Origin of the sequence: Arenimonas metalli CF5-1, assembly GCF_000747155.1 — a bacterium.
Taxonomy (GTDB): Bacteria; Pseudomonadota; Gammaproteobacteria; order Xanthomonadales; family Xanthomonadaceae; genus Arenimonas; species Arenimonas metalli.
In genome coordinates this window covers 1-40,805 of record NZ_AVCK01000021.1, presented here as the reverse complement: position 1 = coordinate 40,805, position 40,805 = coordinate 1, and the positions used below count along the sequence as shown (strand labels likewise).

Annotated in this window: 36 protein-coding genes and 1 pseudogene; 20 read left to right on the top strand and 17 right to left on the bottom strand. The window is 71.7% G+C overall.

What is annotated here, in order from left to right; translation table 11 throughout:
* From N787_RS08305 to N787_RS08220, 18 genes and pseudogenes are all read left to right on the top strand, one after another.
* Positions 1-1,388: Do family serine endopeptidase (locus N787_RS08305; protein WP_052575297.1), on the top strand; the 1,388-nt coding region annotated here is incomplete at its 5' end.
* A 63-nt stretch (positions 1,389-1,451) separates the two neighbouring features.
* Positions 1,452-1,751: a hypothetical protein gene (locus N787_RS08300; RefSeq protein WP_034212562.1), complete on the top strand. Its 300-nt coding sequence runs from the start codon at positions 1,452-1,454 to the stop codon at positions 1,749-1,751.
* Positions 1,752-1,758: 7 nt separating this feature from the next.
* Positions 1,759-2,211, top strand: coding sequence for a hypothetical protein (locus N787_RS08295; protein WP_034212559.1), 453 nt, complete (start codon positions 1,759-1,761; stop codon positions 2,209-2,211).
* Entirely contained in the window at positions 2,208-2,615 is a 408-nt protein-coding gene (locus N787_RS08290) for a hypothetical protein (protein ID WP_034212556.1), read from the top strand. Before N787_RS08295 ends, N787_RS08290 begins: the two co-directional genes overlap by 4 nt.
* Positions 2,599-3,768 carry an AI-2E family transporter gene (locus N787_RS08285; RefSeq protein ID WP_169742297.1) on the top strand — a complete coding sequence of 390 codons (1,170 nt, stop codon included), beginning with the start codon at positions 2,599-2,601 and terminating at the stop codon, positions 3,766-3,768. The genes N787_RS08290 and N787_RS08285 overlap by 17 nt, the downstream gene beginning before the upstream one ends.
* 43 nt (positions 3,769-3,811) lie before the next feature.
* On the top strand, positions 3,812-4,543 hold the full coding sequence (locus N787_RS08280; protein WP_034212554.1) for an HAD family hydrolase: 732 nt from the start codon (positions 3,812-3,814) through the stop codon (positions 4,541-4,543).
* The gene (locus N787_RS08275; protein WP_034212552.1) at positions 4,540-5,931 is read left to right on the top strand and encodes a leucyl aminopeptidase family protein; all 1,392 of its coding nucleotides are present in this window, start codon (positions 4,540-4,542) and stop codon (positions 5,929-5,931) included. Before N787_RS08280 ends, N787_RS08275 begins: the two co-directional genes overlap by 4 nt.
* A 91-nt stretch (positions 5,932-6,022) precedes the next feature.
* Positions 6,023-7,225, top strand: coding sequence for an efflux RND transporter periplasmic adaptor subunit (locus N787_RS08270; RefSeq protein ID WP_034212550.1), 1,203 nt, complete (start codon positions 6,023-6,025; stop codon positions 7,223-7,225).
* 9 nt (positions 7,226-7,234) lie between these two features.
* On the top strand, positions 7,235-7,927 hold the full coding sequence (locus N787_RS08265) for an ABC transporter ATP-binding protein (protein WP_034212549.1): 693 nt from the start codon (positions 7,235-7,237) through the stop codon (positions 7,925-7,927).
* Between the two features lies 1 nt (position 7,928).
* A complete protein-coding gene (locus tag N787_RS08260; RefSeq protein WP_034212546.1) occupies positions 7,929-9,077 on the top strand; it encodes an ABC transporter permease in 1,149 nt (382 codons plus the stop codon).
* The gene (locus tag N787_RS08255; RefSeq protein WP_034212544.1) at positions 9,077-10,261 is read left to right on the top strand and encodes an ABC transporter permease; all 1,185 of its coding nucleotides are present in this window, start codon (positions 9,077-9,079) and stop codon (positions 10,259-10,261) included. The genes N787_RS08260 and N787_RS08255 overlap by 1 nt, the downstream gene beginning before the upstream one ends.
* A 91-nt stretch (positions 10,262-10,352) precedes the next feature.
* Positions 10,353-11,237 (top strand): annotated as a pseudogene (rarD, locus tag N787_RS08250) (EamA family transporter RarD); the annotation flags it as partial.
* Positions 11,238-11,478: 241 nt separating this feature from the next.
* The gene (locus N787_RS08245) at positions 11,479-12,567 is read left to right on the top strand and encodes an alpha/beta fold hydrolase (protein ID WP_052575295.1); all 1,089 of its coding nucleotides are present in this window, start codon (positions 11,479-11,481) and stop codon (positions 12,565-12,567) included.
* Positions 12,568-12,612: 45 nt separating this feature from the next.
* Entirely contained in the window at positions 12,613-13,047 is a 435-nt protein-coding gene (locus N787_RS08240; RefSeq protein WP_034212542.1) for an iron-sulfur cluster assembly scaffold protein, read from the top strand.
* The gene (locus N787_RS08235) at positions 13,044-14,105 is read left to right on the top strand and encodes an XdhC family protein (protein WP_052575294.1); all 1,062 of its coding nucleotides are present in this window, start codon (positions 13,044-13,046) and stop codon (positions 14,103-14,105) included. The genes N787_RS08240 and N787_RS08235 overlap by 4 nt, the downstream gene beginning before the upstream one ends.
* Entirely contained in the window at positions 14,102-14,716 is a 615-nt protein-coding gene (locus N787_RS08230) for a nucleotidyltransferase family protein (RefSeq protein WP_052575293.1), read from the top strand. The genes N787_RS08235 and N787_RS08230 overlap by 4 nt, the downstream gene beginning before the upstream one ends.
* A gap of 34 nt (positions 14,717-14,750) precedes the next feature.
* Positions 14,751-15,206 carry a (2Fe-2S)-binding protein gene (locus N787_RS08225; RefSeq protein WP_034212538.1) on the top strand — a complete coding sequence of 152 codons (456 nt, stop codon included), beginning with the start codon at positions 14,751-14,753 and terminating at the stop codon, positions 15,204-15,206.
* Between the two features lie 46 nt (positions 15,207-15,252).
* Positions 15,253-17,403, top strand: coding sequence for a xanthine dehydrogenase family protein molybdopterin-binding subunit (locus tag N787_RS08220; RefSeq protein WP_034212536.1), 2,151 nt, complete (start codon positions 15,253-15,255; stop codon positions 17,401-17,403).
* A 246-nt stretch (positions 17,404-17,649) separates the two neighbouring features.
* Here N787_RS08220 and yedA read toward each other — a convergent pair whose 3' ends face one another.
* The 15 genes from yedA to N787_RS08145 form a co-directional block, all read right to left on the bottom strand.
* Positions 17,650-18,537 carry a drug/metabolite exporter YedA gene (gene yedA, locus N787_RS08215; protein WP_034212534.1) on the bottom strand — a complete coding sequence of 296 codons (888 nt, stop codon included), beginning with the start codon at positions 18,535-18,537 and terminating at the stop codon, positions 17,650-17,652.
* A complete protein-coding gene (locus N787_RS08210) occupies positions 18,534-19,394 on the bottom strand; it encodes a bifunctional transcriptional activator/DNA repair enzyme AdaA (RefSeq protein WP_052575292.1) in 861 nt (286 codons plus the stop codon). Before N787_RS08210 ends, yedA begins: the two co-directional genes overlap by 4 nt.
* Positions 19,395-19,449: 55 nt before the next feature.
* Positions 19,450-21,624, bottom strand: a complete 2,175-nt coding sequence (locus N787_RS08205; protein ID WP_034212528.1) for a carboxy terminal-processing peptidase — start codon at positions 21,622-21,624, stop codon at positions 19,450-19,452.
* 107 nt (positions 21,625-21,731) lie between these two features.
* Positions 21,732-22,739 carry a lipoyl synthase gene (lipA, locus tag N787_RS08200; RefSeq protein WP_034212526.1) on the bottom strand — a complete coding sequence of 336 codons (1,008 nt, stop codon included), beginning with the start codon at positions 22,737-22,739 and terminating at the stop codon, positions 21,732-21,734.
* Between the two features lie 12 nt (positions 22,740-22,751).
* The gene (lipB, locus tag N787_RS08195; protein WP_034212524.1) at positions 22,752-23,459 is read right to left on the bottom strand and encodes a lipoyl(octanoyl) transferase LipB; all 708 of its coding nucleotides are present in this window, start codon (positions 23,457-23,459) and stop codon (positions 22,752-22,754) included.
* Complete coding sequence (locus N787_RS08190) at positions 23,447-23,725, bottom strand: DUF493 family protein (RefSeq protein ID WP_034212522.1); 279 nt, start codon at positions 23,723-23,725, stop codon at positions 23,447-23,449. Before N787_RS08190 ends, lipB begins: the two co-directional genes overlap by 13 nt.
* Positions 23,726-23,778: 53 nt before the next feature.
* Positions 23,779-24,906: a GGDEF domain-containing protein gene (locus tag N787_RS08185; protein WP_034212520.1), complete on the bottom strand. Its 1,128-nt coding sequence runs from the start codon at positions 24,904-24,906 to the stop codon at positions 23,779-23,781.
* A gap of 67 nt (positions 24,907-24,973) precedes the next feature.
* Positions 24,974-26,197: a D-alanyl-D-alanine carboxypeptidase family protein gene (locus N787_RS08180; protein ID WP_034212518.1), complete on the bottom strand. Its 1,224-nt coding sequence runs from the start codon at positions 26,195-26,197 to the stop codon at positions 24,974-24,976.
* A 64-nt stretch (positions 26,198-26,261) separates the two neighbouring features.
* Positions 26,262-27,221: a septal ring lytic transglycosylase RlpA family protein gene (locus tag N787_RS15425; RefSeq protein ID WP_034212516.1), complete on the bottom strand. Its 960-nt coding sequence runs from the start codon at positions 27,219-27,221 to the stop codon at positions 26,262-26,264.
* Positions 27,218-28,255 carry a lytic murein transglycosylase B gene (mltB, locus tag N787_RS08170; protein WP_156968961.1) on the bottom strand — a complete coding sequence of 346 codons (1,038 nt, stop codon included), beginning with the start codon at positions 28,253-28,255 and terminating at the stop codon, positions 27,218-27,220. The genes N787_RS15425 and mltB overlap by 4 nt, the downstream gene beginning before the upstream one ends.
* A gap of 71 nt (positions 28,256-28,326) precedes the next feature.
* Positions 28,327-29,436: a rod shape-determining protein RodA gene (rodA, locus tag N787_RS08165; RefSeq protein ID WP_034212514.1), complete on the bottom strand. Its 1,110-nt coding sequence runs from the start codon at positions 29,434-29,436 to the stop codon at positions 28,327-28,329.
* A complete protein-coding gene (gene mrdA / locus N787_RS08160) occupies positions 29,433-31,295 on the bottom strand; it encodes a penicillin-binding protein 2 (protein ID WP_052575291.1) in 1,863 nt (620 codons plus the stop codon). The genes rodA and mrdA overlap by 4 nt, the downstream gene beginning before the upstream one ends.
* Positions 31,296-31,298: 3 nt before the next feature.
* Positions 31,299-31,787 (bottom strand): rod shape-determining protein MreD, encoded by a 489-nt coding sequence (gene mreD / locus N787_RS08155; RefSeq protein ID WP_034212512.1) that lies wholly within the window; start codon positions 31,785-31,787, stop codon positions 31,299-31,301.
* Positions 31,784-32,770: a rod shape-determining protein MreC gene (mreC, locus tag N787_RS08150; protein WP_052575290.1), complete on the bottom strand. Its 987-nt coding sequence runs from the start codon at positions 32,768-32,770 to the stop codon at positions 31,784-31,786. The genes mreD and mreC overlap by 4 nt, the downstream gene beginning before the upstream one ends.
* Positions 32,771-32,859: 89 nt before the next feature.
* Complete coding sequence (locus N787_RS08145) at positions 32,860-33,897, bottom strand: rod shape-determining protein (RefSeq protein ID WP_034212510.1); 1,038 nt, start codon at positions 33,895-33,897, stop codon at positions 32,860-32,862.
* A 173-nt stretch (positions 33,898-34,070) separates the two neighbouring features.
* On the opposite strand from N787_RS08145, the gene N787_RS08140 reads away from it, so the two are divergent.
* The gene (locus N787_RS08140) at positions 34,071-35,009 is read left to right on the top strand and encodes a carbohydrate kinase family protein (RefSeq protein ID WP_034212503.1); all 939 of its coding nucleotides are present in this window, start codon (positions 34,071-34,073) and stop codon (positions 35,007-35,009) included.
* Positions 35,010-35,091: 82 nt separating this feature from the next.
* On the opposite strand, the gene N787_RS08135 is transcribed toward N787_RS08140, so the two are convergent.
* Entirely contained in the window at positions 35,092-37,422 is a 2,331-nt protein-coding gene (locus tag N787_RS08135) for a TonB-dependent receptor (protein ID WP_245593990.1), read from the bottom strand.
* A 73-nt stretch (positions 37,423-37,495) separates the two neighbouring features.
* Positions 37,496-39,532, bottom strand: a complete 2,037-nt coding sequence (locus tag N787_RS08130) for a tetratricopeptide repeat-containing sulfotransferase family protein (RefSeq protein WP_342668019.1) — start codon at positions 39,530-39,532, stop codon at positions 37,496-37,498.
* Positions 39,533-39,846: 314 nt separating this feature from the next.
* Between N787_RS08130 and N787_RS08125 the strand changes: the two genes are divergently transcribed.
* Positions 39,847-40,641 carry a hypothetical protein gene (locus N787_RS08125; RefSeq protein ID WP_034212501.1) on the top strand — a complete coding sequence of 265 codons (795 nt, stop codon included), beginning with the start codon at positions 39,847-39,849 and terminating at the stop codon, positions 40,639-40,641.
* The last annotated feature ends 164 nt before the right edge of the window (positions 40,642-40,805 follow it).

Below are 40,805 nucleotides of genomic sequence, written 5' to 3'. Positions count from 1 at the left end.
TGGCGGAGCCGGTAGCGCAGGCGCCGGATGCGCCGCCGAGCCGGGCCGCCGCCGCCCTCGACGGCGCCGCCGCGCTGGCCCTGCCGCGCGCCGCCCAGGCCGCGCTGCCGGCGCAGATCGCGGGCACGCCGGTGCCGTCGCTGGCGCCGATGCTCAAGGACGTGACCCCGGCCGTGGTCAACATCTACACCCGCCAGGTGGTGCGGGTGCGCAACCCGCTGGCCGAGTTCTTCGGCATGCCGGGCGGCATGCCGCAGGAGCGCATGCAGCAGTCGCTGGGTTCGGGCGTGATCGTCGACGCCGAGCGCGGCCTGGTGCTGACCAACAACCACGTGATCGAGAACGCCGACGGCGTCTCGGTGACCCTGGCCGACGGCCGCACGCTCGAGGCCGAGCTGGTGGGCGCCGACCCCGACACCGACGTCGCCGTGATCCGCATCCCGGCCGAGGACCTGACCGCGCTGAACCTGGCCGATTCGGCCCAGCTGCAGGTCGGCGATTTCGTGGTCGCGGTGGGCAATCCCTTCGGCCTGGGCCAGACCGTCACGAGCGGCATCGTCTCGGCCGTGGGCCGCAGCGGCCTGCAGGGCCTGGGCTACCAGAACTTCATCCAGACCGACGCCTCCATCAACCCGGGCAACTCCGGCGGCGCGCTGGTGAACCTGCGCGGCGAGCTGGTCGGCATCAATACCGCCAGCTTCAACCCGCGCGGCAGCGCCGCCGGCAACATCGGCCTGGGCTTCGCCATCCCCGCCAACCTGGCGCGCGAGGTGATGCGCCAGCTGATGGCCTACGGCGAAGTGCGCCGCGGCTCGCTGGGCCTGGACGGCGAGGACATCACGCCCTTCGTGGCCAGGCAGATGGACCTGGCCGAGACCCAGCGCGGCGCCCTGGTCGCCCGCGTCTACCGCGGTTCGCCGGCCGAGGTCGCCGGCGTGCGACCGGGCGACGTGATCGTGGCCGCCAACGGCCAGCGCATCGACAGCGCCCAGGCCCTGCGCAACCTCGAGGGCCTGCTGCCGGTGGACCAGCAGGTGCGCCTGGACCTGCTGCGCGGCGAGCAGCGGCTGAGCGTGCAGGCCGTGCTCAAGGCCCAGGCCAAGGAAATCGACGGCGGCGAGATCGACCCGCGCCTCGAGGGCGCGACCCTCGTGGAGCTGCCCGAGCGCTTCCGCCAGCAGGGCCTGTTCGGCGTCGTCGCCAGCAAGGTCGCGCCGGGCAGCCGCGCCGCCCGCAGCGGCCTGCGCGCCGGCGACCGCATCGGCCAGGTCAACCGCCGCAACGTGGCCGACCTGCCGGCGTTCCGCGCGGCCCTGGGCAACGAGCCGCGCGAGCTGGTGCTGAGCGTCGCCCGCGGCGGCCGCTTCGGTTACCTCGTCATGCAATGAGCCCGGCGCCGCGGTCGCGGCGACGGTGTAAGGTGAAGGCCTGATCCCTGCGGGAGCGAACCCATGAACCGTCCCAAGGTCGAACAACCGATCGAAGACACCAGCCACCTCGCCGCCGCGAAGGAAAACCTCGGCGAGGCGCGCGATGCCCTCAAGTCCGGCGTCAACGAAGCGCTCGAGGCCGGCGGTGCCGCCGCGCGCGAGGCCAAGGCCGAGCTGGACGAAAAGCTGCAGGGCCTGCTCGACCAGGGCAAGGGCATGCTGGCCCAGGCCGAGGACCTGATCCGCAGCAAGCCGCTGGCCTCGTTCGGCGTGGCCTTCGCCGCCGGCTACCTGGTCGCCGCCCTCACCCGCCGCAAGTAAGCCGGCCGTGGACGAACCCGCCCCGGCCCGCGACACCGCCGGCCCCCTGGCCGACGATGCCCGGGCGGTGCTGGAGGCCGCGCGCGCCACGGCCCGCGCGCACCTGGGCGGGCTGGATGCACTGCGCCGGCTGTTCGCCGCCGAGTTCGGCCTGGCCCGCGATGCCATGGTGGCCGCGCTGGTGTGGCTGCTGGTCGCCACCGTGCTGCTGGGCACCGCCTACCTGCTGCTGACCGCGCTGCTGGTCAGCGGGCTGCGCAGCGCCGGGGCGCCGTGGCCGCTGGCCATCGCGATCCCGCTGGTGGTGAGCGTCGGCGTCGCGCTGTTCGGGGTGCTGCGCGCGAAGGCGATGCTGCGCTACGCCGATTTCGAGGGCACGCGCCGGCAGCTGAAGCTGGGCTTCCGGGGCGAGCCCGCGGAGACGCCCGCCCCTCCGGCCGATCCGGGGGCCGCGCCGTGAGCCTGGCCGACAAGATCGCCGCGGTGCAGCGGGCCGAACAGGCCTGCATCGACCAGCGTGCGGCGGCCACCGGGTCGCTCGATCGCTTGAAGTCCGAGCTGCGCCGCGGCGCCACGCCGGTGCGGATCGTGGTCTCGGGCTTCGCGCTCGGCGTCGCCAGCGGCTTCAGCGCGCCGACGGTGGGCGCGGCGGCCGGCGTCGGCTCACGCCTGGCCAGCGGCCCGATCTTCTCGATGCTGTTGGACACCGTGCTGCCGGGCCTGCTGGCCGGCATCACCGCCGCCGCCACCGCCTCCGCGGCCGGCGACAACGAGGACGACGCCGATGCCGAAGCGACCGAAGACGAAGCCGCCGGCGAAGGCGCCGGCGGCCCCGCCGGGGGACGCCGTGCCGTCGACGCCTGAGGCCGGCACCCACGGCGCCAGCGCCGAGGCCCTGGCCAACGCGGCGGTGCACGAGCCGGCGCCCGCGGCGGCGCCGGAAAGCCCGCGCCCGCCGCCGCCCTCCGGCCATGCCGCGCGCCTGGCCGCGCTGCAGGTCAACGCGCGCCTGCTGTGGGTGCTGGTGCTGGCCCTGCTGCTCTACACCTGCTACTTCGCGGCCAGCCTGATCCTGCCGGTGGTGCTGGCGGCCTTCTTCGCGATGCTGCTCAGCCCGCTCGTCAAGCGCGCGCCGCTGCGCTTCCTGCCGCGCGGCGCGGCGGCGGTGCTGCTGGTGGCCGCGCTGCTGGGCAGCCTGGGCGCGGTCGCCGTGTTCGTGGCCCGGCCCGCGGGCGACTGGGCCAGCAAGGTGCCGTTCGCGCTGCGCGAGGCGGCGCCGCGGCTGCAGCAGATGGTGCAGCCGCTGCACGCGGCGCGCCGGGCCAGCGCCACGCTGGATGAGTTCACCGAAGGCGAGGCCACGCCGGGCGAGCGCATCGTGGTGCGGCCGCCCAGCGTCGACCTGGTCGCGGCGACGCCGCGGGTGCTGGGCTACGCGCTGGCGGTGATCCTGCTCACCTTCACCTTCCTGGTCTACGGCGACGACCTGCTGCGCAAGCTGCTGGAGATGCGCCGCACGCGCGCGCAGAAGCGGATCACGGCCGGCATCGTCCAGGAGATCCAGAGCGAACTCTCGCGCTACATGCTCACCATCAGCTTCACCGCGGTGGTGCTGGGCGGCGCGACCTCGCTGTGGCTGGCCTGGCTGGGCGTCGAGGATCCGCTGCTGTGGGGCGTGCTGGCCGCGGCCTTCAACCTCGCGCCCTTCGTCGGGCCGGCGGTGGTGGCGCTGCTGCTGGGCCTGGTCGGCCTGACCGAGTTCGACACCGTGTCGGCGGCGCTGCTGCCGGCCGCGGGCTACCTGGTGCTCAACGGCCTGGAAAGCCAGCTGCTCACCCCGATGGCGCTGGGCAAGACCATGAAGATCAACCCGCTGGCGATCATCCTGTGGCTGATGCTCTGGGGCTGGCTGTGGGGCGTGCCGGGCCTGCTGGTGGCCGTGCCGATGCTGGTCTGCCTGAAGATCGTGGCCAGCCGGGTGGACGGCTGGAACCACTGGTCGCGGCTGCTGGAATAGCGCTTCACCCGCCCGTGGCCGTCACCCGCGCTAAACTTCCGAGGTGAACCTGCGCCCGCTCGCCCTCAGCCTGGATCTCGACGACACCCTCTGGCCGATCTGGCCGGCGATCGAGCGCGCGGAGATGGCCCTGGACGCCTTCCTGCGCGAGCACGCGCCGCGCACCGCCGCCAACTTCCCGATCCACCGCATGCGCAAGCTGCGCGAGCAGGTCGCGGCCCGGCACCCCGAGTACGCCCACGACTTCTCGCAGCAGCGCAAGCTGTCGCTGCTGCATGCGCTGGAGACCTCGGGCGACCCGGGCCACCACCTCGAGCCGGCCTACGAGGCCTTCATCGCCAGCCGCAACCGGGTCGATTTCTACCCGGACGTGCCCGAGGCGCTGGCGCGGCTGTCGTCGCGGCTGCCGATCGCGGCGCTGACCAACGGCAACGCCGACCTGGCGCGGATCGGCATCGACCACCACTTCCAGGTCTTCGTCAGCGCCCGCGAGCACGGCCACGCCAAGCCCGACGCGCCGATCTTCCACGCCACCTGCGAGCGCCTGGGCCGGGCCCCGGCCGAGGTGCTGCACATCGGCGACGACCCGCTGCTGGACGTCGCCGGCGCGCGCCGCGCCGGCCTGCGCAGCTGCTGGATCAACCGCGAGAAGCAGCGCTGGCCCGCCAACCTGCCGCGGCCCGACCTTGAATTCGCTACGCTGGCGGGCCTGGCCGACTGGCTGGACCACCACGTCTTCGCCCCCGAACACCTCGCCACCCCGGAAACCCGATGAGCCTGCCGTCCTGCTTCGCCCGCCCCGATGCCGCCGCCCGCACCACGCCGCTGCGGCTGGTCGAATGCGCCGGGTTCGCCGCCTGGCGCGAAACGCAGCCGGCGCCGGTGCAGTCCTGGCTGGATGCGCACGGCGCGGGCGCGGGTTCGGTCGCGCCGCTGGCCATCCCCGGCGACGACGGCCGCCCGGCCTACGTGCTGGTGGTGCTGGCCGACGCCGCCGACCCGCTGGCGCTGGCGCACCTGCCCAGCCTGCTGCCGCCCGGCCGCTACCAGCTGTGCACGCAGTCGCCCGCCGCGCTGGCGCCGGGCCAGGCCCTGCTGGGCTGGGGCCTGGGGGCCTACCGCTTCAGCCGCTACCTCAAGCCCGCGCGCGAGCCCGCGCAGCTGGTGCTCGAGGGCGAGGTGGACGCCGAGGCGCTGGCCCTGCTCGAAGCCAGCACCCTGGTCCGCGACCTGATCAACACCCCGACCGAGCACATGGGCCCGGCCGAAATCGAAGCCGCCGCCGCGGACCTGGCCAAGGCGCACGGCGCCCGCCTCGACGTCATCGCCGGCGACGACCTGCTGGCGAAGAACTTCCCCGCCATCCACGCCGTCGGCCGCGCCAGCCACCGCGCGCCGCGCCTGGTCGAGCTCAACTGGGGCGACGACGCCCACCCGCGCCTGGCCATCGTCGGCAAGGGCGTGTGCTTCGACACCGGCGGCCTGGACATCAAGCCCGCCGACGGCATGCGCAACATGAAGAAGGACATGGGCGGCGCCGCGCACGCGCTCGGCCTGGCCCGGCTGGTGATGGCGCTCAAGCTCCCGGTGCGCCTGCAGCTGCTGGTGCCCGCGGTCGAGAACGCGATCGGCCCGAACGCCTTCCGCCCCGGCGAAGTGCTGGCCACGCGCCTGGGCCTGAGCGTCGAAGTGGACAACACCGACGCCGAAGGCCGGCTGGTGCTGTGCGATGCGCTGGCCTACGCGGCCGAGTCGAAGCCGGCGCTGCTGATGGACTTCGCCACGCTGACCGGCGCCGCGCGCATCGCGCTGGGCCCGGACCTGCCGGCGCTGTTCGCCAACGACGACGCCCTGGCCAACGACTACCTCGCCGCCGGCCAGCGCACCCGCGACCCGCTGTGGCGCATGCCGCTGTGGCGGCCCTACCTGAGCTACCTGAAGTCGGGCATCGCCGACCTGGCCAACTCCGGCGCCTCGCGCATGGCCGGCTGCATCACCGCGGCCGTGTACCTGGAGCGCTTCGTGCCCGAGGGCCAGGCCTGGACCCACGTGGACGTCTACTCCTGGAACGACGGCGAGCGCCCAGGCAAGCCCGCCGGCGGCGAGGCCCAGGGGCTGCGGGCCGCCTGGAGCCTGCTGAAGCAGCGCTTCCCGAAGAAGTGACAAACGGCAGGATGACCCTGCCCGCCTGACGGCTCACAATCCCGACACCGGGGCCGACGCAGACTGCGCCGGCCCGATCACGGAGTCGCCCATGGATTCGCCGCAGGACCTGCTCAAGCAACTGCACATCGACCGCAAGCCCGCGAAGAAGCGCCGGCCCTTCTGGCAGTGGGCGCTGGGCGGCGTGATCGTGCTGGTCGTGCTTTCGATGGCGCTCTCGGGCCTGCGCCCGGTCACCGTGGAAACCGCGGTCGCGCGCAAGGCCGCCGAGCTCGGCACGGCCTCGGTGCTCGACGCCTCCGGCTACGTCACCGCCCGCCGCATCGCCACGGTGTCCTCGAAGATCACCGGCAAGGTGCGCGAGGTCCTGATCGAGGAAGGCCAGGTCGTGGCCGAGGGCGAGGTGCTGGCCTACCTCGACGACGCCGATGCCGCCGCCCAGCGCGAACTGGCCTCGGCCCAGCTCGCCTCCGCGCAGTCCCAGCTCGCCGAGGCCCGGGCCCAGCTCACCCTGGCCGACCAGACCCTGGTGCGCCAGCGCGAACTCGCGGCCCGCCAGCTGGTGGCGGCGTCCGCGCTGGATGCGGCGATCGCCGACCGCGACGCCCGCGCGGCGCGCCTGGCCAGCCTGCAGCGCGCCGTCGAGGTGTCGCGCGACCAGCTCGCCATCGCCGGCCTGGGCGTGGACAACACCGTGATCCGCGCGCCCTTCGCCGGCGTGATCGTGGCCAAGGCCGCGCAGCCGGGCGAGATGATCTCGCCGATCAGCGCCGGCGGCGGCTCGATCCGCACCGGCATCGGCACCCTGGTCGACATGGAGTCGCTGGAGGTGCAGGTGGACGTCAACGAGGCCAACATCGGCCGCGTCACGCCCGGGATGCCGGTCGAGGCCGTGCTCAACGCCTACCCGGACTGGAAGATCCCGGCCGAGGTCATCGCCATCGTGCCCACGGCCGACCGCACCAAGGCCACGGTGAAAGTGCGCATCGCTTTCAAGGACAAGGACCCGCGGATCGTGCCGGACATGGGCGTGCGCGTGAGCTTCCTCGACCAGGCGCGCGCCGATGCGCCGCCGATGGCCGGCGCCTTCGTGCCCGAGCGCGCGGTGGTCGGCGGCGACGACGGCCGCGCCGTGTTCGTGGTCGAGGACGGCAAGGTGCGCCGCGTCGCCGTGACCCTGGGCGAGAAGCGCGACGCCGACCAGCAGGTGCTCACCGGCTTGTCCGGCGGTGAAACCGTGGTGCTCTCGCCCCCGGACGACCTGGGCGACGGCGACCGCGTGGCGACGAAGTAAGGCGCCGCGATGGCCACGCCCCTGGTCGAGATCCGCGGCCTCACCAAGGCCTATGCGCGCGGCAAGCAGCGCGTGGAAGTGCTGCACGGCATCGACCTCGACATCCCCGAGGGCGATTTCGTCGCGCTGATGGGGCCGTCCGGCTCCGGCAAGACCACCCTGCTCAACCTGATCGGCGGCCTGGATTCGCCCAGCGGCGGCCTGCTGCGGGTCGGCGGCCAGCGCATCGACGACTTCGGCAGCGACGAGCTCGCCGCATGGCGCGCCAGCACGGTCGGCTTCATCTTCCAGAGCTACAACCTGATGCCGGTGCTGACCGCGCAGAAGAACGTCGAGCTGCCGCTGCTGCTGGCCGACATGGGCGCCGCCGAGCGCAGCCGCCGCGCCAGCATCGCGCTGAAGCTGGTCGGGCTGGACGACCGCGCGAAGCACAAGCCCAACGAACTCTCCGGCGGCCAGCAGCAGCGCGTGGCGATCGCGCGCGCGCTGGTCTCCGATCCGCGCCTGCTGATCTGCGACGAGCCCACCGGTGACCTCGACCGCAAGACCGCCGACGAGGTGCTGCGCCTGCTGCAGCAGCTCAACCAGGAGTTCGGCAAGACCATCGTGATGGTCACCCACGACCCCAAGGCCGCCGAGTACGCCCGCCGCACCGTGCACCTGGACAAGGGCACGCTGGTGGACGAGGCGCCGGCGCACTGACATGAAATACCTGGGCCTGGTCTGGGCGGGGCTGTTCCGCAAGAAGCTGCGGACCACGCTGACGCTGTTCTCGCTGGTCTCGGCCTTCCTGCTGCTGGGGCTGCTGCAGGCGGTGAATTCGCTGTTCGCCGGCGGCGCCGATTTCCTCGGCGCCAACCGCCTGATCACCCAGGCCCGCACCAGCTTCACCCAGCCGCTGCCGATGCGGATGATGCCGCAGATCGAGGCGGTGCCCGGCGTCAGCCGCGTCTCGCACTCGCAGTTCTTCGGCGGCCAGTACCAGGACCCGCGCAACTTCTTCCCGCAGTTCGCGGTGAACCCGCAGCGGCTGCGCGACACCTACCCCGAGTGGGTGATGCCGGAAGACCAGTGGCGGCAGTTCGTGTCCACCCGCAACGGCGCGATCGCGGGCCGCAACCTCGCCGACAAGTTCGGCTGGAAGGTCGGCGACACCATCCCGCTGAACTCCTTCATCTGGACCAAGACCGACGGCACCCGCGCCTGGGAGTGGGAGCTGGTGGGCATCTTCGACGGCCGCGACGAGGAGTGGCAGAAGCGCGCCGGGCTGATGTATCTCAACTACGGCCAGTTCGACGAGGCGCGCGCGGGCGGCAAGGGCCTGGCCGGCGTGTTCGTGGTGGTGGTGGACGACCCGCAGGCGGCCGAGAAGGTGTCGGCGCTGATCGACGAGAAGTTCGATAACTCCGCCGACGAAACCAAGACCCAGAGCGAGCAGGAGTTCCAGCTCGGCTTCATCCGCCAGCTCGGCGACATCGGCCTGATCGTCAACCTGATCACCAGCGCGGTGTTCTTCTCGATCCTGTTCCTGACCGGCGTGAGCATGTCGCAGGGCGTGCGCGAGCGGGTGCCGGAGCTGGCCGTGCTCAAGGTGCTGGGCTTCACCGACCGCGCGGTGATGGCGCTGGTGCTGGCCGAGGCCTTCGTGCTGTGCTTCCTGGGCGCGCTGGCGGGCATGCTGCTGGCCAACGTGGTCACCGGCGTGCTGCCGCCCGAGTTCCCGGTGGAGACCGATGCCCGCGTGTGGGCGATCGCCGGCATCAGCGTGGTGGTGCTGTCGCTGTTGGTGGGGGTGCCGCCGGCGCTGCACGCGCTGCGCATCCGCATCGTCGATGCCCTGGCGGGCCGCTGATGAGCGCCCTGACCCAGGTCCGCGAGATCGTGCTGATGAACCTGCGCAGCGTGCCGCAGCGGCTGGGCGCGTCGCTGGTGATCGTGATCGGCATCGCCGGCGTGGTCGGCGTGATGGTGGCCCTGCTGTCGATGTCCTCGGGGCTGGAGAAGACGCTCGCGGGCACCGGCCGCAACGACCGCGTGGTGGTGACGCGCGGTGGCTCCAACGGCGAGCTGGCGAGTTTCCTCGACCGCGCCTCGGGCACGCTGGTGAAGCAGGACCCGGCCATCGCGCGCGGCCCCGACGGCCTGCCGCAGGCCTCGGGCGAGCTGATCATCGTCACCGAGGTGCCGCGCAAGGGGCAGAAGACCGGCGCCAACGTCACCCTGCGCGGCGTCGAGCCGGCCGGCTTCGCGATCCGGCCCGAATTGCGCATCGTCGAAGGCCGCATGTTCCGGCCCGGCATCCGCGAGCTGATCGTCGGCCAGGCCGCCAGCCAGCAGTTCGAAGGCCTGGCGGTCGGCACCGAGCTGCGCTTCCGCGGCTCGACCTGGACCGTGGTCGGCCACTTCAGCACCGGCGGCGACGCGCACGAGTCCGAGCTCTGGGCCGACGCCGAGACCGCGCAGTCGGCCTTCAACCGCAGCGGCTACTCCTCGCTGCTGCTGCAGCTGGCCAATACCGACAGCTTCGACGCGCTCGAGAAGCGCCTGACCAGCGACCCGCAGCTCAACGTCGAGGCGCGGCGCGAGCGCGAGTTCTTCTCGGGCCAGTCCGGCAACCTCACCGCCACCATCGGCGTGCTGGCCGGGCTGGTCGCGCTGATCATGGCCATCGGCGCCACCTTCGGTGCGCTCAACACCATGTACTCGGCGGTGTCGGCGCGCACGGCCGAGATCGGCACGCTGCGCGCACTGGGCTTCGGCGTGGCGCCGGTGATCGCCTCGGTGATGGCCGAGGCGCTGGCGCTCGCGATCGCGGGCGGGGTGCTCGGCGCGGGCCTGGCCTACGTGGCCTTCAACGGCTACTCGGTGAGCACGCTGGGCAGCGGCTTCACCCAGGTCGCCTTCAAGTTCGCGGTGACGCCGGGGCTGGTGATGACCGGCCTGGGACTGGCCCTGTTCATCGGCTTCATCGGCGGCCTGGCGCCCGCCATCCGCGCCGCTCGCATGCCGGTGACCGCGGCGCTGCGCGGGCAGTAGCGCGCCCCGGCCGGTCGGCCCGGGGCATCACATCGTTGCAGGCACGAGGCCACCGGGGAGCGGATAATCGCCGCCTCGCCCGGAGCCCGCCGTGACCCCAGCACCCGCCATCGACCGCAAGGGCCTCTCGGCCGCCATTGCCTCCTACGTGCTCTGGGGCGTGTTCCCGCTGTACTGGTACCTGCTCAGGCACGTGCCGGCGCTCGAGATCATCGCCCACCGCATCGTCTGGTGCGCGCTGTTCGTGGTCGGCTACCTCGTGATCCGCGAAGGCTGGGGCTGGCTGCGCGCGTCGCTGTCGCGGCCGAAGGTGGGCTGGATGCTGCTCGGCAGCAGCCTGCTGATCAGCTTCAACTGGGGCGTGTACATCTGGGCGGTGACCAACGGCCGCGTGGTCGAGGCCAGCCTGGGCTACTTCATCAACCCGCTGGTGAACGTGCTGATCGGCGTGCTGGTGCTGGGCGAGCGGCTCAACCGCGCGCAGTGGACCGCGGTGGCGATCGCGACGGTGGGCGTGCTGTGGCTGGCCCTGCTGCACGGCGACCCGCCGTGGATCGCACTGGCGCTGGCCTTCAGCTTCGCGTTCTACGGTTTGATCCGGAAGCTCGCGAACGTGGACGCGGTGCCGGGCCTGGCGATCGAGAGCCTGATCCTGCTGCTGCCGGCGCTGGCCTGGCTGGGCTGGGCCGGCGTGCAGGGCGTCGGCGCGTTCGGCGACGGCAACTTCGGCAGCGACGTGCTGCTGGTGATCGGCGGCGCGCTGACGGCGCTGCCGCTGATCGGCTTCGCCTACGGCGCGCGCCGCATCCCCTACTCGCTGGTCGGCATCCTGCAGTACATCGCGCCGACCCTGCAGCTTCTCAGCGGCGTGTGGCTGCTGGGCGAAGGCTTCAGCGGGACGCAGGCGGTCGGCTTCGCCTGCATCTGGGTGGCGCTGGGCGTCTACGCCGCCGACGGCTGGCGCCGCTCGCGCCGGCAGCCGCTGCAGGCCGCCCGCGAGCACGCGGCCGAACAGGTGCCGACCTGCGACGGTGCGATGCCGCCGGCCGACGACGCGGTCACGCTGTCCGAAGGCGCGCCCGCGCGGCGATAGGCGGCCGGCCAAGCACCCGGCCACGCTGGCCAAGGGCGCGGCCGCGCGGCGCCAGCTCGCCCCGGCGGCACGCCGCCCGGTGGGAAGGCGCGGCCTTCACGCGCCGCCCCACAGGCTGCCCGGCATGCCTGGTGTCCTGAAACCCCTGTTCGCGCTGGTCGCGACCGTTGCGCTGGCGGCCGGCGGCGACGCGCAGGCGCGCGACCTGCACGAGCGCATCGCCCGGCCCGAGCGCGGCGACACGCCCTACGGCGGCGCGAAGTACCTGCAGTTCCTGCGCGAGGTCGGCAGCCCGCTGGAATCGCTGGCGCGGCCGGGCGAACCGACCCTGGCGTTCGCGGTGATCGAGCCGCGCGACTTCGGGCTTGAGTACCGCTACCAGCGCGCCCCGGACGAACTCGGCATGCGCTTCGACTTCCGGGCCGGCGCGCCGCGTCGACCGCCGCCGGTGCGCGGCACCGTGGTGATGCTGCACGGCCTGACGATGGACGCCAGCACGCAGGGCCTGTGGGCCATCGCGCTGGCCGAAGAGGGCTACCGCACGGTGCTGCTGGACCTGCGCAACCACGGCTTCTCCGGCGACGGCCCGGCCGGCTTCGGCACCCGCGAGGCCGGCGACGTGCAGGCGCTGCTGGCGCGCCTTCGCGCGGAGCGGCGGCTGGCCGAACCGGTGGTGCTGTTCGGCACTTCGTACGGCGCGGTGACCGCGCTGCATGCCGCGGCGGGCCACCGTGCCGGCATCGCCGGCGTGGTGGCGATGGAGCCGTTCGCGAACGCGGGCGACTCGGTGCGCCAGTTCGTGCAGCGCCTCAAGACCGGCGAAGGCGGCGGCGCCGCGCGCGTGCTGGGCTGGTGGCTGCGCCGGACGCTGCCGGCGCACGAACTGGACGCCGCCATCGCCCGCGCCGGCGAAACGCTGGGCCTGGATCTCGACGCGCTCGACACCGCGACCCCGCTGGCCGCCACCCCGGCCTGCGTGCTGCACCTGCACGGCGGGAAGGACACCTTGGTGCCCGTGGAATCCGCCCGCCGCCTGGCGCGCGCCGGCAACGGCCGCCTGCACTACGCCGAGCTGCCCGACGAGAACCACTATTCCCTGCCCGCCCGCATCGACTGGCTGCGCGCGCCGCTGCGCGACTGGCTGGCCCGCCTGCCGCCGCCCGGCACCGGCGATTGCCCGCCACTGGCGCTGCCGCCCGACCCGCTGGCCTGAGGCCTGCCTTGCCGCCTTCGGGCACGCATGCGCTAATCGCAGGCCATGGCCGAACCGACTTCCTTCGCCGACCTGTATCGCGACCGCGTGCTCGACCACGGCCGCGCGCCGCGCCACGCGGGTCCGCTGGCCGACGCCAGCCACCGCGCTTCCGCGCACAACGCGCTGTGCGGTGACCGCGTCGGCGTCGAATTGCGGCTCGACGGCGAAGGCCGCATCGCCGCGCTCGGCCACCAGAGCGAAGGCTGCCTGCTCTGCCTGGCCTCGGCCTCGCTGATGGCCTGCGACGTGCCAGGCCGCGACGCCGCCGGCGTAGCCGCGCGCCTGCAGGCCCTGCGCGCGGCGATCGCGAACGGCGACGCCGATGGCCTCGGCGAGCTCGGCGCGCTGGCCGGCGTGGCCGCGCACCCCGCGCGCCACCGCTGCGTGCTGCTGCCCTGGGAATGCCTGCAGCAAGCGCTCTCGGACGGTGCGACATGAGCGCGGTCGGCGGACTGCGTGGCGTGCTGGAAGCCGCCCGCGCCCTGCGCGCCGCGGGCCAGCGTTTTGCCCTCGCGCTGGTGACCGACACCGAGGGCTCGACCTACCGCAAGGCCGGCGCGCTGGCCGTGGTCGCCGACGACGGCGCGCGCACCGGCACGATTTCCGGCGGCTGCCTCGAGCCAGCGCTGGTGCTGCTGTGCCAGCAGGTCATCGCCGACGGCCGCGCCGGCCACACCGTATTCGACACCCGCGGCGACGACGACCTGCTGTTCGGCTCCGGCTCGGGCTGCCGCGGGCGGATGCGCGTCGTGGCGTGGCCGCTGCCGGGCGCGGGCGATGGGCTGCTCGACGCGCTGCTCGCGGCGGACGCGGACGGACGGGCGCTGGCGCTGACCGTTTCGTTCGATGCCGGGACGCCGGCGTGGCGGCTCGCGGACCACGAAGAGGGAACCGCAGGCAGACCGGGCCTCGCGAATCGCGAGGGTAGATCCGTCGGCATCTCGGGGCGCGGGGACAGCGAAGGTGACACCGGCAACCTTCGGGCCACCGATCCCCTGGCCACGGCGGCGTCCGACGACATCGCGCTGCGGATCGCGCCGGTTCCGCGGGTGCGGCTGCTGGGCGCCGGGCCGGAAGCGGCGCCGCTGCTTGCGCTCGGCCAGGCCCTGGGCTGGCACCTGCGCATCACCGACCATCGCGAAGGGCTGCTGGCCGATGCGCGCATCCCCGCCGACGTGCCGAGGCAGGCGCTTCGTCCCGCCGCGGCGCTCGCCGCCGCCCGCCCCGATGACGCGGTGCTGGTGATGACCCACCTCGCCAGCGCCGACCTCGAGGCGCTGCGCGCGCTGGCGCCGCTGCCCGTGCCCTACGTCGGCCTGCTCGGCCCGCCCGGGCGGCGCGACGAACTGCTGGCGATGCTGACCGACGCCGAGCGCGCCGCGCTGCAGCCGCGCCTGCGCGCGCCGGTCGGCCTGTTCCTCGGCGGCGACGGCCCGGAAGCGATCGCCCTCGCGATCGCGGCCGACCTGCAGCGCCACTTCCACGCCAAGCCGTGACCACGCCGCGCCACGCGCTGCTGCTGCTCGCCGCCGGCGGTTCGCGGCGGCTGGGCCAGCCCAAGCAGCTGCTGCGCCTGGACGGCGAAACCCTGGTGCGCCGCGCCGCGCGCCTTGGCCTGGCCACCACGCCAGCCGAGGCTCTCGTCGTCTGCGGCGCGAACGCGGACGCGGTGTGGGCCGAACTCGCCGACCTCCCGCTGCGCAAGGCCGTGTGCACCGCCTGGGAGCACGGCCTCGGCGCATCTCTCGCCGTCGGACTTGGCGCGCTGTCGCCCGATGTCGACGGCGCACTGGTCGTGCTCTGCGACCAGCCGGCCCTCGACGCCGACCACCTGCTCGCCCTGCGCGACGCCTGGCGCCGCGACCCCGCGCGCGCCGCCGCCAGCGCCTACGCGGGCGTGCTCGGCGTGCCGGCCCTGCTGCCGCGCGCCTGGTTCGCCCACCTCGCCGAAGGCCGCCAGGACCACGGCGCGCGCGACCTGCTCCGGGCCAACGCCAGCCAGGTCCACGCCGTCGCCGCCCCGCCGCTGGCCGACGACATCGACACGCCGGAGCAGGCCCGCGCCGTCACCGGGGATTCACTTGGAGCCAACCCGGCACAGGAGTAGGCTCATCGCCAGCCCAGCCGTCGCGAGGTCCGCCATGAAACTCACCGTCAACGGCGTCGAACACGACGTCGACGCCGCACCCGATACGCCGCTGCTCTGGGTCCTGCGCGACCTGATCGGCCTCACCGGCACCAAGTACGGCTGCGGCATGGCCCAGTGCGGCGCCTGCACCGTGCACCTCGACGGCCAGCCGATGCGTTCCTGCGTGCTGCCGGTCTCGGCGGTCGCGGGCCGGCCCGTCACGACGATCGAAGGCCTGTCCACCGACGGCAGCCACCCCGTGCAGCGCGCCTGGGCCGAGCTCGACGTGGTGCAGTGCGGCTACTGCCAGTCCGGCCAGATCATGGCGGCCGCGGCGCTGCTCAAGGTGGTGAACAACCCCAGCGACGCCGAGATCGACGAGGCCATGACCGGCATCGTCTGCCGCTGCGGCACCTACCCGCGCGTGCGCGCCGCCATCCATCGCGCCGCCGAGCTGGGCGACGCCTGATCCGCCGGCGCCGCCCGCCGGGCGCGCCCGTTCAACGGAGAGTCCCGTGAACAACGACCACATCCCGTCCCGCCGCAATTTCCTCAAGGCCAGCGCCCTCGTCGGCGGTGGCCTCGTCGTCGCCTTCGTGGTGCCCGGCGGCCGCAAGCTCGCCTTCGCCCAGGCACCGGCCGGCGCGACCCTGGTGCCCAACGCCTTCCTGCGCATCGGCGCCGACGACCGCGTCACCGTGCTGCTGGCGCATTCGGAAATGGGCCAGGGCATCTGGACCACGCTGCCGATGCTGATCAACGAAGAGCTCGACGCCGACTGGTCGAAGATTTCGGTGGAACACGCGCCGGCCGCACCCGCCTACGCGCACACCGGCTTCGGCGCGCAGATGACCGGCGGCTCCACCACCACCTGGTCCGAGTTCGACCGCTACCGCCAGGCCGGCGCCACCGCGCGCACGCTGCTGGTGCAGGCCGCGGCCGCGCGCTTCGGCGTCGCGGTGGCCGACTGCCGCACCCAGAACGGCCGCGTCATCGCCGGCAACCAGAGCGCCAGCTACGGCGAACTGGCCGAGGCCGCCAGCGCGCTGCCGCCGCCGGGCGAAGTGACGCTGAAGGCGCCGTCCGACTGGAAGCGCATCGGCAAGGACACGCGCCGCCTCGACACGCCGGAGAAAATCACCGGCCGGGCCGTGTTCGGCATGGACGTGCAGTTCGAAGGCCTCAAGACCGCGGTGGTCGCGCGCGCGCCGGTGTTCGGCGGCAGCGTGAAGTCCTTCGACGCCACCGCCGCCCTGGCCGTGGCCGGCGTGCGCAAGGTGGTGCAGGTGCCGTCCGGCGTCGCCGTGGTGGCCGACCATTTCTGGGCCGCGAAGCAGGGCCGCGATGCGCTGCAGGTCGAGTGGGACCTGGGCCCGAACGCGGCGCTCGACAGCGATGCGCTGCGCAAGCAGTTCAGTGAGCTGGCCGCCACCCCGGGCGCGGTCGCGGCCCAGGCGGGCGATGCCGCGAAGGCGCTGGCCGCCGCTGGCAAGGTGGTCGAGGCCGAGTACTTCGTGCCCTACCTCGCCCACGCCGCGATGGAACCGCTCAACTGCACGGTGCGCATCACCGCCGACGGCTGCGAGCTCTGGACCGGCACCCAGTTCCAGACCGGCGACCAGGGCGCCGCGGCCGCCATCCTCGGCCTGAAGCCCGAGCAGGTGAAGATCAACACCACCTTCCTCGGCGGTGGTTTCGGCCGGCGCGCGGTGCCGACCAGCGACTTCGTGTCCGAGGCGGTGCACGTCGCCAAGGCCGCGGGCATGCCGGTGAAGACCGTCTGGACCCGCGAGGACGACACCCGCGGCGGCTACTACCGCCCGATGTTCCTGGAGCGCGCGAAGGTGGCGCTGGGCGCCGACGGGCTGCCGGCGGCCTGGCACCACGTGCTGGTGGGCCAGTCGATCATGGCCGGCACGCCGTTCGAGGCCTTCATCAAGGACGGCGTCGACGGCTCCTCGGTCGAAGGCGTGTCCGACTCGCCCTACGTCAAGGCCGCGCCCGACCACCTCGTCGACCTGCACTCGCCGCGCACCGGCATCCCGGTGCTGTGGTGGCGCTCGGTCGGCCACAGCCAGAACGCCTTCGTGATGGAGAGCCTGGTGGACGAGCTGGCGGCCGCCGCCGGCCAGGATCCGCTGGAATACCGTCGTCGCCTGCTCAAGGACCATCCGCGCCACCTCGGCGTGCTCAACCTCGCGGCGGAGAAGGCCGGCTGGGGTTCGAAGCTGCCGGAGGGCCGCGCCCGCGGCATCGCCGTGCACGAATCCTTCGGCAGCTACGTGGCCCAGGTGGCGGAAGTCTCGGTCGAGCGCGGCGCGGTGCGCGTGCACCGCGTGGTCTGCGCGGTGGACTGCGGCGTGGCGGTGAATCCGCTGATGATCGCGGCGCAGATGGAATCCGGCATCGTCTACGGCCTGACCGCCGCGCTCTACGGCCGCATCCGCCTGAAGGACGGGCGCGTGCAGGAGTCCAACTTCCACGACTACCGCCCGCTGCGGATGGACGCGATGCCGGTGGTCGAAACCCACCTCGTCGCCAGCACCGAACGCCCGGGCGGCGTCGGCGAACCCGGCACCCCGCCGATCGCCCCGGCCGTCGCCAACGCCCTCTTCGCCCTCACCGGCCAGCGCCTCCGCGAACTTCCGCTTCGGTTGGGGAGCTGAGTGTTTGAACGCGGATCAGAGCGGAAACGTCGGATAAGAGCGGATCAAGAAATAAAAGTTTTGGACGCGGATTTACGCGGATGAACGCGGATAGAGCGAAATCGGATTGGCTCTACGCGAACCCAATCCATCCGCTTTTGCCCTATCCGCGTTCATCCGCGTAAATCCGCGTCTGAAATTGAGTTTGCTCTATCCGTTCTTATCCGACGTTTCCTCTCTGATCCGCGTTCGGACACGCCCTCTCCCTTAAGTGCCACGCGCCTTCGCACGCGTGATGATCACGACGCCGGCGAGGATGACGGCCATGGCGCCGATGGCGTCCGCGCCGACGCGTTCGCCCAGCAGCAGGGCGCCCAGCAGCACCGCGATCGGCGGGTTCACGTAGGCGTAGCTGGTGGCCAGCGCCGGACGCACGTGGTGCAGCAGCCAGACGTAGGCGCTGAAGCCAATGATCGAGCCGAAGGCCGCGAGGTAGCCGACCGCCAGCGTGGCCTTCATCGGCGGCACCTCGGTGATGCGTTCGCCCATCAGCAGGCCGAGCACGCCCATCGCCGCGCCGCCGCAGAGCATCTGCGCCGCCGTGCTCATGAACGGCGCCGGCAGGTCGCGGCCGCGGCTCCACACCGAACCAAACGCCCAGGCGATCGGCGCCAACAGCAGCGCCACCATGCCGACCAGGCTGGCCTGCATCTCGCCATCGAAGTTGAGCCACACCACGCCGCCGAAACCGATCACCAGGCCCAGCCACTCGCCGCGGCTCGGGTTCTGCCCGCGCAGCACGCCGAACAGCCCGGCCCACAGCGGCATCGACGCCACCGCGACCGCGGCCAGGCCCGAGGACACCGTCTGCTCGGCCACGTTCACCAGGCCGTTGCCCAGCAGCATCATGAACAGGCCCATGATCGCGGCGTTCTTCCACTGCGCGCGTGTCGGCGGCGCGTGCCCGCGCCAGCGCAGGAAGGCGTAGAACACCGCGCTGGCCGCGAGGAAGCGCAGGCTGCCCATCAGGAACGGCGGATAGCCCTCCAGCCCGACGCGGATCGCGAGGTAGGTCGAGCCCCAGACCAGGTAGACGGAAGTGAGCGCGATCGCGACCGCGAGGGCGGTCGGGGGCGCGGCGGCGTCCTGCTTCATGCGTGCTGCTTTCCCGGGCTGCGGCGGTGGGATTCGGCCTCGAGCAGGGCCTGCTTGCGGGGCAATCCCCAGCGGTAGCCGCCGAGGCTGCCGTCGCCCCGGATGACGCGATGGCAGGGCACCAGCACGGCGACGCGATTGGACGCGCAGGCGCGGGCGACGGCGCGCGCGGCGGTGGGCGCCTCGAGGCTCGCGGCCAGTTCGGCGTAACTGCGCGTCTCGCCCGCCGGGATCTTCATCAGCGCCTGCCAGACGCGCTGCTGGAAGGCGGTGCCGATCAGCTCCACCGGCACGCTGCCGCGACGCTGCGCGAGCGCATCGGCGACGGCCTGCAGGCGCGGCGCCAGGAACTCGTCGCGGCCGCTGTCGACGCGCTGCAGGGTCGCGCGCGGGAACTCCGCGCGCAGGTCGCGTTCGAGGGCGCCGGCGTCATCGCCCAGCGCCACGGCGCAGATGCCGCGCGCGGTGGCGGCGACCAGCGCCTGCCCCAGCGCGGTATCCACCAGCGACCAGCGGATCTCGAGGCCCTCGCCACCGCGGCGATACACCTGTGGCGGCATGCCGAGGCGGGCGGCGCCGTCCTCGTACACGCGGCTGGGCGAACCGTAGCCGGCGTCGTAGAGCGCATGCGTCACCGCCTGGCCCTGGCGCAGGCCGCGCTTGAGCGTGGCCAGGCGGCGCTGGGCCAGGTACTCGGCGGGGCTGAGCCCGAACTGTTCGCGGAACCGGCGCTGCAGGTGGCCGGGGCTGAGCCCGACGGCGGCGCCGAGCGCGTCCAAGCCGAGCTCCTGCGAATCCAGGAGCTGGCGGGCGCGTTCGAGGCGGGCGTCGGCGTGGGGAATGGCGCGGGTTTCCATGCGCTCAGGCTAGCCGGCGCCCGGGGGGCCGGCTATCCGGATCTTGCGGAAGACATCACTCCGCCCAGACCGTGGCCTGGCGGGTCACCGGCAGCACCTGGGCGGTCAGGCCGCGGTCGGCCGACAGCAGGTCGAGCGCATCGGCCAGGATCGCGGCCGATTCCCGCAGCAGCGGGTCCGGGCGGTTCTTGGCCAGCTCTTCCTCGGCCGCCTGCTGGGCGACGCTGCGCTCGCTGGCGGTGAGGCCATCGTCGGCGCGCGCGAGTTCGTCCTGGTCCAGGCCCAGGGCCTTGCGCTCGGCGGCGCGCGCCTGGCGCTCGGCCTCGAGGCGATCGCGCTCGGCGCGGCGCTCGGCCTCGTTGAGCGAGATCGACTTGCGCTCGCGGTCGGCGCGGAACTTGGCCACGTCCTCCGACCACCAGGTGAACTCGGGATCGGTGGCGATGCGGGCCTGGTGCTGCGCCTTGAGCTGCGGCACCAGACGGGCGAAGTTGCCGACGTTGGCATGCGGCGCCTGCGCGATGCGGGTGGCCGGCAGCGCGTTGTCGTAGCTCGACTCGCCGTATTCGCTGGCGTCGAGCGTGACCGGGAACTGCAGGTCGGGCACCACGCCGGCGTGCTGGGTGGTGCCGCCGTCGACGCGGAAGAACTGCGCCACGGTCAGCTTCACCTGGCCGAACTTGGCGTCGTCCTTGCGCGGGAAGCGATCGAAGTCCATCAGGCTCTGCACGGTGCCCTTGCCGAAGGTCTGCTCGCCGATGACGAGGCCGCGGCCGTAGTCCTGGATCGCGGCCGCGAAGATCTCGGACGCCGAGGCCGAGCTGCGGTTCACCAGCACGGCCAGCGGGCCGTCCCAGGCCACGCCGCCCTGGTCGTCGGCCGACACGCTGACGCGGCCGCCGGTCTCGCGCACCTGCACCACCGGGCCGGTGTCGATGAACAGGCCGGTGAGCTCCACCGCCTCCACCAGCGAACCGCCGCCGTTGTCGCGCAGGTCGATCACCACGCCGTCCACGTCTTCGGTGCGCAGCTCGCGCAGCAGCCGGGCGACGTCGGCGGTGGCCGAGCGCGCGTCGGGATCGCCGCGGCGCTTGGCTTCGAAATCAAGGTAGAAGGTGGGCAGCTCGACCACGCCGATGCGGCGCTCGCCGACCTCGATCACGCGCTTCTGCGCGGCCTGCTCCTCGAGCTTGACCTTGTCGCGGACGATGGTGACCAGCTGCGGCTTGGCGTCCAGGCCGGCCTCGGCCGGCAGCACGTCCAGGCGCACCTGGGTGCCCTTCTTGCCGCGGATCAGCGCCACCACGTCGTCGATGCGCCAGCCCACCACGTCCTGCATCGGGCCGCTGGCGCCCTGGCCAACCGCCATCACGCGGTCGCCGACCTTGAGCACGCCGCCGTTGCCGGCCGGGCCGCCCGGCACGATGGTGCGGATGACCACGAACTCTTCCTGGCGCTGCAGCACCGCGCCGATGCCCTCGAGCGAGAGCCGCATCTGCATGTTGAAGTTCTCGGCGCTGCGCGGCGACATGTAGCTGGTGTGCGGGTCGATCGAGCTGGCGTAGGCGTTCATGAACTGCTCGAACACGTCGTCGCTGCGCAGCTCGTGCACGCGCTCGCCCAGGCCCGCGTAGCGCTTGTCGAGGGTCTTGCGGATGTCTTCCTGGCTGCGGCCGGCCAGGCGCAGGCGCAGCACGTCGTTCTTGACGTACTTGCGCCAGGCGTCGTCGAGCTCGGCCGGACCGGCGGCCCAGGCCACGTCCTCGCGATCGTATTCCCAGGTCTCGGCCTTGGAGAAATCGAAAGGCTGCGCCAGCAGGTTGCGGGCATAGGCCACGCGCTCGTCCACGCGCTTCACGTAGGTGGAGAAGATGTCGTAGGCCGCGGCGAGCTGCTGGCTGCGGATGGCGTCGTCGTGGCGGTCGCGATAGGCGTCGAAGCGGGTGATGTCGGCCTGGGTGAAGAACAGCTTCTGGCCGTCGAGCGACTCGAGGTAGCGGCGGTGGATCTCGCGCGACATCGCGTCGTCCAGCGGCTTGGACCGGTACACGTAGCGGCTGTCGGACAGCAGGCCATAGACCAGGCGCGCGGCGGCGGCCTGCTCGGCGGTGGGCTGGAAGCTGGCGGCCGCGGGGGCGTTCGCCGGCGCGGCGCCGGGCGTCGTGGCCGCGGCCATGGCCAGGGCCAGCGGCAGGGCGGCGGAGAGGGCGATCAGCTTGTGCTTGAGCATGGCGTGGGTCCGGTGCGTAGGGGGTCAGCATGCGCCCCACCCTGGGGTGGAGCCTGTGCCGATAGTGCTATCGACGGGCGTTGGCCCGATGGTACCCCCGCCTGTGTTCAGGCGGTCCCGTCGACGAACCCGGCTTCAGCCGCCATTCGGTCGGCGTGGTAGGACGAGCGCACCATCGGACCCGAGGCCACGTGCGTGAAGCCCATTGCCAGGCCTTCGACCTCCAGCGCCTTGAATTGTTCCGGCTCCCAGTAACGAAGCACCGGGTGGTGGTGCGGCGTGGGCTGCAGGTACTGGCCGATCGTGACCATGTCGACGTCATGGGCGCGTAAATCGCGCAGCGCGCCGAGCACCTGCTCGTAGTCTTCACCCAGGCCCAACATGATGCCGGACTTGGTGGGCACGTCCGGGTGCTGGGCCTTGAAGCGCTTGAGCAGCTGCAGCGACCAGTCGTAGTCGGCGCCCGGGCGCACGTTCGCGTAGAGCTCGCGCACGGTCTCGAGGTTGTGGTTGAAGACGTCCGGCGGGTTCGTGGCCAGGATCTCCAGCGCGCGCTCCATGCGGCCCTTGCCGCGGAAATCGGGCGTGAGGATCTCGATCTTGAGGTCCGGCGACAGCGCGCGCGCCTCGCGGATGCAGTCGACGAAGTGCTGGGCGCCGCCGTCGCGCAGGTCGTCGCGGTCGACCGAGGTGATCACGACGTAGCGCAGGCCCATGTCGGCGACGGTGCGCGCGAGGTTGGCCGGCTCGCTGGCATCGGGCGGCTTGGGCCGGCCGTGGGCGACGTCGCAGAAGCTGCAGCGGCGGGTGCAGACCTCGCCCAAGATCATAAAGGTGGCGGTGCCGTGGCTGAAGCACTCGTGGATGTTCGGGCAGCTGGCCTCTTCGCAGACGGTGACCAGGCGGTTCTCGCGCAGCTTGGACTTGAGCTTCGCGACCGCGTTGCCGGCCGGGATGCGCACCCGGATCCAGCTGGGCTTGCGCAGGACCGGCGCGTTCTCGTCGAACTTCACCGGGCTGCGGGCGATCTTGTCGCCGCCGAGTTGCTTCGCGCCCTCGACCAGGGGCGAACCCAGCACCTGCAGCGGGATGGTCTTGGCGGCGGGGTCGGACATGGCGTGGGCGGCTCAGGCGGAGGGGGAAAGGTCGGGAAGTTCCGGGCGGGGCCGGGGCACCAGGCCCAGGGTCCGGGACAGGGCCTGGACCAGGTCGGGGGCCAGCGCGGCGGGGTCGCCGGGGCCGCCCAAGTCTAGCACCGAGGTCACTTCCAACCCCTGGTAACCGCAGGGATTGATGCGCCGGAACGGCTCCAGGTCCATGGCCACGTTGAAGGCCAGCCCGTGGAAGCTGCAGCCGCGCCGCACCCGCAGGCCCAGCGCCATCACCTTGGCGCCGTCCACGTAGATGCCGGGCGCGCCGTCCTTGCGGGCGGCGGCGATGCCGTGGCCGGCCAGCACGTCGATCACCGCCTGCTCGATGCGGCAGACCAGCTCGCGCACGCCCAGGCCCAGGCGGCGCAGGTCCACCAGCGGGTAGGCCACCAGCTGGCCGGGGCCGTGGTAGGTGACCTGGCCGCCGCGGTCGACCTGCAGCACCGGGATGTCGCCCGGGGCCAGCACGTGCTCGGGCTTGCCGGCCTGGCCGAGCGTGAACACCGGATCGTGCTCGACCAGCCAGAGCTCGTCGGGCGTGTCGGGGCCGCGGGCGTCGGTGAAGCGCTGCATGGCGCGCCAGACCGGTTCGTAGGGCTGGCGGCCGAGCGTGCGGATGCTCCACTCGCGCACGACGGCGGGCGCGGCGCCCGCCACGGGGCAGGCCGCGGTCACAGCGTCCACTTCACCGCCGGGTGCTCGCGCAGCGCGCCGTGGGCGGCGTCGTAGTCCTCGCGCGAATGGGCTTCGAAGACCAGGGTCACCGAGACGTAATTGCCCTTCGCCGACGGCTTCACGCGCAGGCGGTCGCGGTAGATGGTCAGGCCCAGGGCTTCGAGGACCATCGGCACCACCAGGTGCAGGTCGGCCTCGGCCGCGCCCATGGCGCTGATCTCGAAGACCCCCGGGAACTGGAAGCCATGCTCGGGGTTGTCGGACTGGATGCTCATGGCGCCCATTATGGGGGCGCGCGGGGCCCGTCCCAAGCCTCGGGCGCGGTGCCTCAGGCGGTGCCGAGGTCGATCCGCACGCGGTTCCGGCCGTCGGTCTTGGCCTGGTACATGGCGCGGTCGGCGGCGCGGTAGAGGTCGGTGCCTTCGGCGCTGCTGCCCGGGGCCAGGCTGGCGACGCCGATGCTCACCGTGATCGACAGCGGACCCTCGCGAAGCTGCAGCGGATGCAGCTCGAGGCTGGCGCGCATGCGCTCGGCCGCTTCGGCGGCGGCGCGCACGTCCAGGCCCGGCAGCAGCACGCCGAACTCCTCGCCGCCCAGCCGCGCCAGGTGCACGCCCGGCGCGGTGAACACCTCGCGCATGCGATCGGCGAAGCGGGCCAGGCAGACGTCGCCGGCGTCGTGGCCGAACTCGTCGTTCACGTACTTGAAGTGGTCCAGGTCCATCACCAGCATCGCCAGCGGCTGCTGGTGCATGCGGCAGCCGGCCAGCAGGTGGTCCATGGCGCCGCTGAAATAGCGGCGGTTTGCCAGGCCCGTGAGCGGATCGACGCGGCTGAGCGTCTCGAACTCGTCGCGCTGGCTGCGCACGCGGTCGTACAGGTCGAGCTGGCCCTGGTACTCGCGATAGCTGCGCACCATCACCAGGCCCAGGTACACGGTGTACACGCCGAGGGTGACGACGACCGAGAGGCTTTCGCCGGTGTAGGGCATCAGGATCGGCGCCGGCGCGTAGATCAGCCCGATGCCCAGCGCGGCCCGCCCGAGCCGCAGGCTGTAGTTGTGCGCGAACGCGGTGGCGAAGGCGATGGTGCACAGCAGGGCGGCGGTGCGCCCCGGGGCCATGTGCGGATCGAGCAAAGTCCACGACAGCACGCCGCCCCAGAGCGCCGCGGTGGCCAGCACCACCCACCAGCGGGTGTCGAGCCAGGCCTGCAGCTTGTCCGCCGGCGCATCCTCGGCCGGCGGCCGGGGCCAGAAGCGCAGGACCGCCAGCAGCAGGAAGGCCAGGCCCACCAGCGCGCCGGCGACGGCGTGGCTCTGCGCGACGTCGCTGGGCGCCGCGACCACGACCCAGCCCAGGAGGTAGAACAGCCCGCCGGTGACCAGCCGCTGGCGCGTGTCGGCGACTTCGCGGGCAAGGCGAGGCGCGTGGACTGGCGATGTGTCCTCACTCATCCGGCGCGCCCCCTGCACTGCCCGGCCCGTCGTGCGCACGGGGCGCACGACGGTGTGTCACATCAGCTTACTCGCTTTCCCACCACAGCCAGAAATCGTCGCTCATGCGCTTGAAGAAGCCGCCCTCGGCGACGTCCTCGAGCGCCACCAGCGGGCGCTCGGCGACGACCTTGCCGTCGAGCGAGAGCTTCAGCGTGCCGATGGCCTGGCCCTTGGTGATCGGCGCCAGCAGCTGCTTGGGCACGTCCATGCTCGGCTGCAGCTCGCCGTAGCGGCCGCGCGGCAGGGTCACCAGCAGCGGCTCGGCCACGCCCAGCGCCACGGTCTCGGCGGCGCCGCGCCACAGCGCCTGGTCGGCCACCTTGGCGCCGGCGGCGTAGACGCTGTGCGTCTCGAAGAAGCGGAAGCCCCAGTTGAGCAGGGCCAGGTTGCCCTCTTCGCGGGCGCGGAAGCCTTCGGTGCGGTTGGTGGTGTCGATGCCCAGCACGACCGAGATCAGGCGCTGGTCGCCGCGCTTGGCCGAAGCGGCGAGGCAGTAACCGGCGGCCGCGGTGTGGCCGGTCTTGAGGCCGTCGACGCTGGCGTCCTTCCAGAGCAGGCCGTTGCGGTTCCACTGCTGGATGCCGCCGTAGGTGAATTCCTTGATCTTGTAGAGCGCGTAGTGGTCCGGGAACTGGGTGATGAGCGCGCGCGACAGGATGGCGATGTCGCGCGCCGTCATCACGTGGCCTTCGGCGGTGAGGCCGTGGGCGTTGACGAAGTTCGTGTTGGTCATGCCCAGCTGCTGCGCATACCGGTTCATCAGGTCGACGAAGGCCGCCTCGCTGCCGCCGACGTGCTCGGCCAGCGCGATCGCGGCGTCGTTGCCGGACTGGATCACCAGGCCGTGCAGGATGTCGTCGAGCTTCACTTCGGAGTTGACGGCCAGCGCGCTGTAGCTGCCGTCGGTGCCGGCGCCGCCGGAACGCCAGGCGTTCTCGCTGATGCGCACCCTGTCGTCGGCCTTGACCTTGCCCCGCGCCATCTCGGCCGCGACCACGTACGAGGTCATGACCTTGGTGATCGAGGCCGGGTCGAGCGGCGTGTCGATGTTCTCGCCCGCAAGCACCTGGCCGCTGGTGTGGTCCATCAGGATCCAGGCCTTGCCCTGCGGCACCGGGGCCGACGGCATCGGCGCGGCGGCGGGCGCGGCCGGGGCGGCGGGCACGGGGGCCGGGGCCGGCGACTGGGCGAAGGCGACGGTGGCCAGCAGGCTGGCCAGCACGGCGGGGAAGAAGCGGGAAACGGACATCCGGGACTGACTCCAGTTCATGGGCCGGCGGCGCGCCGGCAGGCAAGTTGAAACATGCTAGACCTCATTCGCTGAACACGCGCGGGCTGGGCAGGCCCAGGCCGCGGATGCGCGCCAGCACGCCCTCCACCGCGGCCGGCGCCAGCGGGCCGATGCGCACGCGCCAGACCTTGCCGGCGTCGGTGCGCACGTCCTCGACGACCACGTCGTCGATGCCGGCCTCCTCGAGCTGGCGGGCGATGCGCCGGGCGTTGTCGCGGTCGCGGTAGGCGCCGACCTGGACGCGCTGCGGGCCGCTGCCCGCCGGCGCGGGCGACGCGGGCGAAACCGGCGCGCGGGCGGCCGCCGGTGCCTTGGCGAGATCCGCGCCGCCGGTGAGCGCGCGCACTTCCACCCGCGCGGTGCCGGTGCGGTCCACGCCCAGCTTCACCGCGGCGGCGAAGCTGAGGTCGATGATGCGGCCGGCGTGGAAGGGGCCGCGGTCGTTGACGCGGACCACGACCTCGCGGCCGTTGTCGAGGTTGGTGACGCGCACGTAGCTGGGCAGCGGCAGCGTCTTGTGCGCGGCGCTGAAGCTGCACATGTCGTAGACCTCGCGGCTGGAGGTCTGGCGGCCGTGGAACTTCTGGCCGTACCACGAGGCGATGCCGCGCTCGACGTACCCCTCGGCGTTGGGGCGCACGCGGTAGCTCTTGCCGAGCACGGTGTAGGGCGAGCGGTTGCCGTAGGCCGCCGGCGGCTCGTCGCGCGGCACCGGCTCGGGGATGCCGCTGATGTCGAGCGGATGCTCGGGCGCGCTGTCGCGCACGCCGGGCGCATACAGCCCACCGGGGGTGTAGTCCTCGTCACGGTGTTCGCGCACCTGCAGGCAGGCGGGCGGCACGCCTTCCGCCGCGGGCGCTGAGGATGCCGCGGCGCGCGGGACGTCGGCCGCGGGTTCGTCCGCGGGCGGCACGGGGCGGACCGGCTTGTCGGCGCAGCCCGCCAACAGCACCAGCAGCGCCAGCCCGATGGCCTGCCTCATGGCGCGGCGAGGGCGTCCTGGCCCGCGGCGATCTCGCGCGACAGCTGGTAGACGGCCATCGCGTACATCGGCGAGCGGTTGTAGCGGGTGATCACGTAGAAATTCTTGAAGCCGAGCCAGTGCTCGGTGCCCTCGTTGCCTTCGAAGGTCACCAGCGTGGCATCGAGCGCATGGCCCTGCGCGGTGGTCGGGCGATAGCCGCGCTCGCCGAGCTCGGCGAGGCTGTACTTGGCCTCGAGCGTGTCGGGCTTGAACGGCGCGGCGCCCTCCTCCGCGATCGCGCGCGCCACCACCGGCTCGCCCTTCTGCCAGCCGTGGGCGACGAAATAATTCGCGACCGAGGCGAACACGTCCGGCAGCGAGCCGAACAGGTCGCGGCGGCCGTCGCCGTCGCCGTCGCGCGCGTAGGCGCGGTAGCTCGAGGGCATGAACTGGCCGTAGCCCATCGCGCCCGCGTAGCTGCCCTTGAGCGCCAGCAGGTCGAGCCGTTCTTCCTTGGCCAGCAGCATCACCTGCATCAGCTCGTCGCGGAAGAACTTGCCGCGCATGGTTTCGCGCTCGACCTGCTCGGGCTTGCCGCTGACCGGGTAGAAGAAGCCGAGCGTGTAGAGCGCATCGAGCACGCGGTAGCTGCCGGTGTTGCCGCCGTAGCTGGTTTCCACGCCGATGATGGCGGTGATCATTTCCGCCGGCACGCCGGTGCTTTCGGCCACCGGCTGCAGCGCATCGCGATGCCGGGCCATGAAGGCCTGGCCTTCGCGGATGCGGCGGTCGGAGATGAAGATCGGGCGGTAGTCCTTCCACGGCTTCACCGCCTCGGCGGGGCGCGACATCGCGTCGACGATGCCCTGCTTGTATTCGGACTGCGCCAGCCAGGCTTCCACTTCGCCGCGTTCGAGCCCGTATTTCTCACCCGCTTCGGCGAGGAAGGCCTCGCGGAGCGCGGCGTCGGGCGCCGGCGCGGTCTGGGCGGAGGCAGCGGCGCCGGCGAAAGCCAGCAGCAGCACGAACAGGCGGGAAAGGTGGCGGGGCATGGCGCTCGACGGTGGGCGGGATGCGGCAATTTACCACGCCGCGGCGCACTGGCCGCCCTGTCCCGCGCGGTTCAGGTGCCCATGAACTTGGGGTGCGCCCGCACCGACATCACCATGCCGAAGCCGGCCAGCAGGGACACCGCCGAGGTGCCGCCGAAACTCAGCAGCGGCATCGGCACGCCCACCACCGGCAGCAGGCCGGCGACCATGCCGCCGTTCACCAGCACGTAGACGGAGAAGGTCATGGCCAGGGCGCCGGCCAGGATGCGCGCGTAGCCCTCGCGCGCCTCGCTGGCGATCCACAGGCAGCGGCCGATGATGAACAGGTACAGCGCCAGCAGCGTCACCACGCCGAGCCAGCCCCACTCCTCGCTGAGCACGGAGAAGATGAAGTCGGTGGTGTGCTCGGGCAGGAAATCGAGGTGGGCCTGGCTGCCCTGCCCCCAGCCCTTGCCGCTGAAGCCGCCCGAGCCGATCGCGATCTTGGACTGGATGATGTTCCAGCCGGTTCCCAGCGGGTCGGACTCGGGGTTCACGAAGGTGAGCAGCCGCTCGCGCTGGTGCGGCAGCAGGAAGGGCCAGGCCGCGGGCAGCGCCGCCAACCCCAGCCCGGCGAACAGCCCGATGCGCCACCAGGCAATGCCGGCCAGGAACACCGCGAACACGCCCGAGGCCGCCACCAGCATGCCGGTGCCGAGGTCGGGCTGCTTGATGATCAGCGCCACCGGCAGGCCGATGATGGCGGCGCACACGGCCAGGGTCTTCCAGCGCGGCGGCAGCACCGCCGAGTGCAGGTACCAGGCCAGCATCATCGGCACGGTGAGCTTGAGCAGCTCGCCCGGCTGCAGGTAGAAGACGCCCAGGTTCAGCCACAGGTTGGCGCTGCGGCCGGTGCCGAACACGAACACCGCCGCGAGCAGCACCAGGCTGCCGGCGAAGGCCAGCGGCGTCCACAGCCGCAGCTTGGCCGGCGGCAGCCGCGAGATCAGCACCATGGCGCCGAGGCCGACGCCGAAGCGCACCGCCTGCGACAGCACCAGGCGCGAGTTCTCGCCCGAGGCGCTGGCCAGCACCACCAGGCTGATCAGCATCACGCACAGCAGGGCCAGCAGCAGCGGCAGGTCGACCTTGTCGAACAGCCGCGACGCCATCTCGCGGAGCCAGCGCAGGATCGCGATCATCGGGCGGTGTCCTCCGGCGGCGGCAGCAGCCAGGCGTCGAGGATGCGGCGCGCCACCGGGGCCGCCGCGCCGGAGCCCGAACCGCCGTGCTCGACCAGCACCACCACCGCGATCGTCGGCGCCTCCGCGGGTGCGTAGGCGATGAACCAGGCCTGGTGGCGCAGGTGGTACGGCAGGTCGGCCGGGTTGGTGGACTGCAGGCCGCGCCGGCTCGTGCGCTGGGCGGTGCCGGACTTGCCGGCCATCAGGTAAGGCGCGCCCGCCGCTGCCGCGCGGCCGGTGCCCGTCGGCCCGTGCATCACGGCCACCAGGCTGTCGTGCACGGCGGCGAGGTGCGCTTCGTTGGTGACGACGCGGCGCGCCGGCGGCTGCGGCTCGGGCACGCGCGGCCGGTCGAAGCCATCCTGGCTGGACTGCACGAGGTGCGGCCGGCGCAGCCAGCCGCCGTTGGCAAGCATGGCCGTGCCCTGCGCCAGCTGCAGCGGCGAGGTCACCCAGAAGCCCTGGCCGATGCCCGCATTCACCGTGTCGCCGGGGTACCACTCCTGGTTGAGCTGGCGCCGCTTCCACGCGCGCGAGGGGCGCACGCCGGCGATTTCGCCGCTGAGGTCGATGCCGGTCGGCTCGCCGAAGCCCAGGCGCTGGAAGTAGGGATCGATGCGATCCACGCCCAGGTCGTAGGCCAGCTTGAAGTAGTAGGTGTTCACCGACTGCGCCATCGACTCACGCAAGTCGACGCGGCCGTGGCCGCCCGGCCGCCAGTCGCGGTAGCCGCGCGACTGGTTGGGCAGGAAGAATTCACCGGTCGACAGCACCGTGCTTTCCGGCGTGACCAGCCCGGCCTCGAGCCCGGCCAGCGCCATGAACGGCTTGATGGTCGAGCCCGGCGGGAAGCCGCCCAGCACGACCCGGTTGAACAGCGGCCGCGACGGCGCCTGCAGCGCCTGCCAGTCCTTGTTGCCGATGCCGTTGATGAACAGGTTCGGGTCGTAGCCCGGCAGGCTGACCATGCCCAGGATCTCGCCGTTGGCGGGATCGATGGCGATGGCGGCGCCGTGCTGGCCCTCGAAGGCATCGACCATGGCCTGCTGCAGCCGCGCATCCACGCTCAGGTACAGGTCGGTGCCGGGCCGGGCGTCGTGCCGGCGCAGCACGCCAAGCGCGCGGCCCTCGACGTTGGTTTCGATTTCCTCGTAGCCGATCTCGCCGCGCAGGCGCGTCTCGTAATAGCGCTCGATGCCGGCCTTGCCGATATGCGTGAGCGCGGCGTTGCGGCTGTCGCCCATCGCCTCGAGGTCGGCGACATCGACGCGGCCGACGTAGCCGATGATGTGCGAGAACAGCGGGCCGTAGGGATAGCGCCGCGTCAGGTAGGGCACCACTTCGACGCCGGGGAAGCGGTGCCGGTTGACCGCCAGGCGCGCCAGTTCGCCCTCGTCCAGGCGCAGCTTCAGCGGGATCGGTCGGAAGCTGCGGGTGGCGCGGCGGGCGTCGCGGAAGCGCGCGAGGTCTTCGTCATCCAGCGCGACCAGGCGACCGAGCTCGGCCAGGGTTTCCTCGAGGTCGGGCACCTGCTCCGGCACCAGCTCGAGCCGGTAGGCCGGCACGTTGTCGGCCAGCAGGCGGCCGTTGCGGTCGTAGATCAGGCCGCGCGCCGGCACGATCGGGCGCGGCTTGACGCGGTTGGCCTCGGAGCGCGTCTGGTATTCCTCGTGCTGCAGCACCTGCAGCCGGAAATAACCCGCGGCCAGGCCGAGCATGGCGACCGCGATGCCGAGGAAGCCGACCAGGGCGCGGCGGCGGAACTGCTCCGCCTCGGCGTGCAGGTTCTTGAGCTTCTGCCGGCGGATCGGGCGCATGGATCAGGCGGCGCGCTCGCGCAGGCGCAGGCGCAGTTCGTCGAGCAGCAGGAACATCCACGGCCACAGCGCGAAGGCCAGCAGCGGCGACAGCCAGGTGGTCCACGGCGGCAGCCCCGCGCCGCTGGCGAACTGGATCGCGGCCGCGATCAGGCGGTCGTTGACCAGCAGCGCCGCCACCGCCAGCGCCTGCTGCCACAGCGGGAAGAAGCGCAGGCGGGCACGGAAGCGCTGCACCAGGAACACCAGCACCACCAGCCGCAGCGCCTGCTCGCCGAACAGGGTGCCGGCGACGAGGTCGGCGGCGAGCCCGGCGAGGAAGGCCACGCCCAGGCCGATGCGGTCGGGCGCCTCGAGCAGCCAGTAGCAAAGCAGCATGGCCAGCAGGTAGGGCCGCGCCGGGCCGAGCCCGCCCGGGATCGGCACCACCAGCACCAGCAGGCTGAAGACGAGGCTGCCGTAGAGCAGCCAGGGGGACGGACTGCGGGTCATCGCTGCCCCTCGTCGCGCGGCGCGGCATCGGTCGCGGCTTCGCTGGCGGCGGCATCGCCATCGCTGGCCGCGGGCGCTTCGGCGTCCCCGGCCCCGGCCTCGGGCGCGGGAGGCGGCGGCGCGGGCGGACCGACATCGGCCTCGTCCACGGCATTGCTCACCAGCAGCACTTCGAGGCTGCGATCGATGAAGGCCGACGGGCGCGCCTGCGCCACCACGAACAGACGCGTGTCGTCGGGCTCGAGCGCCTGCACCACGCCGACCGGGAAGCCGGCCGGGAAACGGCCGCCGATGCCCGAGGTGACCAACTGGTCGCCCACGCGGATGTCGGCGCTCTGCGGGATGTTGGGCAGGCGCAGCCGGTCGCTGCGGCCGGTGCCGAAGGCGATGGTGCGCAGGCCCGAGCGGGCCACCTGTACCGGCACCGCGTGCTCGGGGTCGGTGACCAGCAGGGCGGTGGCGCGGCGCGGCGAGGTTTCCACCACCTGGCCCAGCACGCCGCCGGCATCGATCATGGCCTGGCCGACGCGCACGCCGTCGTTGGCGCCGGCGTCGAGCACGATGCGCTGGCGGGTGGGGTCGAGGTCGATGTCGATGATGCCGACCAGCTGGGCCGTGAGGCGGTAGCCGCGGGTGCCGCCGAGCAGTTCGCGCAGGCGCTGGTTTTCCTCGGCCACGGCGGCCATGCGGTGCAGGCGGCTGGCGTTGACCTGCAGCTCGCGGCGCAGCTGTTCGTTCTCGGCCAGCAGGCTGCCGCGCGAGGACGTGAGTTCACGCCCGGCCTCGACCAGGCGGCCGGGCGCATCGGCCAGCCACCACACCGGCTCGGCGAGCACGCTGAGCTTCTGCCGCGCCTGGTTCGCGAAGCCGCCGCGGTGGTCGCCGACCATCAGCAGCGTCGCCAGCGCGAGGTAGGCCAGCAGCGGCAGCGTGCCGCCGGCGCTCTCGCTCAGTCGTGCGGCAGGGGAACCGGGATAGGCCACGGGAGGATCCGGAAGCGGTGTTCAGCCCCGCCGCGCGGCGGGGACTAGCGGGTGGCGCCGGTGGCCGGCGGGATGGCCGGCGCGCGCCTTCACTCGGGCGAGAAGAACTCGTTGCCGTGCATGTCGATCAGCTCGAGCGCACGGCCGCCGCCGCGGGCGACGCAGGTGAGCGGGTCGTCGGCCACGTGCACGTGCAGGCCGGTCTCTTCCGAGATCAGCTTGTCGAGGTCGCGCAGCAGGGCGCCGCCGCCGGTGAGCACGATGCCGCGCTCGGCGACGTCGGCACACAGCTCCGGCGGGGTCTGCTCCAGCGCCTGCTTGACCGCGCTGACGATGCCGCTGAGCGGCTCGTGCAGGGCCTCGAGCACTTCGTTGGAGTTGATGACGATCATGCGCGGCACGCCCTCGGCGAGGTTGCGGCCGGAGACTTCCATCTCCTTCACCTGCGCCTGCGGGAAGGCGCAGCCGATCTCGAGCTTGATGCGCTCGGCGGTGGTTTCGCCGATCAGGGTGCCGTGGTTGCGTCGCACGTAGTTGATGATGGCGTCGTCGAAGCGGTCGCCGCCGATGCGCACCGACTGCGAGTAGACGATGCCGTTGAGCGAGATCACCGCAACCTCGGAGGTGCCGCCGCCGATGTCGATCACCATCGAGCCGCGGGCCTCGTCGACCGGGATGCCGGCGCCGATCGCGGCGGCCATGGGCTCTTCGATCAGGTAGACCTCGCGGGCACCGGCCTCCTCGGCCGACTCCTTGATGGCGCGGCGCTCGACCTGGGTCGAGCCGCAGGGCACACAGATCAGCACCCGCGGGCTGGGCCGCAGGAAGCGCGAGGTGTGCACCTTCTTGATGAACTGCTTGAGCATTTCCTCGGTGTGGGTGAAGTCGGCGATGACGCCGTCCTTCATCGGCCGGTGCGTGGTGATGTTGCCCGGGGTGCGGCCAAGCATCTTCTTGGCCTCGGCGCCGACGGCGGCGACCTCGCGGCCGCCCTGGCTGTGGCGGACGGCGACGACCGACGGCTCATTCAGGACGATGCCCTGGCCGCGGACGAAAATCAGGGTGTTGGCAGTGCCGAGATCGATCGACAGGTCGTTCGAAAACAGGCCGCGGAGCTTCTTGAACATCAGGGGGAAACCTTGGGAAATGGGGGGTTTCGGGGATTGGCTAGGTTAGCAACCACCCCCGGCCCCGGCAAGGCGAAATGCGGCGGATTTCCGTGCCTTGGCGCCGCCGCCACGCTACCATGTGCGCCTTTCCAAGGGGTGGCCCACCGGCCCCCGCCCACCGAGGTCCGACGATGCCTTCAGCCCTGATCTGTGGTTCCCTGGCTTACGACACCATCATGGTGTTCCAGGACCAGTTCAAGAACCACATCCTGCCGGACAAGGTCCACATCCTGAACGTGTCCTTCCTGGTGCCGCGCATGCGGCGGGAGTTCGGCGGCTGCGCGGGCAACATCGCCTACAACCTGAAGCTGCTGGGCGGCAGCCCGATCCCGATGGCCACCGTCGGCCAGGACTTCGGCCCCTACCGCGAGCACTTCGAGGCCTGCGAGATCCGCCTCGACCACGTCAAGGAGATCCAGGACCTCTACACGGCCCAGGCCTTCATCACCACCGACCTCGACGACAACCAGATCACCGCCTTCCATCCGGGCGCGATGATGCGCTCCTACGAGAACCACGTCCGGGACGTGAAGGACGTCGGCTTCGGTATCGTCGGGCCGGACGGTTACGAGGCGATGCTGCAGAATTCGAAGGAGTTCGCCGAACTATCGATCCCCTTCATCTTCGATCCGGGCCAGGCCATGCCGCTGTTCAACGGCAAGGAACTGACCACCATGATCGAGCAGGCCACCTACGTCACGGTCAACGACTACGAGTCGAACCTGCTGCAGGACAAGACCGGCCTGAGCGAGAAGCAGATCGCCGAGCGGGTGAAGGCCTACATCATCACCCGCGGCCCCAAGGGCTCCGAGGTGCACACCCAGGGCGGCGAGCTGCACATCCCGGCCGCCAACGCCATGCGCGTGGTCGACCCCACCGGCTGCGGCGACGCCTACCGGGCCGGCCTGATCTACGGCCTGATGAACAACATGGACATGGCGACCACCGGCCGCATCGCCTCGCTGATGGGCGCGCTGAAGATCGAGCACCTGGGTCCGCAGAACCAGCGCTTCGATTACGAAGAGTTCGCGGAGCAGTTCCGCCAGCAGTTCGGCTACGCCCTGCGCTGAGGACGGCGCGGGCCACCGGGCCCGCAGCCCGAAACGAGACCGGCGCCCGAGGGCGCCGGCCTTGTTTCCGGACCCGGCTGGCTCAGAAGTCCTGCGAGAACCGCACGCCGAAGGTGCGCGGCCGCGCCACGACGGTGTAGGCCTGTTCGCCGCAGACCGCCTCCGCGCACTGCGTGAACCGCGACTGCTGCGCACGCTCGTCGAAGACATTCCTGACGTAGAAGTCCACGGCCCAGTTGCCGCGACCGAAGCCCGCCGTGATGTCGAACAGCGTGTAGGCATCCAGGTCGCCGAGGATGCCGCGCTCGGCGGTGCGCAGGTCGGTGCTGCGCTTGCCTTCGTGGCGCACCTGGCCCTGGACGTGGGCTTCATAATCGCCCACGTCGAAGGTGTAGCGCGCCGTCAGGTTGCCCTTGAAGTCGGCGGTGATCGGCAGGCGCGTTCCCGAGGGCGCCTCGGGCGTGGCGCAGTTGGTTTCCGGATTGCCGTTGGCGTCGGTGAACCCGCAGTAGTTCTCGGTCAGCTCGGCGTCGTAGAACGCCACGCCGCCGGAGATCCGCAGGTTGTAGTTCACCGCCCAGCTGATGTCGGCCTCGATGCCGCTGATCCGGGCCTGGTTGGCGTTCTTGATCTCGGTGAGTCCGTTCTGGCCGAGGATCGCGAACTGGAAGTCTTCCCAGTCCTGCTGGAACACCGCGCCGTTGAAGGTCAGGCGGCCGTCGGCCCAGCGCGTCTTCCAGCCCAGCTCGATGTTGGTGAGGTAGTCGGACAGGTAGGGATCGAGCGTGCCTCGGCGGTTGATGCCGCCCGGGCGGTAGCCCTCCGACCAGGTGCCGTACACCATGGCGTCGTCGCTGAACTCGTAGCTGAGGTTGAACTTGCCGATCGAGTCGTTTTCCTTGACGCGCTTGTTGAAGACCTCGCAGGGCGCGTTCGGGTACGGCGGCAGCGACTGCGTGTTGCAGGCGCCCTCGCCGTAGGTCGGGTTGGACGAATAGCCGTCGCTGAAGCCGAAGAAGCCGCGCAGGCTGTTGTCGACCTCGAAGAAACGCATGCCCGCGGTGGCGGTCAGTCGATCGGTGATGTCGTACGACACCTCGCCGAACACGGCCTGGTCCTGGTCCTGCCGCTGCTGGCGGGTCAGCCAGATGGTGTCTTCCCAGCCGGTGACCGACAGCACGTCGGCCAGGCCGTCCACCCGGTAGCGCTCCTGGATGTCGTTGTCCTGGTCCTGCCAGAACACGCCGGCCACGAAGCGGAAGCGCCCATCCGACGGCGAGGCGACGCGCAGTTCATGGCTCCGCTTCTTGTAGCCGTTGGTGGCCTGGATGTACTGCGACGGATTGATCAGGTCGCCGTTGTCGTCATAGAAATAGGTGCCGTAGCCGAACAGCGTGTCGTACCAGTAGGCGTAGTCGTTGTAGTCGGACTCGGTGTCGAGGTCGCGGTCGAGGTGGGCGAAGGCATAGGTGACGTCGAAGTTGCCGATCTTGCCCTGCACGGTCAGCGCCGACTGGGTCCAGCGGTCCTCGGAGGTCTGCGGGTAGAACTGCCGGGTCGACAGCTCGCCCACGTCCGGGTCGACGCCGAAGCTGCCGTTGATGTCCTGGCGCTGGGTCATCACCGATGGGGTGATCGTCCAGTTCTCGGTGAGGTCGATCTTGAGCGCGGCGCGGGCGCCGGTGGTGTCGGAGGTGTTGTAGTCGTCGCGGGCCAGGCCGCCGTTGTTGATGGTGATGCCCGAGGTCGGGAAGGTGCGCTCGCCGAACTCGTTGTCGATGTAGCCGGCGTCGTCGCGGTCCCAGCCGACGAGGCGGATCGCGGCCCTTTCATTGATCGGCAGGTTGATGAAGCCCTCGGCCACGTGGCCGGTGCCGCCATCCTCGATGGCATTCAGTTCCAGTCCGTAGCCCGAGGTGATGGCGGACGCATCGGGCTTGTTGGTGATGATGCGCACCGTGCCCGCCTGCGAGCTCGCGCCGTACAGCGTGCCCTGCGGCCCGGCGAGCGCCTCGACGCGCTGGATGTCGTAGGGATGGACGTCGATGGCGCCGCGGATGGTGGTGACCGGCTGCTCGTCGACGTAGACGCCCACGCTGGGCAGCGGGCCGGAGTGGTTGCCGTCGCCGCCGCTGGCGACGCCGCGCATGTAGACCTGGAAATTGCTGGGCACTTCGCCAAGCCGCTGGAACGACACGCTCGGGAACTGCGTGGCGATGTCCTCGAAGTCCGCCACGTGCAGGTCGTCGAGCTGTTCGGTCCCGAGCACCTGGATGCTGATCGGGACTTTCTGCAGGTTCTCGCTGCGCTTCTGCGCGGTCACCGTGATCTCGTCGAGCACCGGCGCCTGGTCGTCCGGCGGGGTCTGCGCCCACGCCGTGCTGCTGATCGCCATCACGATCGCGGTGGCCAAGGCTCCCCGGGCCGGCCTGATCGTGTTGCGAGGTTTGGATCTCGCCTTCATGTCCCTCTCCCCAATTCCCTGGTCATTGCCGCATGGACCGGTCCGCCGCCCGCGCGGGCGGCGGCTCCGGGTAAGTGTCGAGGGCCTCGCCCAGCGTCGCCTGCAGCTCGCCCAGCCAGGGCTCGAAGTGGCGCCATTGGTCCAGTCCCTCGCGGTAGATCGGTCGCCGCACCTGTTCCGAGCTGGCGGTGCGCACCGGCCGGTCGTTCTCGAAGAAGCGAAGGCAGGCCGGGTCGAACGGCAGGCCGCAGTAGTGGAGCAAGGCGCGTACCTGCGCTTCGGTGTCGTCCACCAGGTGCTCGTAGACCACGCGATGGACGCGACCGGGAAGTACCTGGTCGAAGTGCGCCATCAGCGCGAGGTAGTCGAGGTAGTAGCGGCCGATGTCCGCGAGCCCGTAGCTGAAGTTCTGGCCGCGCGCGAAGTACTGCTTGAACCCGGAGAAACAGCAGGCCATCGGGTGCCGGCGGACATCGACGATGCGCGCATTCGGCAGCATCAGGTGGATCAGCCCGACGTGGAAGAAGTTGTTGGGCATCTTGTCGATGAAGTGCGGCGCCGCGGTCTTGCGCTGGACGCGGGTGCGCTCGAGGTAGCGCTCGCCGAGCTCGCGCAGGCGGCCGGGATCGAGCGTGGCCAGCACGTCATGGTAGGAAGCCGCCCCGCCCTCGGCGCCTTCGCGGCGCAGGTCGTGGGTGAGCGAAATGACCTCGGGCAATTCCATCGTGCCCTCCACCGACGGATGGCTCGAGAGGATCTGCTCGACCAGGGTCGAGCCCGAGCGCGGCAGGCCCACCACGAAGATCGGGTCCCGGGCCGGGCAGCCGCTGCCTTCCCGCTGCCGTAGGAAGGCAGGCGTGAAGAGCTCGCGCGAGCGCTGCACGCGGGTGCTGGCGTCGTCGGCGCGATACGGCAGCGCGGCGCGCCGGATCCGGTTGCCTTCCCGGTAGTGTTCGAACGACGGGCCGTAGTGGCCGGCATCCTCGTGGGCCTTGCCCAGCGCGAATTCAAACTGGGCGCGCTGCTCGTCGTCGAGGCCGGGTTGCCGGCGTGCGGCGTCCATGGCCGCGATGTCGCTGGCGTCGAAACGGAAGGTCTTGAGGTTGGCGAGGCTCCACCACGCTTCGCCGAAGCCCGGGTCGAGCGCGATGCTGCGCCGGTAGGCCTCGATGGCGCGCTCGCGCAGGCCCGCGGTCTTGAGTGCGTGGCCGTAGCTGAGCCAGATGCGGCCGTGCTCCGGGTATTCCTGCACGATGCCTTCGTACAGTTCGATCGCCGGGAGGTAATCCCCCACGCGGCAAAGCACCACGGCCTTGAGGTTGCGGGCGCCGGGATTGCCTGGCTCGTCGGCCAGCAGGCGTTCGATCTGCGCGAGTGCCTGCTCGGGCTTGTTCGCCCGGTGCAGGACCATCGCGTAGTTGTGTCGGGCGGCGTGGAATCCCGGCGCCAGTTCCAGGCAACGCGCCAGCAGGGTCTCCGCGTCCTCGAGTCGCCCCAGTCGGGCGGCGACTTCGGCCAGCATGCGGATGGCGGCCACGTCGGTGGGGTTCGCCTGCAGCTGGCCCCTCAGCAGGCGTTCGGCTTCGGGAATGCGGTTGGCCACGAGGGCGTCGCCCGCGGCGATCAGGACGGGATCGCTGGCGGCGTGGCGCGTGTGCATCGAATAGGCGTGGTCGGCGCCGGCGTCATCGCCGGTCGCGCTGAGGTGGTCGCCGAGGATCCGCCAGGCCTGCGGGTGTTCCGGCGCCAGGGCGAGGCCGCGGCTCAGCGCGACGATGGCCCGTTCGCCGTGGCCGGCGCGACCCAGCATCAACCCAAATTCGATCTGCGCCGTCGCCCATCCGGGATGGCCCGACACCAGCGATTCCATTTCGCTGATCGCCGCGGGAGCTTGCCCGCAGCGTTCAAGGGCAATGGCCTGGACCAGGCGCGCCGGGGGATGTGGCCCTGCCTGGCGAAGGATTTCTTCCGCCTGTTCGAGCGCCAGCGCGGGCGAGCGTTCCAGCAGGCGCAGCGCGTGCGCCATGGCCTGCGCCAGTGGCGCGGCCGGACCGGCCACTGCACTCAAGGCTTGCTCCCCGTCGGGTCCTGGAAACCCATCGCTGCCTTCCGAGCGGCCGGTGGCCGCAGACCGGTCGGGACGGCGCCGGGACCGCGGCGGCCCGGCCTTCACATCGTCGACTGTGACCGTTAGATAGCACGCGCCCCGCGGCTTGTCGACGCGGTGTGATGCGGTCGTTCGTGGGAGGGATTGGGCGCCGGCGTGCGTGCCGCGGCAAAAGCGTGGGGCGCATTGGAAAGCAGTCCGACCGAGCGGATGCTCTAGGCGATTACGGGAGGGTGGTCGGGCCCGCCACCCCCGGAGTCACGACCATGCGCTACCGCCTTGCCTTACTGATCGTCGTCTCGGCGTCCCTGGCTGCCTGCACCCGCGGCATCAACGTCGAGATCGCCAATAACGACAGCGCCGCTCTCGCCGAGGCCATCCGGGCCGCCAATGCGGCCCCCGGCCAAAGCACCATCCGCCTCGCCCGGCGGGGACTCTACATCCTGGACCAGGAGACCGCGGACGGGCTGTTGCTGCCAGCGGTCGCGGGAAAGCTGACCATCAAGGGCAACTACGCGGAAATCCGGGGCTACAGCCCGGCGCCGGCCGCCATACTCGAAGTCAGCAGCGGCGCCAGCCTGCGCATCGAGAACCTGATGCTTGCGGAAGGCACCAATGGCACCGTCCGGAACTACGGCCGGCTCGGCCTGGATAACGTCGCCATCGTCGATGGCTCGGTGAGCACCATCCCGGCGATCGTGCTCAACCACGGACGGCTCGAGGCGGTCGGCGGCGAGATCGCCTACAACCACCTGCTGAGCAACCGGCGGGATGCCGGCACCGTGCTCAACTACGGCGAGGCCCGCTTCACCGACACCCGCATCCACGGCAACCGGGCCATCGGGCGATACCCGACCCTGGCGGTATCGGGCGGGGTACTGAACTTCGGCGAGATCCGGGCCCAGGGCCTATCGTTCGCCGACAACGAGATACCCAGCGAGCAGGCCAGCGCCCTGAGCTTCGGCGGCATCCTCAACGTCGGCAATGGCCGCGTCCACGGCGAAGCCCCGCGCGAGGACGTCCGCAGCGCCGCGCTGGCGGACATCATCGCCACCCGTTGACCGCGGTTGTCGCGAAAGGCCCAAAGAAAAACGCCGCCCTTCTGGGGCGGCGTTTTGGGATGAACCTTGGCGAAGACCTGTTGCGGACGCGGCTGCGCCGCAAAAGAAGAAGGCCGGTCCTTTTGGGACCGGCCTTCTGGGATAAAAACCCTGGCGATGACCTA

Coding starts and splice junctions, on each gene's coding strand:
- yedA (WP_034212534.1), bottom strand. CDS start 18,537: ATGAAGCAGGACGCCGCCGCGCCCCCGACCGCCCTCGCGGTCGCGATC.
- N787_RS08205 (WP_034212528.1), bottom strand. CDS start 21,624: ATGCTCAAGCACAAGCTGATCGCCCTCTCCGCCGCCCTGCCGCTGGCC.
- N787_RS08210 (WP_052575292.1), bottom strand. CDS start 19,394: ATGGAAACCCGCGCCATTCCCCACGCCGACGCCCGCCTCGAACGCGCC.
- N787_RS08145 (WP_034212510.1), bottom strand. CDS start 33,897: ATGTTCAAGAAGCTCCGCGGCCTGTTTTCGAACGACCTGTCGATCGAT.
- N787_RS08235 (WP_052575294.1), top strand. CDS start 13,044: ATGAGCGCGGTCGGCGGACTGCGTGGCGTGCTGGAAGCCGCCCGCGCC.
- mrdA (WP_052575291.1), bottom strand. CDS start 31,295: ATGCGCCCGATCCGCCGGCAGAAGCTCAAGAACCTGCACGCCGAGGCG.
- lipA (WP_034212526.1), bottom strand. CDS start 22,739: ATGTCCGACCCCGCCGCCAAGACCATCCCGCTGCAGGTGCTGGGTTCG.
- N787_RS08245 (WP_052575295.1), top strand. CDS start 11,479: ATGCCTGGTGTCCTGAAACCCCTGTTCGCGCTGGTCGCGACCGTTGCG.
- N787_RS08270 (WP_034212550.1), top strand. CDS start 6,023: ATGGATTCGCCGCAGGACCTGCTCAAGCAACTGCACATCGACCGCAAG.
- N787_RS08265 (WP_034212549.1), top strand. CDS start 7,235: ATGGCCACGCCCCTGGTCGAGATCCGCGGCCTCACCAAGGCCTATGCG.
- N787_RS08185 (WP_034212520.1), bottom strand. CDS start 24,906: ATGAGTGAGGACACATCGCCAGTCCACGCGCCTCGCCTTGCCCGCGAA.
- N787_RS08255 (WP_034212544.1), top strand. CDS start 9,077: ATGAGCGCCCTGACCCAGGTCCGCGAGATCGTGCTGATGAACCTGCGC.
- N787_RS08140 (WP_034212503.1), top strand. CDS start 34,071: ATGCCTTCAGCCCTGATCTGTGGTTCCCTGGCTTACGACACCATCATG.
- N787_RS15425 (WP_034212516.1), bottom strand. CDS start 27,221: ATGAGGCAGGCCATCGGGCTGGCGCTGCTGGTGCTGTTGGCGGGCTGC.
- N787_RS08260 (WP_034212546.1), top strand. CDS start 7,929: ATGAAATACCTGGGCCTGGTCTGGGCGGGGCTGTTCCGCAAGAAGCTG.
- N787_RS08180 (WP_034212518.1), bottom strand. CDS start 26,197: ATGTCCGTTTCCCGCTTCTTCCCCGCCGTGCTGGCCAGCCTGCTGGCC.
- mreD (WP_034212512.1), bottom strand. CDS start 31,787: ATGACCCGCAGTCCGTCCCCCTGGCTGCTCTACGGCAGCCTCGTCTTC.
- N787_RS08275 (WP_034212552.1), top strand. CDS start 4,540: ATGAGCCTGCCGTCCTGCTTCGCCCGCCCCGATGCCGCCGCCCGCACC.
- mltB (WP_156968961.1), bottom strand. CDS start 28,255: ATGCCCCGCCACCTTTCCCGCCTGTTCGTGCTGCTGCTGGCTTTCGCC.
- N787_RS08125 (WP_034212501.1), top strand. CDS start 39,847: ATGCGCTACCGCCTTGCCTTACTGATCGTCGTCTCGGCGTCCCTGGCT.
- N787_RS08225 (WP_034212538.1), top strand. CDS start 14,751: ATGAAACTCACCGTCAACGGCGTCGAACACGACGTCGACGCCGCACCC.
- rodA (WP_034212514.1), bottom strand. CDS start 29,436: ATGATCGCGATCCTGCGCTGGCTCCGCGAGATGGCGTCGCGGCTGTTC.
- N787_RS08240 (WP_034212542.1), top strand. CDS start 12,613: ATGGCCGAACCGACTTCCTTCGCCGACCTGTATCGCGACCGCGTGCTC.
- N787_RS08190 (WP_034212522.1), bottom strand. CDS start 23,725: ATGAGCATCCAGTCCGACAACCCCGAGCATGGCTTCCAGTTCCCGGGG.
- N787_RS08300 (WP_034212562.1), top strand. CDS start 1,452: ATGAACCGTCCCAAGGTCGAACAACCGATCGAAGACACCAGCCACCTC.